Below are 57,671 nucleotides of genomic sequence, written 5' to 3' on the forward strand. Positions count from 1 at the left end.
TTTCAAAGACATCATCATTATTGTGTCTTCGGCCAGCGTATTTGAAACCGATCAATACAGAAGTTTAGAAGCAGGAGGCAACACCTTTATTCCCAAACCTATTCAGGCAACAGAGCTCCTGCAAAAATTACAACAGTATCTTGATTTGGAATGGGTTTATGAAGCTAATGAAGAGCCACAGGCGAGATCCTCAGACACCGATGAGCTAATTGCCCCGCCTGCTACAGAAATGGAAATGCTATACGAGCTGGCTATGAAAGGAAATTTCCTAGAAATAGTTAAGCAGGCGGTATTACTGGAAGAAATAGATCCCCAATACATTCCCTTTGCTAAAAGATTGCATCAGATGGCAAAGGACTTTCAAGACGAAGAGATTTTAACGTTTATTGAGTCCTACAAGTAAGGTTTATGAATTCAGAAATTCAAGCAAATGGTACGATTCTTATAGTTGATGACAATTCAGCTAACTTGGGTGTCTTATCTGATGCCTTAAGCCAAGAAGGATTTGAAGTTCGGGTTGCGAAATCGGGAAAAATGGCACTAGAGCGAGTTAAATATGCTCTACCAGATCTAATCTTACTAGATGTCATGATGCCAGAAATTGATGGATTTGAAACCTGTCGTCGATTACAGGCTAATCCAGAAACTAAACAGATTCCCATTATATTTATGACTGCTCTCTCGGATACCGCGAATAAAGTTGAGGGGTTTAAGCTTGGGGCGGTAGATTATATTACCAAACCCTTTCAACAAGAGGAAGTATTAGCTCGCGTCAAGCTGCATTTAAAGCTTCATGTTCTAGCTGAGAAATTAGAGGAAAAAAATACGTTATTGGAGCAAAAAATTATAGAAGTCAGTCAAGCCTATGATGATTTGCAACAAATGCAAATTAAGTTAATCCAAAGCGAGAAAATGTCTGGTTTAGGGCAAATGGCTGCTGGCATTGCTCATGAAATTAATAACCCGATAAATTTCATCTCTGGCAATCTGGGTTATGCCCAAGAGTACGCTCATAACTTACTAAAAATTATACACCTCTATCAAGAAGATTATGTAAATCCTACCCCTCGGATTCAAGGAGCAATGGATGAAATAGAACTAGAATTTGTGGAGGAAGATTTTATCAAAGTTCTCAACTCAATTAACTTAGGAACGCAGCGCATCCAAGAGATTGTCAAGTCTATGCGAATCTTTTCTCGCCTGGATGAGGCAGACGTGAAAGCAGTAAATATTCATGAAGGAATTGATAGTACACTCACCATCCTACATCATCGTTTTAAAGCAAAACCAGAGCATCCTGAGATTGAAGTAGTAAAAAATTACGGTCAGCTTCCACCAGTAGAATGCCATGCCGGACAACTCAATCAAGTGTTCATGAATATTCTTTCCAATGCCATTGATGCTTTGGAGGAATCTAATCAGCAGCGTTCGTTTGCAGAAATCAAAAAAGACCCGAACCGCATTCAGATTTGTACAAAATTAATTGACGATAATTGGGTGGCTATTTATATTAGTGACAACGGTCGGGGAGTTGGCGAAAGCATTGAACCGAAGCTATTTGACCCCTTTTTTACTACCAAACCTATCGGTAAAGGAACTGGATTGGGGTTATCTATCAGTTACCAAATTATCGTTGAAAAGCATGGGGGCAGATTATACTGCCAGCCTGTATCAGGAAAGGGAATAGAATTCGTCATTGAAATTCCAATTCGGCCACAAGTTTGTCAATCTGCTTAGTTTCCGGGTACAAGGTCTCTTTGGTTATCAATAGCTACCGTTAGGAATGCTGTGACTTTTTCTGCGGAAACAGAAGATGGCTATTTAGTGACTAATTCTGTCACAGATCGCGCAACGGCTGAAGGGATAGTAACAACTGATTCTCAACATAAACATCCTCATAACTTTGGCGGTTGCTATATATTTTATAGATTGGTTCGCGGCTAACCAGAAAGCATGGAGGTATTTGCTGCATATAAAGCGAGGTTGGGCTTTATTAGGTCTTAAACTTTGTTTAAGTCCCGTTAGTTCCAAGTTGGACAAGAAAGAACTTCAGTCCATACTACGAACTTTTGAGACGCTGAAGTCCCTACTACGAACTTTTGTTAATTTCTCGCTGACAGCGGGGACGACAAGGTGTTCCTGTGCAAATAAAGCCTGCAGGCATATTTTTAAAGACGCTGCTGCGAGCTCCGATTAAAGCGTTAGCACCGATTTCGACACCAGGGCCAATGAAGCAGTCGGCGGCAATCCAAACGCCGTTATTAATAGTAACAGATGCTGTTATTAAGCCAAAGGCTGGGTCTTGGGAGTCATGAGTGCCGGTGCAGAGGTAACTTTTTTGAGAAATGACGCAGTGTTTGCCGATCGCAATTCGATCGAGACTGTACAATACAACATCATCTCCGATCCAACTGTAATCTCCGATTTCAATTTTCCAGGGATAGGTAAAACGAGCCGTGGGACGAACGATCGCACCGCGACCTATTTTCGCTCCAAATAACCGCAGCAGCCCCCTTCTGATGCCGTTAAAAGGGTGTGGAGTGAGAGGAAATCCGATCGCCTGGACGAACCACCAAAGCAAAATTACCCAACTAGGCTTTCCTCGATCAAACTTTGATTGATCGTAGCGGCGCAAATCGACTAAAGATTCGCCTGTCAAAGTATTGGCGTGATTGTCGCTAATTTGGCGATCTTTTCTTCCCGAATTTGGGGAATTTGCGCTCAAATTTTCCGGATCTTGGTGGGGATTTGGTATATAATCGGTCATTGATAGTTAATTTAATGTTTAATTTAAAATCGAGTTTAACCTTAAGGACTGCTGCATGACATTTCTAGTTAGGGACAATTTTGACTCGGAAAACGCCAAGGATATCGCACAATGCGAGAATATAAATCCCAGAATTGGCAAAGTGCGACTTTTACAAACAGCCTTGGTACTGCTTAGCAGCTTTTTTGTAGCAGAGTTAATCGCCGCACTTAATTCTCATAGTTTGTCCCTATTAGCAGATGCGGGTCACGTCTTTTCAGATGTAGCAGCTTTAGCAATAACTTTGACAGCGACTTGGTACTCCTCAGTCAAACGCAAAAGTAAATCGGTAGATTGTACGATCGCACAATCGCCAATCCCTGAACGAGGAGAAATCATTGCTGCTTTAATTAATAGTATCAGTTTAGTGGCGATCGCCCTGTGGATTGCTGCTGAGTCGATCGCCCGTTTGCTGTCCCCAACTCCCGAAGTAGAAGGGCTCCCGATGTTAATTACCGCAATTGTCGGTTTAAGCATCAACTCGATCAACGCTTGCTGCTTGCATTCTTGCTGTCACGGCGACTTGAACCTCAAAAGCGCCTTTCTGCACGCAGTTGCCGACATATTTTCGTCGGTTGGAGTAATTTTAGCTGCGATCGCCGTCGCGTGGCTGCACTGGAATTGGGCTGACGGCTTGATTAGCTTGCTAGTCTCTGCATCAATTATTTTATTAACTCTACCATTGCTAATCGAAAGCATCCAATTGCTGCTGGGAAAAGTATCAGCAATATCCGCAATTCAACAGCCTTGTGATTGCGAAAAAGTGAGCCCAGAAAAATTGCTTTTTCCATCACTAGAAGAACTTATTAAATGAAAATCTCTCAAGCCACTCGGTATGGGCTGGCTTTCCTAATTCCCAACTACCAATTCCTAATTCCCAATTCCCCCCTCCCTCCAAAATATTAAGGCAATTTAACTTCTGTCTCTTGACTGATAACTACTGGCGGCGACAGAGGCGGTTGAGATTCGGCCACATTCAACTGACCGCCACAACAACGCAACTCATAAAGTTTTGCATTAATTTGATACTCATATTGACTCAATAACCTTGCATAAATATAGCCAGCTTTTCCATCCAAAAAGCCTAACTGAATGAAGTAAAATAAAATAAATCTGAGCATTGGTTTAAAAGGCAGCCACACCCAAACTTTTTTGAGAAATCGTTTCCGCTGTACGGCATCTCCAAATAGGTGAGCGCCAATAGTGCCGCTGTCGTCGCGCCCTTCAATAATATTGTAATAAACGCGAGCTTCCCAATTAGAATACCGGTTGTGCCGTTCTATCCAGTGAAATAAATCGCGATAATCTTCGTGGATCATATCATTTTTTAAGTAGCCGACTTGACCGGCTAAAATGACGTGTTCGTGAACTTCGTTGTCGCCAGTATTGGGAACTGATTCAGTGCCGAGGTTTTCGTAACGTCCTTTTTGATGCTTGAACAAACGCAAATTCCAGTCGGGATATCTGCCGCCGTAACGCAGCCACTGGCCTAAAAAGAAGACTTTGCGGTTGAGGTAGTAGCCGTCAAAATTGGGGTCTTCGATCGCCTGGGCGATTTCGTCCCAAAGTTCCGGCGGAATGCGCTCGTCGCAATCGACAATTAATACCCATTCGTTGCGAAAGGGCAGATTGTCCAAAGACCAATTTTTCTTTTTCGGCCAGCGGTTGTCGAAGTAAAACTGCACTACTTTTGCGCCGCTGCTGATGGCAATTTCTACCGTGCGATCGCTGCTTTGGGAATCAACCATGAAAACTTCATCCGCCCTGGCAATGCTGGCCAGACACGCAGGTAGATTAAGTTCTTCGTCTTTTGCCGGAATGAGAACTGAAACCGGAATCTTGGATGAACTAGATGTCATAATCGAGTGCTTGAACCTGAATGCGGTCGAGTTTTGGTGGATGAAATGCGATCGGCACAGCCGCGCCGACGACTTTAGCAGCGAGGGATATTGCCTATAGCCTAATGCCTGCTGGTCGATTTCGGTGCAAAAATCAGGCCGCGGACGGCTGCGCTCAAATAACCGATTTGACCCCAAGCAAAAACGAAATTTTCAAAGCGCAGCCCCGGATCTCTAATGTATTTAAAAGACTTGTAGACACCCCTCAATATTTTTTCACCCCCCCGCCAAAGCTGAGCAATACCGGCTCGATCGGACAATTGTTCGCGATAACACTCGCTGATGCCTTGCCACCACCCGCGGTCTAGGAACCAAGCTTTGTTGAGCCGTTCTGTGGCGACATGGTGAAGCACCTGGGCCTCGGGCAGATAAACTACTTGCCAACCTAGCTCTAATGCTAATTCTGTGGCGCGCAATTCTTCATTTGACAGCAACTTTTTGCCGACTCTACCGAGTTTGACATCGAAGCCGCCAATTTGTTCGAGAAAAGCGCGCCGGATCGAGTAGTTTACACCCCTGGGAGTCAAACCGGCAGCAGTCACGTACAGGCAAGTGTCGCCTAAATCGTATGATCCCAAGTTCTGGGCTAATCCCGGTGACAGCCATTCGGGCGGGCTGACTCCCGAAGGCCAGAGCAAATTGACTTTGCCACCAGCTACGGCGAGTTTTTGATTGCTTTGATAAGCGCTGTGCAGCACCCTGAGCCAATTCGGCTCAGCAATAGCGTCGTCGTCGAGATAAGCTAATATTTGACTGCGAGCTTCCTTTGCGCCGGTGTTCCGCGCCACTGACAGACCGATTTCAGGCTCCCAGACGTACTTGAGGCGGCGATCGCCCTGTCTTGCTTCTACCACCTCGCGGGTGCGCGAAATCGAACTTTCGGGGCTTGCATAATCGCTAGAAGCGTTATCCACTACTACTACTTCAAAGTAGTCGGGAAAATCCTGTACCAGCAAGCTGTCGATCGCTGCACCTAGATAGGTGTGACGATTGTGGGTGCAAATTATCGCTGATATCTGAGGGTCTGGCATAAATAACAGCTTGGGAAATACTGGGGTTCGCGATCGACTTACTCTGATATTGTCTCATCAATGCTATTATCGCTTAAAAAGCATTTGGTAGTTGGCAGTTTAAATGATAATTGGTAATTGGTAATTGGTAATTGTGTTTAATCCTTTGTATCTGACTAATGACTGCTGACTAATAACTAATGACTAACTCAGAACCCACCACATCTAGACAATTAATCTTAGTAACTGGGCCTGCCCGAAGTGGCAAAAGTGAATGGGCCGAAACTCTGGCGGCGGGTTCGGGAAAACAAATAATCTATGTGGCTACCAGTCGCGTTGATGAAACGGATTTGGAGTGGCTTCGTCGCCTCGATCGGCACCGAAATCGCCGTCCTGTTGATTGGACAACTCTAGAAGTGCCGATCGAATTATCGGCAGTTGTGCGGGCCAGCCAGCCCTCAGATTGCTTGTTGATTGATTCCCTGGGAACTTGGACGGCAAATCTTTTGGAACAAGAAGCTGCTGTTTGGGCGGCTGCGCAGCAAGATTTGCTAGCCTGTTTGAAGTCGGCGGCGGCTGATGTAATTTTGGTAGGGGAAGAAACCGGATGGGGTGTTGTGCCTGCTTATCCGGCGGGGCGGCTGTTTCGCGATCGCCTCGGCACTCTCGTGCGCCACATCGGGGCGATCGCCGATAATGTTTATCTCGCCACCGGAGGTTACGCCTTGGATCTAAGGGCTCTGGGTACCCCGCTGCCGCCCGTAGCGAAAAATTAACAGCCGGAGTCGCGATCGACAAGACAGAAAACATCTCGGTTTTCCGATGGACAATTTTAACTAAAAATTAGGTATAATTTTAACTAAGATTGAAAACACAAGAGTCACATAAATTAGTCAAAAAACATACTCCCTAGGGGGAACAACCCAACAATTTGACATGAGGAATAGCCAAATTTTGAAATTATGTAAAAGCTAAAATGTCTCTTAAGAAAGAGTGCTAATTTCAAATTAAAAGTCTAAAATAATCAATTAGTTGAAGGGTAGACTAAAAGTTATGGCATCAGATAGTGAAGTAAGAAAATATATTGCTTACTGGTTTCAGTTAGGCAAAAAAGTATTAATTCGCAACGGTTCCGAAGCGCTGCTGCCCAAATCGGTAAATGCCGGCGATCGCTACAGCCAGGAATTTGAAGACTGCTGGCAAAAAATCATCTCCCGCGACAGCGGAGACTGTTACCTCGAAGGCACAAACGAAACAATTGCCCAACTGCTGACACCCGGTTGGGAAATCAGTCCCTGCGCGCGCTGCGCTATGCCTGTAGTGTTCCAACAAACCGGAATGCCCCCGGAGTTCTGTCCCTGTAACGACTTACCGAACTGGCCCGATACGGAAATGCCCCAACCTCGATCGCCCGTCAGCAGCCAATCGCAACTCTCAGGCATTCGCGATCGACTCAAAAGATCCAGCAGCGGCGAGTAAGTATATAAGAAGGAAGAAGGGTCTTCTTCCTTAAATTGTTACAATATATTTACAATGCTTCACACTAGGTCTGATTTATGAATGTCAAGACAGTATCGCCAGCCTCCCCGCAAACTTATGTAAATTCAGGGACTCAGGCTGTACTCGGCAATTTCCAAGATGCAAATACAATTCCCCTGCAAGCAGTACCAGTATCACTAGAGACCGAGGTCGTAACGGACGATCGGCTCAAATCAGCCAGAGACATAGCTTTCGAGTTGGCAGGAGATGCTGTTCGGTACGATCCAGTGGCGATCGCAGCCCTGTACCGAAATCGACCTCTACAAGTCTGGGGAAGGCTGTCGAGCGTTGTTTGGACATTTTTTAGCTTTGCCTTCAGTGTGTGGTTCGACGGCAAAACAGGTCGTACCGCCACCAACCAAAAGCGTCGCGCCGTCCGACTGCGAGAAATTCTGGCCCAACTCGGCCCAGCTTTCATCAAAATCGGACAAGCACTCTCAACACGGCCTGACTTAGTACCGCCAGTATATTTAGAAGAACTAACAACGCTGCAAGACCAATTGCCAGCATTTCCGAACGAAGTAGCATATCAATTCATCCAAGAAGAATTGGGAGCCCACCCCAAAGACATCTACGCAGAAATCACCCCCGATCCGATCGCCGCAGCATCTCTCGGACAAGTCTACAAAGGCAAACTCAAAACCGGGGAAACAGTCGCAATCAAAGTCCAGCGACCGGGTTTAGCCGAGAACATCGGCTTAGATATCTACATCCTGCGGCGCGTTGCAGTTTGGGCGCAAAACAACTTCAAAATAATTCGCAGTGACCTCGCAAGCATTATGGACGAGTTGGGCGAGCGCATTTACGAAGAAATGGACTACACCCACGAAGGACAAAATGCCGAACGGTTTGCCCAACTATACGGCCACATCAAAGACATTTACGTTCCCAGCATCTACTGGGAATATACCCGCCGCCGCGTCTTAACAATGGAGTGGATCACCGGCATCAAACTTACGAATTTAGAAGCCGTTAAAGCTCAAGGAATCGATGCTCCTTACTTAATTGAAGTGGGGGTGCAGTGCTCTCTCAGACAACTTCTCGAACACGGTTTCTTTCACGCAGACCCTCACCCCGGCAATCTTTTGGCGACTCTGGACGGTCAGTTGGCTTATCTCGATTTCGGGATGATGAGCGAAGTTAAACCTTATCAGCGATACGGCTTGTTGGAAGCTGTGGTGCATTTGGTGAACCGCGACTTTGAAGGTTTAGCAAAAGATTATGTCAAGTTGGAGTTTTTAACTCCCGACACCGATTTGACGCCAATTATTCCAGCTTTGGCGGGCGTATTTAACAATGCTTTGGGTGCTAGTGTTGCCGAACTCAATTTCAAAAGCATTACTGACGAGCTTTCGGCGGTAATGTACGAATATCCTTTCCGGGTTCCAGCTTACTATGCTTTGATTATTCGATCGCTCGTCACGTTAGAAGGGATTGCCATCAACGTTGACCCCGAATTCAAAGTGTTGAGCAAAGCTTATCCTTACGTTGCAAAACGGCTGTTGAGCGACCCCGCACCGGAATTGAGAGCATCCCTGCAAGATTTGCTGTTCAAACAAGGCGAATTCCGCTGGAACCGCTTAGAAAACTTGCTCAACAATGCCCGCGAGAGCGAGGATTACGATGTGAGCAAAATCTTGAACCAAGCTTTAGAATATTTATTTTCCGAAAGAGGAGATTTCATTCGCGATCGTATTGTCCTGGAATTAGTCAAAAGCCTTGACACACTTTCGAGCAATGCTTTTGCTAACGCCAAAGCAGTCGTCGGCGAATGGTTTGGAGTCAAGGCAAATCAACCTGTTGTTTCACCAACTGAACAAAAAAACTTAGAACACATCAAGCGGATTTGGGATATTTTGCAATCAACTCCAGGTTTTGACACGATGAAAGTATTGCAGCTACTTCCGCAGTTGTTGGTGAAACCGGAAGTGCAGAATATGGGGCAGAAAGTAGTCGGCGGTTTAGCTCAAAGAGCAGTTGCTAGGGTTATTCGCGAGTTTTTGCTTTCGCAGGAACCGGATGCGATTCCCGTGAAGGGAAGCTATCCTAAAACTTCGCCTCAGTTGTCTTTACCGGCTGCGAAGTAGTGGGATTGGGCGTTTTTTTGACCGCAGATATTAGCAGATAAACACAGATGAACGCAGATGAAATTTCGTCTGCGTTCTTTTAATTAAGCTTGAATCCTTTAGCGGCTAATTGCTGGCGGAGACTCTGAATCATTACGCGATCGAGAGTATTTTCGCCACTATTGGTACTAGATTTCCGCTGTTGTTCAATATATGCTGTACGCTTTTGAGATAAGTCGCGAATTGTCTTTTTAATCGCCTCTCTTTCGGTTTTCTTTCCAGCTACATATGCTCTTTTTTCTGTTAGCGTCATCCCTCGCATGATTTCTGGTAAATTATCATCTGATATTGCCTCTAGTTTAACTGTGCCGTTTTCGAGAGCATCCAGCAAGTCCCAAGAAGCATTATCATAGTATTCAGAAGCTTTGGACGCACTACGCGAAGCAAAATTGGCGCCAGAATTACTATCTTCAACAGCCTGACGTTGTTGTCCTATTCTTCCTTCTCTACCGTAGGGAATGTAGGTTTGATTGAGTTTAGTATTCCAAATATAAATTTCGTCGTCGTAAGGGGACTTAATTACCACAGTTTGTTGGTTTTGATTAATGTTGAAGCTACTGCCTTTTGCTAAATTAGCTCCTGATACCCAAAGTTGTCGCTCCTGACTTTCGGCTGAACCACAGTAAATTGTATTAACGAGGGTATCTCCTTTGACAGCGAGATTGACAGATTGATTCCAAACTATTGGGCCTTGATCGAATGGTTCATTACCCGCAATAAAAATCACGCGAAAATCTTCCTGATTTTTACTCCAGTTTAATTCTTGCATTGCTGAACGAATTACCCAGCCAGCATATTCTTGACCGCCGTTGGTTTTGATACTAAATAGCTTTTCGGAAACTAAATCTAATTCAGGAGTAAATCCAGTTAATAATCTGACAAAACCTTCCGAGGAAGGTAAGCTGTCATTACCATAATGGTAAAGGGCAACTTCTAACTCGGGCACTTCGCCATCTTTGGTTACTTTAGTTAAAAAATTAACAATTTGCCAAAGTTGAGTACGAGTTTGGTCAATCAGTCCATCCATGCTATTACTAGAATCTAAAAGGATGGCTATCTGAATTTTTGCTTTGGCGAAAGCTGCTGTGGGAGAACACAAGATAGTTAGGGTTAAAGCTGTAGTGAATAAAATTCTAGTTAGTTTCTGCATGGAATTTCCCCTAGGAAATTATTTTTTACCCAATTATAGTCATTGGTAATTTAGATTTAGTTCCTGATGTCAAGTAACTTGTAACAATATTTTACATTTGGGTTCGATTCATTACAGGACTTACCAAGTGCGATCGAAGAAACCGGGTTTTTACCGAATTTGTGGACTGCAACGAAGTATTTTCCTAAAAACCCGGTTTCTGGTCATTCATGGGTAACTCAGACCAAAGAAACCGGGTTTTTTACCAAATCTGCGGACTGCATCGAGGTAATTTACGTAAGTTTACAAAATCATGTCACTTTTTATCACCGACAGGGCGATCCGGGTGGTTTATTTGTTGAGTTAAGGTAGAGTAGAAGGCCTTCAGATTGTTCAAAGTTAAACCGCAGATGTTCCGGATTAGTCGATCGGAAAGAGTATTCTACTGTAGCTGCGGTACAATTATAAGTTATGCGGTTAGTTTATCGGTGGGGGTGCAGTCGAAAGCTCACTTGTAAATTCCGCAGTATGAAGTTGCCACAAGATTGTTTGTGGATACGAAAAATCATCTATGAATTGCGATTATCAGCCGAGTTTTATAGCTATGGTTGATCGTATAGTGCAAAGTGTGGTGTGGTCTTGTATGAATAGAAATTCACATCGAAAAATTAATCAAGATGAGCGATTGAGTATCAATTCGAGTCTTTCCTCTTCTTTGAGAAAAAAATACTCGATTACTATCATTGTCTTACTCATATTAAGCGTACTCAACATTTCTTTTAAATTGGATAAAGTTAACAGCAATATTTGGAGCTTTTCATTTGAATTAAAGGTTACATCGGTAACTTTAGTTCTTCTCTTTCTTTTTTGGCTTCCTATTTTACTTCCTTGGATTCTTTCTCAAGTTCCGCAAGTGCAAGGTTCTTTAAATTGGTTACGTGAACAAGGCATTGAGGAAATTGAGACTAATCTACTGAGAATTAAACTAAAATACGGTGTTCAAGAAGCATCAGAAAAATACGAAGAAAAAATATCAGATATTGGGGCTATAAATCTAACATCTCAGGAAACGCAGCAGCAGCTTGAGGGACGCTATCGAAATGCCATAGCTTTAGTTGATGCTGCGAGCGATATAGATTCAACGGAAGCATTGAAGCGGATAGATCAATTGGCTGGCTATTACGATAGGGTTAGAGATGAAATGCCCTTTGGACATAACCGTACAAGATTAATGCACGAAATTTCCTCAACAATGTGGACTTTAATTCCTAAAGTTATAAATTTTCCTGTTCATGAAAGACTCAATAGCTACAAGGGGGGAGAGCGTTTGTCTGCTTACAAGCACATTGAGTGGAACACATCAACTGATTATATAAATTTGTTAGTTTCTAGAGCAGTTGGTATTCTGGAGAGGCCCTACACTCAATACAGTGCTTTATTGGCACTCAGAAGAGTGGTAACAAACAATCAATTTGCTCCCAGTCAATCAGCAGAAATCATAGATATTTTGAACTGGTCAGCAAATCTTGATTATATAAAGCCAGATCGCCGAGAATTAATGATTGAAATTGCTTCCCTACTAAAAACAAAGGCATAAAGCCTGCTAGTTCCGCCGCATAACAACTCGCTTGCACCCGACCGAATCAACGTCATCGGGTTAGGCACGAAAGGTTATTGGCAGCCTCTGAACAGCAACGTTAGAACGAGCGACGCACCATACCATGGATCGCGACAATAGCTAACCCGGATTTGGTATGACAAACCGCAAAAACTGCAAAAAACCCGGTTTCTTCAAGAAACCGGGTTTTTATCGATTCGATCGCCCTCAACCACATCTACAATTACTACAAGGTAGAAGTGCCACTTAAATCGCTACTTGTTGGTAGCTGAATGGGACTCGGATTCGCATTGAGTAAAAGGTCAGCTTCCTTACCAGAAGTATTAGCAGTAAGAGTGAGCGCACCACTAACACTCGCGGCTTGCAAAAGAAGAATTGGCTGAGTTTGAGCGCTGGTTAGAGATGTTAACAAGCTGTTAGAGTCGTAGATGAGAATGTCATCATCGATGCCGCTAAAGCTGTTCATCATTGGAATTGAACCGCCGTTTAGCAAGATGTCATTGGGGATAGTATTGGCAGAATTCAGTGTCAAACTACCTGGATTAGTTGCTGCTGTTGACGGTTGTAAGCTGAGATTTGCGGGCGGGGGAGTCGTGTTATTGGGCTGACTAACAGCAAAAACCGCAAAAAACCGGGTTTTTTTGGTTTGGATGCGTCCAGGACGATAGGATTTAAGGGCGATCGACCTTACAGCCTTAAGGATGTCGCCACTTTAGCGCTGATGACGCAGTTCTATCGCAATTTGGCATCGCAGCCAATTAAAGCTGAAGCGCTCAGAAAAGCTCAACTGGCAATGATCCACAAACAAATTGTAGTAAAAGATGGTCAATTGCGGGGAACTCAAGGCGCGATCGACCTTACTCAATCGGCACAAGTACCAAATGCAGATTTCTCACACCCGAAGTTTTGGGCCGGATTCACAATAATTGGCAGTCTTTGGTAAATTAATTGGAGATTTGATATTCACGAGTGGTAAGGTTTAAGGCTAGACGCACCCTACATTGACTGGCGGGATTTTGCAAAAAGTAAATGTATCCCTGACGACTATCTTTTTGTGTCATAAATTTGCTATGAATAGCAAAACTAAACACTAGCGGGGCAAAACCTGTGGGCAAGTTTGATAAAATATTCAATTCAGAAGACAAATCCGAAGCAAGCTTAACTTTAGAAGAATCCGTAGCAGCGGTAGCACTTGTCGCAGCGGAGGCAAATTCCCCTGACACGGATGCTGATATCTTAGAAAGCATACTTTGGGAATCAGAAATATTTGCTGAATACTCGGAAGATGATATGTCAGCAATGTTTCAAAGACTCGCCGGTATTGTTGCCCAAGACGGTTTAGGAGCATTATTTAATACTGCTTGGGAATCCATGCCAGATGAGTTAGTGTTGGATACTTTTGCAATAACTGCAGCAATGTTTGTTGCAGATGGGGAAATATCCCAGAAGCACGAGGCTTTCCTCCAAGAATTCCAGCAAGCATTAGGTGTGGAAGACGAGGAAGCTGCGGAAATTATTGAGGATGTAATTGCTGCTTACTCGGAAGTAGAGGGCGAAGAGTCTGATTTCGATGCGGCATGGTACGTGTCTCCTGAAGGCAATTTTAGCGTTCCCGTTCCAGTTGACGATCAACGAGGCGGTAAAATTGATGATCAAGAAGGCTGTGTCGCATTTTCAGACGACTTTGGCGTTTTGCTGAAAATTGATTATTTCCCTGTTGGTGGTGAAGTTGAAGAAACCATCGACTCGGTTGGCGAGGAAGCTTATCTCAAGTCTTTTCTCGACAATTTTGTTTCTCAGGCAATTCTTGCTAATGTTCCCAATTCTAAGTTACTCCACGCAGAATATTTAGAAGATGAAGAAGCTTATTTCGTGGTTTTAGATTTGCCTGCTGGTGCAACTCTCAGCGTGCAGAAAAACGAGGGCCCTCTGACTCGGTTGGACGCTTACCGGGGACTTATGGCTTTTATTGCTGACGATTTTTGCTACACCGTAAGCTGTCAGCGAATTTATCAGGAAGGGGATGAATTGGGTTCCCTGGAGTCTGAAGTTGAGGGAATTATGAACAAGATTTTTGAGTTTATTGAGACAATCGAATTCGGGCCGATCGAATAAAGAGGACTTGTTTAAACGGGCTAAAAACCTGATTTCTTTCTAGATGTCTCGCTGCTCAACCCTATATTTTCAGAGAAACCGGGTTTTTTTTGCCAACTATTCTTAGGATATGATATCGTGTCCGGTCGATTGACCAAAATCCAACTGGTGGGTAGTGAAGACTTGAGTTTTCATTACTTGCCCGATCGCGGTTATTTTACCGCATTGCTAGATATTAGAGGTTTTTTACGATCAAAGAGTGCGATCGACAACAGGCTTTTTTGACCCATTCTCGATCGCACTTCCAGATACATTCAGTCAACCACAGTCGAGATACAGCAGCAATTAGCCGCCATTTTCGACTAATTAGTAGTCTGAGCTTCCACCAATCTTTGCTTGAGTTCTTCCAGAGCACTCGCCCAGCGCGGATCTGGCTGCACCGAGCCGGAATCAGCGCTCGACACCGTTGTTGCTGACTGATTGCGGCGAGACTTGTTGTTGTCACCCCGACGGCGATTGCTTTTGCTGGAACCGCCTCCACCTTGGGTAGGAGGAGCCGAAGCAGAGCGCTGCTGTTGCTGCGGCGCAGGCACAGGCATAGGCACAGACGCCGATGCCGACACCAACTGCGGTGACTGCGGCGACTGCTGCTGATCGTCTTCGCCCTTCTCAGATTTACCCTTAGAACGGGGCAGTGCCTTTTCTATTTTCAGGGGGTTTTCTTTGAACATCAAGCCGTTGTATTTCTCAATAACTTGGTCGGCTTGTTCGTCGGTTAGCACCGTTACAAAACCGAAGCCTCTGCATTTACCAGTTTTGCGGTCTGTAATTACCTTTGTGGTAACAGATTCGCCCTCCGGTGCAAAAACTTCTTGCAATTCTTGGCGATCGAGTTCCTTCGGTAGATTGCCAACATAAAGACGAATAGACATGAAAAATTCCTCCCGACTTGGATTTTAATTAATTTGCTCGAACAGAATTACCTGAAGTCAACTGAATATTGACTTCAGGCAAACACCACATAACCCGAGAATTGGCGCATTCCTCCCACCAACCTTGACAGCTCCCCCCATCTTTTAGAACAAAAAGATGATTTACTCTGATAAGGCCGGAACTTAACCGCCGATGCAGAGAGCTTTTAAATCTCAGGTTGTTGTGTAAACTTTTAGTCATCACTCAAATGTTTAGGCTATTGGCTATTCTGTATTACTTGCTTCCGGTTTTGATTCAGAATGTTTATAGCCAGCGCCGTCTAGAAATTTATGTCCAAGGATGTCAATTGCAAGCGATCGGAATGCCAGTATTCAGTTTAATACAGTGATGGATAAAATGGCTAACCTTTTTTCAGCCAGTAATCTTACCTCGTTCCTAATCTCGCTCCTAATGCTGAGAACTACTCACTTACCTGGTATCCCTTAAATCGGGCCCGGCAGAGTCCGAGCATTCTTTAAAGGTATCACAGCCTTGGTAACAGAGCTAGTTATTTAGGAAGATTTCAGTCTGAATTTAACGGAAACCACATCTGAATCACTTTTGAGAATTCATCCCGCACAGCAAAAATAGCGGTCGAAAAAAAACAGCCGACAAGCGGCTGGCTGTACTTGCTGTGTTGGGATGTTGACAATTTTTACGCAATGCCTTAAGGGATTTTAGCCAACTGAAGTTATCGCGCTATTTAATTCAATCCAATTCCTGTAAACTAATGTAACAGAGGGCTGGCAAAAAAGCAACTTTTCTTTACGAGGGAACAAGGAAGAAGACTGTAGGCCTTAGTGACAACTTACGCCGGAAACCCCTGAGAAATCTCGCTTTTACCTAAGTCTAGATCCCCCTAAATCCCCCTTAATAAGGGGGACTTTGAGCATATTTCTTGTCCCCCCCTTATAAAGGGGGGCTAGGGGGGATCGAACCCTAATCGTCAAACACCAGACTGGTACTACGTTTGACGTTACGTTGACACCAATGAATAGTAGGCTGCGCCACCAGCAACGAGAACATCGCCCCTCCGCTGTTTAACTCAAAACTAATCCTGGCTGCGCGTTGAGAGCGATTCACACCACAATCGGACAACTATTCCTCACCGTGGGCCCTGGATAATGATGTATGCGCCCCAAAAAGCAGCAGCAAAAGCCAAAATCGCAGACCAAATCGGATGTCCGCTGTCACTAACCCTCCCTCCTTGACTGCGGAGACTTTCAAGGTCGATCGCCACAGTAGCACCCCGGCGCAGCCAACCAGTCGCCACAACAGATGTTCCGATCAAATCGCTGGGGCGAGTAGTCTCTTTGAACAAAAATGGCCACAAAGAGCCAATGTAGCCAAACCTCGAAACATGGTGCAACCTCACCAAACCCGTCGCCGTTTGCAAAATCAAATCTTGTCCCAGCCAATTATTCATACCCGATCGACCCAAAAGTTGGCCTTCCAGCCGCACCGGTTCAGCATCCAGCGGCAAACTCTCGGGATTTGACAAAATTTCCGGCAAACTCGGCGAAGCGGTTTCTCGCGGTGTAATGTCGGGGAAGAAATAATTGATCCGCATCAAAGTACCGATGCTAAATCCGATCGGCAAACACCCCCAAAGAATCGATCGATCGCCCCAAAGCCAATCCAACTGCCAGATACTCGTCCTCGAAAAAATCCAGCCAATCAGCCAAAGCACGCCGACTATCGCCAAACTCATCGGAATTCCAAAAAACGGCGCACCCTGTAAAAATAGTTTTGAGTCTTTAAATTCGAGTATTGACTTAAACAGAGACAATTTTCCTTTCCTGGGTTGTTCTTGCACTCCCGCGTTTGCCAAATCTAACTCAGTCTCCAGTTGCCAAAATTGAGCATAGAGGGCCAACAGCTTCAAACGCTCTCCCAGCAAAGGATGCGCGCGGTTAAGCGTCAGCCAATTGCGCTCCCGATTGCTGACATCCCACAGCAAAATCTGTTCCAGCGGCGCGTGTAATGCAGCAGAACCAAGGCTTACAGCTTGTCCAACACCTACAGGTAACAATAGATCGAAACTTTCCAGGAAAAAGCTAGTTTGTTTTTGCTGTTCGATATTATCAGCAATGCCGATCGCAATTTTAGCCAGTGCCCGCGTCAAACCGTTAGGATTGCCCGTAATTTCTGCAGCAGTGCGATCGCTAAAATACACTCTGCGGCGCGACAGCCACAACATCGGGCACCTGAACAACTTATAAATCCCATAACTCGTAGCAGAAATTGCAGCGGCCACAAATTTGACAGCAGAACGCAAAAACTCGATCGTCATTAAATCACACAACCGCTCTTGCCAGTGCGCCACCTGCCAATAAATTAAGTAAGGAATCTGAATCACCAGCAGCGCCAGGGACATCGGGGCAAAATCCCAGTGAGAGATATGGCCCAACTCCCGCGCGAAAATAGTAGCAATTTCCTCATCCGTCAACTGTTCCAACAGCCCGCGACTCACAGCAATCCGAGCAAAACGGGGCAAACAGCCGTAACTGAAAGCTACAGGAACATTCAGCGGCAAGAGTTTCAGCATCGGCACCGGCATATTTTGCTTGGTACAATAACTTCGCAGTACCCGACTAGCTTCCTTGCTGTGCTTGGATAAAACTGATCCGCGCAGAGTTTCGATGCCGCAAAACAGTTTCAGCAGCGCGTCTATAAGCCAGGGAGACGAGGCCAAAAGCAATCCAAAAACCATCTGAACAAACGGAGTTGGATCGCGGTAAAAAAGCTGAATCGGGGCGAAAATAGGCAGTCTAGTGAATATGTAAAGCTGAACTAATAGAGAATTAGTGTTTGTCAGCAGGAATTGCAGGACAAACCGGCCTAGGAAAAATAGGGCGATCGCACTTGCAACGGCTTGCACCCGAAACTCCAGCAACTTCAGCGGTTTGAGCGGGCGCGGGCTTTTCGCGACGCGCCCTGCTTCGCGCCAAGTGAGTTGGTAAGTATTTGGGCTGGCGAATCCGGGGATATCTGTTGGGGAACCGGAACTATTTTCGCCACTAATTTCTGCGGTATCGGGTGCGGTTTCGCTCGAGTTTTCCGGTTCAGAAGTCGGGCCTGTGGGGGGTGGAGGTGGCGGGGAAATCGGTTGCGATTTGGCGTTTCCAGGCTCTACAGCCGACTCTAAAGGTAAAAATCCTGTTTTTTTGTCTACGGTAGGTCGATCGCCCCCAAGCGATTTTTTCGGCGATTTAGTTGCTGCATCAAAGGCGACAAAGCCTGTTTCGGGGGGAGTTTCTGCGGATTTTGGTTTATTTTCCGGTGGTTTTGGGGGGCGAGGGGGGGTTAATTCTTTTAAAGCGCGATCGGCCCAAGTTTTGACTTGAGAGTTAGGACTTTTGGCGAGGGAAGAGCACAGGACGATCGCCTCTTTCACATTACCGGTTGCTTTGTACGCAGCCACCAACCCCATCTGCGCGCGGATTCCCGACGGTTGATTAGCTGCGGTTTGGGTAACGGATTCTAAAAGGGCGATCGCGGTGGGGTAATCCTGCTGTTTCAAAGCTGCTAGCCCAGCCTCTAGAGACTGTTTTGCAGATGAATCCGCCGGATTTGGATTAGTGGAAGGTGCCATGACTGTGCTTTCGCTAGCGTCCTTTCTAAGATAACTTGGCTGGTCGATCGATTACGGTTTTAACTCACATCTTGTACCATTGTCAGCAACAGGCAAGATGCCTGTTCCACAAAAGATAAATTTTCTTGTGGAACAGGCATCTTGCCTGTTCACAAAAGCTGATTGAGAAGGGTGCAATATCTCAGTTTTAACATATGCCCTAAATGCGCTCGCCCCTAATTGATATCTATGCCCAACTTCAATCCCCCATTGGTATAATAAAATAACTCCTCACCCGCACACTTATGCCAATTGACGACGAAGATTTTGAAAGCGAATCGATCGGGGACGATCGCAAACTCCAACTCTTCACCGACAGACACGAATTTACCCGCCGATTTGCCTTTTATTTAAACGAAGACCCGCCTCCGGAACAAATTTTGTATTTTTTCGGGGCTGGAGGCAACGGCAAGTCTTTGCTGCTAAAACACTTGGAGTTTCACTGCTGCAAAAGATTTGCACCGAATGTGTGGCAACAATGGCGCGAACTCCCAGAATCGCAAGCCGCCGAAGTTGCTAATTCCGTCCGCTATGCAGCAGCTAAAACTTACACTCCCATCCCCGCAGTCAGACACGATTTCGGATTGATACCGATTAAAGAAGATAAACCGCAAGATAGATTTTACGGCTTGCTGATGCTGCGGCGAAATGTTGCAGCAGCAACTAAGAAATATAAATTTAAATTTCCCAATTATGACTTTGCTTGCTTTTGGTATTTGCTGAACAAAGGCGAATCACAGGCAACTCTCAACCAACTTTTCCCCGATGATGTGGCGGAATTGGTGGCACCTATAGTTGAAACTTTTGCAGATTTTCCGGTGGTGGCGCAAGCGGTGGCGGTACTCAAAGGGATAGATAAATTCGGCGGGATTAAGCGGGCGATGAAATTAATTCAAAATCGCTTGGGTGTCAGCGATGAAAAGGCGGATCAAATTCGCCGTCAGGATATTGATACTGAGTTAACCGACTGTTTGCCGCAATTGTTTGCGAAGGATTTGAATGCGGCAATGGCTGGCAAAAATAAACCAGATCGCCTCGTGATGCTGTTCGATACTCACGAGAAAATGTGGGATGAAAAACGCAATTCTCAAGGCGCAACTTTTTGGTATCAAGATGAGTGGTTTCGGCGGTTGTTGAGGGCATTGGATTACAAATTGGGGATTGTAGTTGTTGTGGCGGGGCGAGATTGTCCGGTGACGCAATTGCGGTGGCCGAATGCGTCGAAGTTTCCGATTCCCGCCGATTATATAGATGCACAATTGGTGTGGCATTTGTCGCCGGATGATGCGAGGGATTACTTGCACAAAGTGGAGATTGACAAGGCAGATTTGGCAGATGCTGTAATTAAATATGCCAGCGTCAATCCCGCTGATAATTTGGAGAATTTGCAGGTACATCCGTTTTATTTGGGTTTGTGCGCGGATGCGGTGCTGGCAGAAAGAAGGCGGGGAATTGAGTTGCTGTCGTCGGATTTTGCGCGGATTCCGAAGTTGGAAAACAAGACTGCGGAATTAACAGATCGGTTGCTGAGTTATGTCGATCGCGAAGTGCGATCTGCCGTGCATTCGCTGAGTGCTGGCCGCGCTTTTGATGAGGATTTGTACGTAAAATTGGGAGCTGGTTGCCACTTCCATGCAAGCAGTGCAAATTTTGAGATGTTGACGGGTTTTTCCTTTGTGTGGAAATCGCAGAAGCGGGGGGATAACTGGTATCGGATTCACGATTTATTGCGGCGTTTGGATGCCGACCGGGATAATCCGAAAACTCGCAAAGCTCATGATTTTTTAGAGCAGCATTACCGAGAAGTGGGGAATGCGGCGGAGGCAATTTTTCATGCTAATCGCTTGGATTGGCAGCGGGGTGTAGAAGAATGGAAAGAGGTGTTTGATGAAGCTTTGAGAAAGAGTCGCTATAAGGAATGCGAGGCGCTGCTGGAAGTTAGAGATGAGTTGTGGATTAAAAGTGATTATTGGTTTGGTAGAGTTTCGCGATCGGAGGGAAATTACTATGCTTGGTTGGCTCGATATGTAGAGGCAAGACAGGAATATTTAGAGGCAGTTGCAGCCTATAATTCTGCTTTACTTATTGCACCGGATGATATCAATGCTCTCAACAACAAAGGGAATGCGCTGCAAAGTCTGGGTGATTTGCAAGCAAAGTTAAGTGAATTTGAGGCGGCCAAACAGTCTTACTTTGATGCGATTGTTGCCTTGAATTCTGCTTTACTTATTGTACCAGATGATATCGACGTTTTCAAGAACAAAGGGATCGCGCTGAAATGTCTGGGTAATTTACAGGCAAAGCTAAGTGAATTTGAGGCTGCAAAACTTTCTTACTCAGAGGCAATCGCTGCCTATAATTCTGCTTTACTTATTGCACCGGATTATATCAACGCTCTCAACAACAAAGGGAATGCGCTGCGAAGTCTCGGTGATTTGCAAGCACGGCTAAGTGAATTTGAGGCTGCAAAACAGTCTTACTTTGATGCGATCGCTGCCTTGAATTCTGCTTTACTTATTGCACCGGATGCTATCTGTGTTCTTAACAACAAAGGGAATGCGCTGCGAGGTCTCGGTGAATTACAAGCACAGCTAAGTGAATTTGAGGCGGCAAAACAGTCTTACTTTGAGGCGATCGCTGCTTGTAATTTTTCTTCACTTATTGCACCGGATGATATCTGTGCTCTCAACAACAAAGGGAAGGCGCTGTTAAGTCTGGGTGAATTGCAAGCAAAGCTAAGTGAATTTGAGGCGGCAAAACAGTCTTACTTTGAGGCGATCGCTGCCTTGAATTCAGTTTTTCTTATTGCACCGGATGATATCGGTGTTCTCAACAACAAAGGGATTGCGCTGCGAGGTCTGGGTGAATTGCAAGCACAGCTAAGTGAATTTGAGGCTGCAAAACAGTCTTACTTTGAGGCGAGGGCTGCCTATAATTCTGTGTTACTTATTGCACCGGATGATATCGCTGCTCTCACCAACAAAGGGAATGCGCTGCGATGTCTGGGTGATTTGCAAGAAAAATTATCTGAGAGACAGAAAGCACTCAAGAATTGGCAAGAGGCGCTGGAAATGTTCGATCGCTCTTTAGCCATTGCTCCTAACCGCAATTGGGTTCGCAATATGCGCGATTCGCTGCAAGAATCTCTCAATAATTTGGGTGATGATACTGTCAGCAGTTAGCTCGATCGAAATGAGTAAAGACGCGACATTAAGGAGGAGGATGTGTCCAGTTAACTTAAACCGAAAGTTCACAGGATTTACGCACTCCGACAAAGAAACCGGGTTTTTGGCCGAATCTGCGAATCACAACCAAGTATTCAAGGGAAAAACCCGGTTTCTGGCCATTCGCCCGTCAGCCTTCAAAGAAACCGGGTTTTTGGCCGAATCTACGCATCACAACCAAGAATTATCGAAAAAACCCGGTTTCTGGCCACCCGTGCGATCGGTGAATCAATTCCTATTTTTTGATGCTAAAATTGAAAACAGTAGCTAAAGGAAAAATGCCATGTCAGAACAAGACATCGCTAAGATCATTACGATCGAACCGGGTAAGCGAGGTGGTAAACCTTGTATTCGAGGTATGAGAATTACCGTTTATGACGTGTTGGAATATCTCGCTTCTGGGATGACTTATCAAGAAATCCTAGATGATTTTCCCTATCTCACGCAACAGGATATTTTAGCTTGCTTGAGTTTCGCAGCTAAACGAGAACAGTTTATGTTAGTTGTTGGGTGATGAAACTACTGTTATTTGACCAAAATCTCTCTCCTCGTCTTGTCAATCTCCTTGCTGATATTTATCCGAATTCCGCTCATGTTGATGCAATTGGATTACCTACCGCACCCGATCGCGAAGTTTGGGAGTATGCTCGTCAGCATGACTATATTGTCGTTACCAAGGATGCCGATTTTAGCGAATTGAGTCTATTGTTGGGGTTTCCTCCCAAGGTAATTTGGATACGGCGCGGAAATTGCTCGACGCGGGATATCGAGAGGCTACTAAGAGAGAACTATGATGCGATCGCAGCTTTAAGTGACACTCCTAATAGCGGTATTATCAGTTTGTTTTAATAAAAACGTTTAAAGAAACCGGGTTTTTGGCCGAATCTACGCATCACAACCAAGAATTCTCGAAAAAACCCGGTTTCTGGCTAACCGCGCGTAAGTCCCAAATTTGCTAATATAGACCCAGAAAATATCAAAATATAAAAAATATGAACGAATCCCAAATACCGCAAATTCCTTGGCTGCCATTAAGCCAAGAAGCCCACAAACTATCAGTTACCGACAGATTAGCTCTAGTCAACGCGATTGTTGAGTCCATCAGACAGGAACTCAGACCTCGCCAACCTCTGCTAGATGACTTTGTGGAACCCATGACGGGGCTAGCAAAAACTGATGCACCACCCGCAACAGATGCCGAAATTAAACTCAGATTGCGGCCCGATCGCAAAGGTGCGGCCAAGCGACTCAGAGGGCTAGCAAAAACCGATACGCCACCTCCAACAGATGCCGAAGTGGCAGCCATGCTAGAAGAACGTTTGGTGGAGAAATACCTAAAATGAAGGTATTAATAGACACCAACATTATCCTCGATAGTTTGCTAGAACGAGAACCGTTTGTAGAAGATGCTGATGCTTTATTTGAGGCGATCGAAAATGAGCAAATTGAGGGATATGTAACGGCAACAACCTTAACAAATATCTTCTATATTGTCAGAAGGCAAACTCGCAGCCTCGATCGCGCTAGTCAAGCTATTGCTGAAACACTAGCATTAATGAAAGTATCTGCCGTCGATCGCGACGTTTTGGAAATAGCATTTGCATCCAATTTAACGGATTTTGAAGATGCCGTACAGTTAGCTTGTGCGCTGTCAGATAACCTAGAGGCGATTGTAACCCGCGATGCAGGAGATTTCGCTGGTTCCACTTTACCAATTCTATCACCTCAAGAGTTATTAAAACGTTTGGAATAAGATTAATCTCACATCTTGCACCATTGTTAAGAACGGGCAAGATGCCCGTTCCACAATAAAATTGAGTTTTGTGGAACGGGCATCTTGCCCGTTCCTAAACAGGTAGTTGATAATCGTGCAAGATATCAGATTAATAGGACTTACGCACTCCGACAAAGAAACCGGGTTTTTTACCGAATGTGTGGGTAACAACCAAGTATTCTCGTAAAAACCCGGTTTCTCGGCCCCATGCGTAAGCCCTAAAAACGACTTAACCTTGCAGCTTACCGCCCAGATTGTCTCGGCGATGTACCCTCAGCCCGCTTCCGACGGATCAGCACGCTCATCACCTGCTTCGGATTCGCCGCACGCTGTACGGGACTCCAATCGCCCACTTCTGCAAATCCCAGCCGGTACAAAGTGAGTATGGTTTCCCGGACACCTTTGGGCGAACCGACAACCGTTAACAGCACCACTTCCTGTTCGCATACTGCTGCTGAGTCGTCATTTGGGCGATCGAATTTGTTGTCGTCAGGCACGAATTCCTGTGACATAATATGTTCTCCTGGTTTTGGGTTTTCTAGAAAAACCCAAAAACCCAGCCGCCCCGCATTTCAACACATAGCAGGGCGGCTACAGAGGATGTTAAGATACTCCGTTAGCCTCCAGACTGCCTTGTACAGTTTGGCGGTTAGCTGTCCATTGCTGTTAGCGCAGCTTTGGGCAGTGCAACTAGATTTTTGGGCGACGCGGGCTGCCTCTTCTACAAGCAAAGCAACCTCTCACTTCAAAGCGTAGCCGCAGAGGGGGGCCCTCGTCAACCGATTTTAGATTTTAGATTTTGGATCTTAGATTTTGGATTTACTCGTTACCAGCGTCAGCGGCTGGAAACCAGTTAGTTGGGCCGAAATGCTAAATTAAAAGTAATGTTGCTTTAGTACAACCATGTCCAAACGACTCACCATTGCCCAAGCACAGCAGCAGCTTCCAAACCTACCCCAAGAACTTATCAATGAGCCTATCATCATCACTCAAGATGGCGTTCCCGTTATGGCTGCAATCAGCTACACGCATTTGACTGAACTGTTAGAAACCTTAGATATTCTCACCGATACAGAATTCGTTGCCAAATTGCGCCAAAGCATCACCCAAGCACGCCAAGGGGAAACTATTCCCTGGGAAAATGCCAAAGCAAAATTGGGACTATGAATCACGAAGAAAATGCGATCGAATATGAGATCCAGCTTACGCCACTGGCACTGGAAATGTTGGAGGCAGTCAAAGATCGACGAGAACAGGAAAAATTGCGCGATCGCATCGATCAACTAAAAGTAGAACCACAAAAGCAAGGCAAAGCCCTTGTAGATAACCTATCAGGATTTCGCAGCATCCGAGCTGTTGGACAGCGCTATCGTATAGTTTATCAAGTCGAACAAGATCGAGTTCTAGTTGTTGTCGTGGGACTAGGGAGACGTAAAGATGGTGACAAAAAAGACATTTACACCATCTTAGAAAAACTGTTAGATCCGTGATTGTAACTTCTTATATCCGGCGTATTTAAGCCGAATAAATATCATTTGTATGGACACAACAGTGTTGTGTCCTTTGCCTGCGGTAATCTCACTCCTCGCTAACAGCCAAACCAGAAACCACAGGGGCGATCGCATTTAACTTCAAAACAGGATGATCCCCTTCCACCTGTCGGCAATTCCACTCATTTCTAAACAGCAAAACCGGCCTTCCCCAAGTATCTTTCACCGTCACGGTATTAAACAGCCGCCCAACTTTTTCCAGCGCCTCCCAACCGCCGTCAACCCAGCGAGCTACACTGTAAGGCAACATATCGATCGTCGTTTCCACATTATATTCCGACTGCATTCTGAACTGCACAACTTCAAATTGCAACTGTCCGACAGCCGCCAAAATTGGCTCGCGTTTCGCCTCATCCACCGAGTACATAATTTGCACTGCGCCTTCTTCCTGCAACTCCGAAACGCCTTTGCGGAACTGCTTAAACTTAGAAGGATTGGGATTTCTCAAAAAAGCAAAAAGTTCGGGAGAAAAACAGGGAATCCCTTCGTATTCCAGTTTTTGGCCGGTGTAAATAGTATCGCCGATCGCAAATACCCCCGGATTGTTCAAACCGATCACATCGCCCGGATATGCAACCTCGATCGACTCGCGATCCTGAGCAAATAACTTTTGAGGCCTTGACAAACGCACCGTTTTACCGCTGCGAGCGTGAGTCACGTTCATGTCCTTTTCAAATTTGCCCGTACAAACCCGAATAAACGCCACCCGATCGCGGTGTCTGGGGTCCATATTCGCTTGCAATTTGAACACAAACCCGGTAAAGTCTTCATAAGTTGGCGGCAAATCTCCGGCGGTGCTCTTGCGGGCGATCGGCTTCATAGCGTAATCTAAAAACGCATCTAAAAACAGTTCTACCCCAAAATTGCTCATCGCGCTGCCAAAGAAAACAGGCGTCATTTTTCCAGCCCGAACTAAATCTAAATCGAGTTCAGTTCCCAACTCATCCAGCAGTTCTAACTCTTCTTTGAGCTGATAGTAAAGGTCTTGTTCCAACAAATCTTCAATGCGCGGATCGCCCAATTCGATGACAGTATCAACAGCAGCGCGAGAACCGTGTTTAGCCCGCTCGAATAAGTGAATTTTGCGCGCCCTGCGATCGAAAACACCTTTAAAGCGATCGCCCGTACCTATGGGCCAATTTACCGGATAAGTCTGCAACCCCAATTCCTTCTCAATTTCGTCCAACAGATCCAAAGGTTCTCTGCTAGGGCGATCGAGCTTATTAAAGAAAGTAAAAATAGGCAAACTTCGCAGCTTACAAACTTCAAATAACTTCCGAGTTTGCGGTTCCAAACCCTTAGCAGCATCCTCAAGCATCACCGCATTGTCAGCCGCCGCCAGAGTTCGATAAGTATCTTCGCTAAAATCTTGGTGTCCCGGAGTATCGAGCAGATTAATGTGATATTTTTTATACTCAAACTGCAAAACAGTAGAAGTAATAGAAATTCCCCGCTGCTGTTCCATCGCCATCCAGTCAGAGGTAGCGTGTCGCTGAGCCCGCCGCGCTTTCACAGAACCTGCTTCGTGAATTGCACCTCCGTACAGCAGCAGCTTTTCTGTCAAAGTAGTTTTACCCGCGTCAGGGTGCGAGATAATAGCAAAGTTGCGCCGGCGCTCAACAGCAGTTAGCAGTTCAGTTTCGAGTTCAGTTGTCATCACAAATTAGGTAGGGGAATCATCACCCGATCGCCATTATAGCCTGTGCTACAGTTGCTATTAAAGGTAAAATTATCACTAAAGTCAAGGAAAAGTAATATGTACGACTCTGACAAGCGAAAGCTGCTATCACTGGTGTGCCACGGGGCGATTTTTTTCAGTACGTTAGTGTTCTCGATCGGAGCGCCGATCGCTGTATTGTTAGTATCAGATGACCCAGTGGTCAAAGAAAACGCCACAGAAGCGATCAATTTTCACCTTAATGTATGGCTGTACAGCACCGTGATTGTGGTGTTAACTGTCGTCACTTTCGGTCTGGCCGGCTTTATCCTAGTACCAATAGGTTATCTGCTGCACTGGGGACTGACAATAATGGCTATCCTCCACGTTTTGCAAGAGCCTAACACACCTTACCGCTACCCTTTTATTTTCCGAATAGTTTAGACAATAAATCGCCCTTCAGCATCGATTACAAAAACCCGATTTCGTAATGAAACCGGGTTTTTAATTGTTTTATAACTCACCAAAAAGTGATTGTAATGTGCGCTGCGCTCACCCTCTCCATAGAAATTTTTCGTATTCTTAAGGTACGCATTGGGCATCCTAGAGAAGATAAATTTTGCAGAATTACAGCTCGCCTGAAACACAATAACCAATTCCCAAATTTCATCGCATTTCAGCAACTCTCGCAGTCTCTGTAGGCGGCATAATTGCCTCCTTAGCATTCAACTTTTGATTCAACTCGCGAATCCGGCGCGACAGCAAGCGAATAATATTAACAGCAATTCCCGGCGTCTCATCAATAGCATCGTAGAGCTGCATTTGAGTCAGCATCAAACACTCCGATTGTTCCAGAGTAGAAATAGAAGCCGAGCGAGGTTCCGCATCAAACAGCGACATTTCCCCGAAACAAGCTCCTCCTTTCAACTGTGCCAAATCCCGATCGCCTATATGAACCCGCACCGTTCCCGATACCAAAATATAGAGCGATCGACCTTCTTGTCCTTCCGTAAAAATCCTGTGTTTGGAAGGAAACGAAAGTTCATCCATTACCGATGCTAGACGCACGAGAAAATCATCCCGCAGTTCCTTAAAAATCGGAACCTCCCTGACCAACAATAGGCGTTCGACGCTGGTTAACATAATGCGATGCAGTGATTAATTTAAAGGGGAAGGGGAAGGAGAAGGGAAATAAAAACAGTTAACAGTTAACTGTTAACTGTTAACTGTTTACAGACAACTAATAACTGCCAGTTGCCAACTGACAACTAACTAACTTTACCTTTTTGGGCTAGCCCCCAACTCGGCCATCATCTCTTCAACTTGAGCGGATACCAAATTATCGGGGTCATTTTGCAGCCTGGGCAACAATTCGACCAAAGCCCGCGGCGATGCTATTTTCAAATAGGCTAACACTGCTTCGCGGACAAAACCCGTCGGGTGCTGCAGACAGACGAGAGTTTGTTGAGCAGTAAGGCTCCAGCGCGCTTCCCTTGCCAAGTGAAAGCAGCAAGCCAAGGCCCAATCTGAAAGGAAGTGGCGCAATTCTAGCAAGCGGCGCAAGCGATCGCTAGGGGCTAGAGGTTTGTAAACCATCAATTCGGAGAGATTGGTCAATTTTTCTCTTTCCGAGTGCTGATCCAACAAATTGATCAGCGATCGCTTCCTAGCTATATCCACAGTATTGTCGAGAATTTCCAATCCCCTAGCAACCAAAGAAGGTTGACCCGAAGCGATGTTGAAAGCAGCGGCTTGTACGGTGTCCAGCGGATAAAGAAACTTCATCAGCAAAAAACACCGCTCCTTAGCATCAGCTTCCAATCCCGCCAGAGCCCGCTGCAACAATTGAGCCGTATCGTTGCCAGGTGCTCCGGTGCTGTTGGCATCCCGATCGGATAAATTGCCGTAGGTTGTTACCCCAGACAAATCTACCAAACCTGCATAAATTTGACCGATAAACATTAGCTCCTGTTCCATGAGAGTTTCCAAGCCGCTGCGGCCGATGCGGTCTAGAACCCCTTCTATCCCCGCTTCTGAGGGCATTTTCAACAGGATGCGGAGGATGTTGCGCCTGGTAGTTCCCCAAGCCGTCATCAAATTGCTGACCAAAATGTCGATCGCCTCCACAGTCCCAATTTGACCCAGAGCCGTCCAAGCTTGCAACCTGATCAAATCCGACTTGTGGATATCCTCAGCCAAATACACGAGCAAAGGAATGGCATCGTTGTGAAGTTTGACTATAGCCTGCAAAGCCGCGTCCCTAGTCGATTTGTAACCGAGTCCGCGCAGCAGCGAAGGATAATATTCTTCCGAATGAGTAGACGAAATCACGTCTAACAGAGCGCAGCGCACTCGCAGAGATTCATCTTGCAACAGATTGGGGATGTGCAGCCGCAGTCCTTGCAAATAATCAGCCTCTCCCAGAGCCCGCGTCCCCATAACACGTTCCCGCTCTTGTTTGTGCGTCAGCATTTGGCGCAGGGTGTTAGTAGCCTCTGCCTTTTGCTGGCGATCGCCCCTTCTCATAATTAAAGCAGCCGCCGTACCCCGCACCACCGGATCGACGGTCGGCTGCAAGTAAGGCCGCAAGCTCTCAATATTGGGTTCAGCTTCCGTCAGCCAGATGTAGCGCAAAGCCAAGGCCAGCACCTCCGGCGGCAAGGATTGCTGCGAGAGTGCGCGGACAGCATCTAAATATGCGGGGTTCGGGTGTTGCAGCATCGTTTCCAAGCTCTGGCGCTGTAAACCTGGGGACAGCGAATCGAGGAGGGGAGCCAGAACTTCTCCGACATTTTTGGGGTCAATTTGCGTCAGGAGTTCTATGCAAGAGCGCTTTTCATCTTCCCCCCCCGGCTTTTGTAGAGTTTCCACCACTGCGCGCTTGAGAGCTTTGAGGTCAACGTCTGTGACGCCCAAGCGCCCCCGCTCCGCACTTTTGACCAACAAACCCACGTATTGAGACCGGATCAGCCATACGACAAACACCCACAACAGAGCCAATATTACGATCGCGCCAATAAATATCAAGCTTTGCTGGTCGTGAAATGCCTTTTCCTCTTGCTGGGGGAGTATCTTCTGTGTCACCCACAGCATAATCAGGATGCCGACCCCTGTAGCTCCGCAGGACAAAGGTTCGCCCACACCGTTGACTAGAGTTTGAATGCCCGATCGAATATTGTCGGGAATTGGTTGGAATAAAACCGGACTAACGGTTTCCAGCAGCGTGTAGTGCAGCAGTTCGTCTAAAAATCTCAGCAATATCAGTCCGATGAACACAGATACTAGCTGGCCGAGGGATGCTCCTATGGTCAGCACCCCGAGTATCGCGATACCCGCCGGCAAAATCATCGCCGTCACGAATACACCGATTCTTTCCACCAACCGGCTCGAAGCGAACCACTGAGTCGCCACTTGAAACAGGCCTTGTATGCCTTCGTAAATGCCCAGGAAGCTAGCGATCCAGCTAGCTCCGTCCCCAGGGTTTTGGTATTCTAGCTGGCTGTAGAATTGGAAATCTACCAGGACGTAGAGGACTTCTGCGAGGACGAAGAAACTGACTAGAGGTACGGCGTATTTTTGGAGCGGGCCTGTAACTTTGCGGGCGGTAAATTCTTCTTGCTCGTCTTCGTCGTCATCCGTCCAGTGAGCTGTTTCCGGGAATGCTTGGCGGTATTTTTCCGTTAGGTAGTAGAGTAAAACCGAGCCTGTCGCCACCATCAACCCCGATATGAGGGTAACGTTTTTGAGTCCGACTAAGTGCAGCAAAACAGGCAAAGAAAACCCGCTGACTACTCCAGCCACTAGATAGCCGCTGCTGACTAGCGGATAGGTGCGCTTGATTTCTCTAATGTTAAACAGTTGGTTGGAAGTGATGGAAGTGTTGAGGTCGTTGAGGACATAGCAAGCTTCCACCCACAGCCACATCAAAAAAATAGTAATAAAAGCGATGCTGATGCCAGCTATCTTAGTATTTTCGTAGCCGATGCCGAATCGAAACAAAAATAGCGGTACCGACATCATGCCCAGAACCACTACGACGGTGCGCCTCAGCGGCAGGATTTTTTGCAGCCACGAGTAGACAAATCCCAAGCCAGAACCGATAAAGGCGCTGGCTATGTAGATAAAGGGCATTTTGTCGGCACCGTACTCGTCTAAAAACAGACCTACTGTGCTGAGTTCCAGCCAGATCAGCCCGACGGAGGTTAGAGTGTAGACGAAGAACATCAGTACGGTTCGCTCTACTTCTTCCGATCGCAAGTTGAGCGATCGTAGCACTCTTTGTCCTGCTCCCGCCCAAGCGCTGATTTGAAAATTTTCCATGCTTAAGAGTGCGTTAATATCCCCATTTTTGGTAGCCTTTCACCGACATCCGGCAGGCGAGAGCGAGCCAGTCGGTCGATTTTAGATTTTAGATTTTAGATTTTAGATTTACTCCACAGATGAATCTGGGAGGTCGAACTAGGGTCTAAAATTTTTTGCCCTCCGCGACAGGAGTCGGAAACTTCTATCCGTTTTTGGGCGGGGTCATTAGTCTACCGTCACCAGTCTATTACTATTGACTGATGACTGATGACGGTGGACTATCTATTTATACTTTCTTGGGCGACAGCAGCATCATCATACTGCGTCCTTCTTTTTTGGGGGCTTGCTGCACTTCTGCGATTTCCTGCAAATCTGTTGCCATGCGCTTGAGCAAGTCCTCTGCTAGGTTGCTGTGTTGGATTTCCCGACCTCTGAACATGATCGTGGCTTTTACTTTGTCCCCAGATTTGATAAAGCGGTCTGCTAGTTTGAGGCGCACTTGGTAGTCGTGTTCTTCAATTTTGTAGCGCATCTTCACTTCCTTCACGTCGGCAGTGTGCTGCTTTCGTTTTGCTTCTCGCGCTTTCTTTTCCTGCTCGAATTTGTACTTCCCGTAGTCCATTACCCGGCATACGGGCGGGTCAGCTTTGTCGCTGACAAGTACGAGATCGAGTTCCTTTTCTTCGGCGAGGCGCAGCGCTTCTGCAGGCGTCAATATCCCTAGTTGCGCGCCGTCGGTATCGATTACCCGGATTTTGGGGTATCGAATGTTTTCGTTGATCTGGGGTAGATTGCGATTTTGTCTTCTTTCAATCACAGGCATGAATGGTTTTACAAGCAGTAGTTTAATAGCGAAGCTTCTTGATAGTTACAGCTTTGAAGGGCCAATATTTCAGTTGGACGATCGAACTGTTTTGTAAGATGTTACCCTTACCGGACGTAGTACCGCGCCCTCTCTCCCCTCAGCTTCATCTTTGGGGAATATTTGGACGATCGTAAATGAAGTCTTACAATACTTGCTATTCTACTCAGTCTGGCTGAGTTTCTGTCTAGTTTTATTTTAACTTCACACACGAGCGCCCGCCCGCTTGCCCTATTGATGACAAAACAGCCAAAAATTCAGGGTAAAAGGTTAAGGATGAGGTAAAACGGCTTTTTTACCCCATTTCGCCCGGTCTGGCAAGTCCCCCAAGTCGCCGGATTTGCCTTGTAGAATAGGTATAAGCAAGTGTAAATTTATGTTACGAGCTGAGGCACAATTGACAAATTCTCTGCTGTGGCACCAACGGGTGGGAACTCAACGAGACTGGATGTGGCGGGGTTGGCAAACTCGCTACACTTATTTACGACCTGCTTTGGGGCCAAATCAAGGCGCGATCGAATTTCAAGATTCTACGGCAGAGGCAATTGCCCCGGCCGCATCGGGAACGCCGATTATTTTACTGCACGGGTTTGGAGCTTCGATCGGCCACTGGCGGCAAAATCTCGCTTTCCTTGCCGAAAACCACACGGTTTACGCCTTGGATTTGTTGGGGTTTGGCGCTTCCCAAAAAGCTCCGGTCAACTACTCGGTGTCTTTGTGGGTAGATCAAGTTTATGATTTTTGGCAGACTTTTATCAGAGAGCCGGTAGTCTTGGCAGGAAACTCGATCGGCTCGCTGATTTGTCTGGCGGCAGCGGCGGCTCACCCGGACATGGTGGCCGGCACGGTGATGATTAGCCTCCCAGACCCCTCTGTGCGAGCCGAGGCCGTGCCCGGATGGCTGCTTCCGGCGATCGAAGCTGTAGAAAGTTTGTTTGTTTCCCCGATCGTACTCAGGCCTTTGTTTTATTTTGCCCGCAAGCCTTCCTTTGTCCGCCGCTGGGTTGGCTTTGCCTACTCCAACCCCGAAGCTGTCACCGACGAATTAGTAGAAATTCTAGCAGGGCCTGCGGGCGATCGGGGAGCGGCCCGCGCCTTCTGCGCTTTATTTAAAGCTGTAGGCAGCTCACAGTTTTGCCCCAGTGTCAAGACAGTAATGCGAAATTTAGCAATCCCGATGCTGTTAATTTGGGGCAAACAAGACCGGATGATTCCCCCTCGGTTCGCCCGACCTCACCAATTTGTTGAATGCAATCCCAATTATGTAGAGCTAGTTGAATTAGATAATGCGGGCCACTGTCCCCAGGATGAATGCCCCGAACAAGTAAATCAAGCAATTTTGAACTGGATGAAGCGGAATTTTGTACCTGCGGGCAAGAGCAAATTGCAGCGCTGTTGATTAGACACAGGGCAGTGCGTTGCTAATGGAAAAAAATAACTTGCGGGTATCGATCCCCCTCAAAAATAAAGTTGCTAGAACTCGATCGCACCCGGTGGTATGGTACAGCAGATGTTGAAGGCTATAGCGGCGAAGCTGACCGGGTAAAAAGAAGTCCGGGGGAAGGCGCAATCGACCGCTTATGTTTCAGGAATTAAGAATGTCCTAACCGTCTGGGCGGTTGCTATATTACAAAAATTCCCTCTCTTGAGAGTCAGTCGATTTGAGGTTCGAGATTGACTCCACAACCGCTATCTGGAGGCTTGAACGAACCTAAACAACTTTTTTGCTGTGGGCGACTCCTGCTGGAAAGTAAGTCTCCGTCTTTCTGTGATGTCATCTATCTACTGTTATTGATGGTTGCTGTTGTGAGAAAGTCAGAGATTGACACAATCACCAAGATAGTGTATCTTCTCTAACTGGTAGTACACATCCCTGTTATGCAGTTAGTCGAAAGGCAAGTCATCAAACCAAATCACAGGTTTTACCCAGAAGCCGATCGATTGTCTTTGCGATCGAAAAAACTCTCCAACTGCCATAACTAGATCTACCGACGGTCAAAACTTTTTCTCAGGTCAACCAACCAATGCTCTGGCTGTCGATCGTGCACTCAAAAAGAGTGTAAATGACAAAGCATTACCCGCCCAAGTAACACACAAAACTCTCCGGTTACTGCTGAAAACATGGACTAGCTATCATAGTGTCAAATTGGCGGGCGCGATCGCGAGGCCCCAACTAAGTTTTAAGCAGCACCGAAAATGCCTGACTAAAAAATCCCGAAAAAAAGAGAGCAGGGGCGCTATGTAGTTCTATTTAACTGTCAAGCTGTCAGCAAAAAGGGTTTTCCCAAAGAAAATGCCATTTTGTCGGGGACTAAAATTTGGCGGCATTGAAAAGTTACCTAAATCTTGGAAATCCGGATTGTTCCCGAGGTAAGTTGTTAAGTTATCGAGGTAGTTTAGGAAAAGTTAGAACAAAACGCAAATGTAAAGCGGATTATAACCGTTGCCGTAACAAGCTTCGCGAATATTAAAGAGCTATGAAACCCCTCTCTTGAAAAACGGTAAATTTCTACATTCTAACTTGTACCTTCTAGCTTCAAGAAACACCTTGTTTCTTGCTCCTAAAAATAAATACCTTCCCTTGTGCCAACAATCTTTCAGTCAGCTTATAACCGATCGCCCCCAACTATACGGGAAAGTTCAAAAATGCCACAATCAGGCATTTCGGAGCCTGTTAACGCATAAAAAAGTCAATTTAGCCAACAACTGACGGCTCCCAGCCCCCGGTCTGCTGGCGGCTAACTGCTGAAAGCCGATCGGGCAAGCAGTGCCCTTCCAGCTTTTGGCAGTAACGCAAACGAGGAAAAAACTGTCGTGAAATTCCACTGGCTACTACCGAGTTTCTTAAGTGTATTTTTGCTCGCCGGAGCCGCCGAAGCAGCTAGACTGCAATCTTGGCGGTTTGATGCTTCAGAGAACCGGCTCTACATTACAACAGATGGGGGAGTACAACCCAAGGCTCAACTGATTTTCAACCCGACGCGCTTGGTAATCGACTTGCCGGGGACGAGTCTGGGTCGTCCCTCGGTCAGCAAACCGCTCTCAGGGGCGATCGAATCGGTACGGGTAGGGCAGTTTGACGACGATACCACCAGAATTGTGGTCGAGATCAGAGACGGGTTTACTCTAGATCCTGAGCAAGTAAAATTCCGGGGGATTTCTGCGAGCGAGTGGACGGTGGATTTGCCAACGCCGGTGCGGGGAGGAACGGAAAATTCGATTTCAGATCCCGGGGGAGAAAGGTTATCGGTTGAACCTTCAGCACCCCAAGCCCAGTCGGCAGAGGCGACTGTAGTTCAGAACGTTCAGGTGACGGCGGACGGTTTTTTAGTCGGCACGGCGGGCGGCAGGCCCCAAATTAATTTTCAACAAAGTCGGGCCGGGGACATTGCCACCCTCGATATTGAAGGAGCTACTTTAGCTCCGGGCCTGAGCAGCCAACAGCCTCAAACGAACGGCAAGCACGGGGTTGACAAGATTGAAGTCCGGCAACTGCCAACAGACCCGCCCGTTACCCGCGTGACTTTACGGATGAAGAGTTCTAATTCTCAGTGGCGGGCGTCTGTGAGCAATTTGGGCGGGGTTGTGCTATTGCCTGGAAGTGTAAGACAGCCCTCGGTTTCCCGCCGCCTGGCTGTAGATCCTCCGGCGAGACAAGCACAAGGTAGTTTGGCGAGAGTTCAGTCAATTGATTTAGCCAGTAACGGCACGCAACTGGTGGTGAGAACTGACCGCCAAGTCTCCTATACCAGCGGGTGGGACCAGGCGTCGAAAGCTTACTGGATCAGGATCGCCTCTAGTTCCCTGGCGGGGGAAATTCCTCAGCTCGATGCCAACAGTCCTGTATCGTTTACTGCCAGCCAAGAAGACGGGGAGACTGTGGTGATTTGGGTGCAGCCGCGATCGGGGGTACAGGTAGGCAGGGTGACGAGGCAGAGCTCGCAGTTGCTGTCTTTGCAGTTGCGATCGAATGCTAGCGCGCAGCCGTCTGTGACTCGCACTCCTAGCCTGCAACCTTTGCCCAGAAGCAGTGTCGGCACCGGCGATTTGCCCCAAGCTTCTAACCGCCGCGCTGTGGTAGCGATCGATCCGGGTCACGGTGGCCGCGATCCCGGGGCAGTCGGGATTCAAGGCATTCAGGAGAAGGAGATTGTTTTGGATATCTCGTTTCAGGTGGCGAGGCTGCTGGAACAGCAGGGGGTGCAGGTGGTGATGACTCGGACTGACGACAGCGAAATCGACCTGGAACCGAGAGTTTCTTTGGCAGAACGGGTGAATGCTACTTTGTTTGTCAGCATTCACGCTAATGCGATTAATATGAGTAGGCCCGACATTAGCGGCATTGAAACTTATTATTTCAATAACGGGGAAGATTTGGCCCGGGTGATTCACGGCAGTATTTTGCAGGGGACGGGGGCGACTGACCGCCGGGTGCGGCAGGCGAGATTTTATGTTTTGAGGAAGACTTCTATGCCTTCTGTTTTGCTGGAGGTGGGTTTTGTCACGGGTGCTGAGGATGCTGCTAGGCTTTCTGACCCAGCTTACCGCAGTCAAATGGCAGCTTCGATCGCTCGCGGCATTTTGTTTTATCTTCAACAAAGATAATATATTGCCGGAGGGATTGGTAATGGGTAATTGGTAAGGGGTAATTGGTTATTTGTTATTGGTAGCAACTGACAACTGACCACTGCCAACTGACCAATGCCCAGTGCCCAGTGACAAGTGACAACTGCCAACTGACAACTGACAACTAACAAATGACAACAGACTCTGGACAACAAAGAATCGGTATTTTTGACAGCGGCGTGGGCGGTTTGACTGTTTTGACCCAGTTGTACCTACAATTGCCCAACGAATCGATACTTTATTTTGGAGATACGGCAAGGCTGCCTTACGGCACTCGCGCAGCGTCGGAAATTGTGGAGTTTGTCCGCGAAATTATGGCCTGGTTGGTGGAACAGGATGTGAAAATGGTGATTATGGCCTGCAACACCAGTTCTGCTTTGGCGATGGAGATGGTGCAGGCTGAATTTGATATCCCGGTGCTGGGAGTAATTCTGCCGGGGGCGCAGGCGGCGGTGCAGCAAGGCAAGCGGATCGGGGTCATCGCAACTCCTGCTACGGCTGCTAGCAATGCTTATCGAAATGCGATTTTGGAAATGGACGATTCTTGTCGGGTGTGGCAGGTTAGCTGTCCGGCTTTTGTGCCGCTGGTGGAGCAAAACCGGATTCACGACCCTTATACTTGTGAGGTGGCTCGCGAATATTTGGCTCCTTTGATTCAGCAGCGCATCGATACCCTGATTTACGGCTGCACTCATTATCCGCTGTTGGCTCCGGTGCTGCGCTCGCTTTTGCCTGCTGGGGTGACATCGATCGATCCTGCGGTGCGGGTGGTGGCTGCTGCTGCTAGAGAGTTGGAGGTTTTGGGGCTGCGGAATTCTGGTACTGCGCTGCCGACTCGTTTTTGCGTGAGCGGCCCTCCGCAGCAGTTTGCGGACTTGTCGGTGCAGTGGCTAGGTTGTACTCCTGCTGTTGAGAAAATATCCCTGCCGACAGTTGTACGAGCGCCTCTATCGCTGGAATCGGCAGAATAATCCCGAAAATTTATTGGTTGTTTGATGGAGCTAATCTAACCCCCCAAAACCCAGGTAAAGCTGGCTCTGGGGGGTTTAATTATTGCGCTCAAAGCTAGCAATTACACATCAATCTGTAATAAAATGCAACAAAAGCTTTGATAAACAATGCAAATAATGTCCTGTATGTGCTGGAGCTATTCAGCCTTGAACCATGTCACCCTATGTATCGCAAGCAGTTTTACTTGTAGACGGCTATAACATAATTGGACTATGGCCTCGACTTCGAGAGAAGCGCGATCGCGACGAACTCGAAACAGCTCGCCGCGAGTTAATTGAGGTTTTAGTTAACTACAGCGCCGTTCAAGATTTTGAGGCTCGACTGGTGTTTGACGCGCACTATCGAGATACTCCCGGCGTTAAAGAAATTATTACTAAAAATTTATCAGTGCACTACACTGACTTCGGTCAGACAGCAGATACCTATATTGAAAAATCTTGTGCTAGTTTGCGCTACGAGTTGCGATCGGTCAAAGGCAAAGGCCGCATGATTGTCGCCACCTCAGACCGAGCGCAGCAATTGACCGTAGTCGGCTACGGTGCCGAATGGATGTCCGCCGAACAACTAGCGGCTGACGTAGAATCCACTGCCCGCCGCAGCGAGCGCCAGCACAAATCCCGCAAACACAACTCCAGTCGCTTTCTCGCCAATTCCCTCGATCCTGAATCGCAGCAGCGCCTCGCCAAGTTGAGAATGGGGCTGCATTAGCTGCTGAAACCCGTTCGCTGTCTGACAAAAAAAAAGTTTATCAAAGGCCTTGCCAAATCGAGTAAGTTCAGCTATTGTTAGTAAATGTGGGTAACAAAAACCCCCAATCCTCGGTAGCTCAGTGGCAGAGCGGTCGGCTGTAATGAATGCAAGCCTTTGGCATCAACCAAAAGCCCTAGTGACATAGCAGCTCTATCCGGTAACGGATACTGAAAAATCGGGTGAATTCAAGGAAACCGCAGCACTTCGGGTGGCGGCAATCTTGAGCCAAGTCTGGCGAAAGGCAGCGGTTGCGATCGCAAGTAGCCGGAAAGGTGCAGAGACTAGAGATGAGGAGCCTAACCAATAAATCTCATAGCGCCTGACATCCGACGACAAATCACAAACATGATTTGTAGGGATGATGAAATAGTCCGCGCCCTTCGGAAACGTTGGGATAAGTGTAACCGATTGGTCGTAGGTTCAAATCCTACCCGGGGAGTTAGTAAAAGTCTGAAGTTGGAAGTTTCCAGCTTCAGATTTTTTGTTTTTATTTTCCGATATGTTTTTCTATAATGTAGATGCAAACACTTTACCTGTATCAAGAGCTATCGCGACATCATCACCATAGAGCCGGATAAGCGAGGTGGCAAGCCCTGCATTCGTCGGATGGTGATTACTGTTTACGATGTTCAGAGCTGGCTGGCTTCTGGAATGTCTATTACTGAGATTATTGACGACTTCCCAGAACTGACAGAAACAGACATTAGAGCCTGTCTAGAGTTTGTGGCCGATCGCGATCATCGTTTAGTTGCTTCGGTGAGTGCCGCTTGAAAATACTCTTCGATCAAATCTGAGCCGAAAATTAGTTACTCGCTTGGCTGATATTTTCCCTAATGCTAGTCATGTTAAGTTGCATGGGTTAGCAGAGAAAACAGATACAGAAATCTGGGATTTTGCTAAGTTGAACCATTTCTGTATTGTGACTCAAGATGCAGACTTTACGGAAAGAAGTCGGCTGTATAGTTCTCCACCGAAAGTAGTCTGGTTAAGATGTGGAAACGCACCCACCAATCAAGTTGAAACTCTGATCCGCTCTGGAGAAGAAGCGATTCAAGAGCTTTTAAGTAATTCTACCATTCACTGCTTAGAGCTTCCTTGATTCAAGAGTAGTCCTGCTTACGCTGTAACTATCTCAGGCTTGATATCAGGTGATGCTGGCTCGAAGTGCAACACCATGATTTTCTCTCTTGGCAGTCCAAGAGACTCATAAGTGCGCCCGTTGCGATCGCTAAATTCAACCTCAAACGCTGCACCATCAGCCAACATTTCAACCACTGTCCCAACTTGTCCGCGCCACAGGTTGTATTCAGGAAGGTCAACAGTTAAGCCAACAACATCTAGCAATTTGACTGTATTCTTTGCCACTCTTATCACCTCCAGGCACTATACAGCGGGTGCGGAATGTGGATTATATAACAAGTCAATGATAATCTACCACTGTTTGTCTAGCATCTTCTAGCGATACAAATTGTTGATTAGCTAGCCCAGCGATATCTTCAATTAAATCGAATACAACTTTAAACTGAACAAAATCTTCCATAGTGCCGTGTGTACATAACCATTCACACAGATTTCGCTTCTCAGACTTATTTATCTCACAAATCTCTGGCTGGATCTCTGGTTGTCCACGAACAGTTTTTTGCACTTCGGGTGTTATATCAAAAAACTGAGGATGTGATTCTCGAAGCTCGTTAATCCTCTTTGCTGGGATTAAGTTTTCAATCCCTTTTGAGATAGGACTATCAGAAACTGTGGGTATAACACGTTTCTTAACCATATCCTTGTCAGAGGGTTGCTTCTTTGTATCACAATCGTATATTAGACCAATGATTTTTGGCAAAGCTATCGCTAGCCTATTATTGAAGGATTTCCCAATATTGTCGAGATTGCCATAGCCGTCACCATCACACAAAATAATCTGGTCTAAAATCGATTCTTTACCCAGAAGCAAAGCAGCTTTATTTAAATATTTAATATCGTAGTCGCCCTCAACAAAAATAACGGGTTTTCGGGCTTGCTCTACCTCAGCAATTTTGTGTCGAAATGTATCTGATTTCTTATAAAAATCAAAAGCAGATTGAAATTCCTCAAATTCCTCACTACCAATCTTCAACCCTGCTGGAACAGACAAAATTTCAAATCCACTCTCGCCAAATTGTGTTTTCATTCCTAACAAAAACAATGGTGAGTGAGTAGTGAGAATAAACTGAACTTTTGGAAACATATTAATGACTGTTGGTAACAGATTGCACTGTAAGTCGGCGTGCAAATGTGCATCAACTTCGTCAATAATAACTACTCCACTCACATCTTCTAATTTTTCAAATGGTGCACCAGACATATCAAAGTCTCGTAAAATCGATAATACAATGTTGAGAATTGATGTTTGACCTGTCGAGAGCTGAAAAATATTGTGGATGAATGCCGTCTCATTATCCTTCATTATAGATATAGTGCGATTCTGCCGTGGCCCGATTCCAAAGCGAATATTATCCTCTGTTCTAAAAATTAGTTTAATAAGTTGTGTGGTGGCATCCCAAATATTGGTAGAACTTCCCCAATACCACAATATTTGAGGCATTATGGGAAGTATTCGGCTAGGATCGTACTGGACAGGGAACGGTGATGTTTTTAGATCGTAAATCATTTTATCTAAAAGAATATCCATAAGCCAATTTTTAGATACAGTAAGTGGCGATTGCTGAATAATGCAGCGATTTGAGACTCTGTTTATTGTTTTACGCTCGATCAACTCCGCTGTCGCATTAAGATTTTGCTCATTTAACCATGCTGGTTGTTCAAAGCGATTTGCCGGAAAGTATAATACGCAATTGCTTCCGAACTGTTTCGACACTTCTACTGGATTATAAGTAAAATTTGTGTTGAATAGTGATGTTTCATGCAAAGGAATCTCCCCAAATGAAATGTCGATTTCTGGCTCACCAAAGCTTTTCACATAATCTTCTCGTAGGCGAGCAAGCAGCCACTCATAGCAACTATAATCAGACCCAAAGTTCACCCTTGCATAGCTGTACATCGAGCCATTTCTTATGTACTGGGAGCTGCGAAGCTTATAGACGTTACCTTGTTCTACCTCTGGATTATCAAAAGCAACCTGCTGTGCAGCCATTAGAGCATTCAACAAGTAGGAAAGAAGAATACTCTTACCAGAGCCGTTTGTACCAACTAAAATAAGCGGTTTAGGATTTCCATCATTGGTAAATGGAAAATCATAGTTAATTTTTTCAATTGGACCTACGTTTATCAGACTAATGTGCTTAAAGTACATGAGATTAGATTCACTAGAGACAAAAGAGTCGTTTGCTGAATTTGCAGTTGATACTAATTAAATATCTAGTTTTGTCCGCACCCGTTTATTCTTCGTAAGGTGCGTCAGAAACGAGATTTTGTAGTTGCGTCAACTATGTGGCTGACGCACCCTACCGAATACTACCGAATATTAAACATCGCGTTCTGTCCGCACCCATTTAGTTTGCCGCTTCAGGAGAAAACCCAGATACAAAGGGATTTTCCAAAGGATGTAAAAAGGTACGGATAAAAGAGTTGCGCCGGAAATATCGGCACGCCCGAATTTTGCCCAAGCGCTGACAATTGAAACTAAAATTAGCAGTCCTTGTACTCCTAACAAGATAGCAGGAATCGGCGATGTTCCCAAGGTTGCTGCTAGTAATGAGGCGGCAAAAGCGGCTAGCCAAATAGCCACTAAAAGCGATAGGGGAGGGACGGATAAGTCGAGGGCGATCGCCAATAAGTCAAAACGTTTTTGCTCGAGTGAAGCGGCTGTCAGCCGGGGAGTTTGAGTTAACAATGTCTGTATGTGGCCGTGTTCCCATCTGGTTCTTTGACTTTTAGCTGCTTGCTGCTGCTGTGGCAAACACCCGGTGACGTTTGCTTCGGGGCAGAATACGGTTGGATGTCCGGCGATCGCCAAATCCAAACTCATCTGCATATCTTCAACAATATTGCTGCTAGCTAGGGAAACCGATCGAATTATCGACCAGGGAAAAGCCATGCCAGTACCTGTTAGCAATGATGGAAATCCTAACTGTTTTAATCCGCTGGGACGGACTAAGTTTTTAACTAGAAATGCTAAAGCAGAAATGGAATCTTTCGGAGTAGGATTTGGTGGCTGTTCCATGAGATAAGTTGCTTGCACTGGTTTTTGTTCAGCAACTGCAACCCGGGCTAATTTTTCTATAGAGTCTGGCTGACAGATGCAGTCTGCGTCAACCATGATGACTACTTCGGGGGGGTCTGATTCGATCGACTGCAAGCCGAAATCCAGTGCGTATCCTTTGCCCTTGCGCTGTGCGTCTTGGCGCTCGATCGCACTTGCACCGCAGTTGCGGGCGATTTCTGCCGTCGCGTCCGTGCAGTTGTCAGCAATCACTAACAGGCGGTCTTGAGGTGTTAGCTGCGGCAATATGGTGGAGATGGTGGCGGCAATTCCTGCTGCTTCGTTGTAGGCAGGAATTAAAACTGCTACTTTGGGGCGGGGCGCTTTAGTTTCCGCTGTGGACCCGAAGCCGGAGAAGAAAGCTGCACTGCATTCTAGAAATAGAACTGCAACGGGAATGAGAAGGATCAGGGCGATCGCCCATAGCACAACATCAATCAATAGGAACAGTAGCTGATTAATTTCCACAATTCTAGTACCTTAATTTAATTTTATTCGTGGCGTTCATTGAGTTTCTTTAATCTAATTGCACCTTGGTTAACTCAATGCACAAAGCTATCTAAAGTACGATCGTATCATGCCCTGAAACAATCACCGTTATCACCTTTGTTGTCTAGACTTAAGTCCTCATAAAACTACTAGGACGGGCGTCCTCACTACAAATTAATTTGATTTCGGTTGTGCGATCGCAAATACAGCCGATTCCACGTTTATGAAGGACACCCGCCTATCGATCTATCCCGCCGTAGGGACACGACGCCCTGCCGTGTCCCTACTTCATAAACCTGGAATACGCTGTAATATCATATCATGTCACTTATGACAATGTTAAGTCACTCAATTTAATTAAACCTCAAAGAAGCCCAAACTGGAGAAACCCGGTTTCTAAAAGAAACCAGGTTTCAGGGTGTTCTATTTTTAATCAACTAAACACTTAATCGATGTTTAACATCAAATCCGGTTACATAGCAATCATAAAATCGAGTCAAAAGTTAACACTCAACCATTCAGTTTTTCGACCCCGAGTCAAAAGTCAACAGTCAACAGTCAACAATCATTTCGCTAATGCAACCGGAATTGATATAACTCATTCATCCCCTGTGGGTGGGCACTCAGGAAGCCATCTCCAAACTCAAAACTATTTTCAAGCTACGCTGCATCGCGGATCGCAACAGGTTCAGATTTTTTGGTGGTGAACTGTGCGGGGGCTGCAAATTCTCTGAGATATCTCGACACCGATCGCAAATATCCCACTTCTGCTTGAATAGAATCCAGCGTATAAAGACTCTCAACTAAGTCATCAAATTCATCAGCAGTAACTCCAGCACTGTTCAAGACTTCTTGGTTAAGCCGCCCGTATATTCCTTGCAGGAGGAGCTCGATAATCTCCCTGTAGTCAGCGATTTCCGTTCCGTAACCTTGCAACTTTTTCGGATTGATTCCCCACTGCAAAATCTTCAACAAGTCTTGGGGCGAGCTCCACGCAAAAGAGGAAGCAATCACTTCTTTTTCCGCTGCGACAAGAGCGTGCTTGATTTGCACTTCCGGGAAAGCTGGATCGCTGATTAAGCTTTCCAGCTTCGACACTTGTTTATCTAACACGCGCAAAGAAAAAGGAGCTAATTCTACACTCACCATATCGCCAGCATCGTCAATAATTCTAAAAGGATCTTCCAGAACATTAATTAAGAGGTGAATGTCTGTAGGTTTTTTCCAGTCAAACTGTCCCAGAAAAAACGGTTCTTCGTATCCCGGCAAAAGTCCTTGAAAATAAATCGGCAGATTTTTGCCTGATTCAAGAATTTTATAAAGAGCTACTTCCAAGGTTTCTGTCGGCCACCCGAGATTACTCACTGCGACAAATTTCAGTTTTCCGGGAACGGACACAACCAGCGAATTCAGCAATAAATGTACGGCTTCGACAAGATTTTGAGCGGTTACGTAGCGGTGGGGAGCGTGAACGTTGACTGTTTTACCTTGCTTTACTTTGTTGGACATTTGCTCGCAAAACAAGCTATTTTCCAACATATGAGTAAAGCGAACCATCCCATAAGTAACATCTCCTTCTTGAGCTGCTTTGGCAAATTGCCATTCGGCAAATTTCTTCGAGGCGGCGTAAACTTCGGTTGTAAAATATCGAGATGTTTTGCCTGTGGAAGAGAAGATGCAGTGTTCTATGCCGTATTCTTCGCACAGTTGGATGATGTGTTTACATCCTAACAGGCTGGTTGTAACTGTTTCTCTGATTTTGATTTCAGCGAGTCCGGGTTGGCGTTGGGCAGCTAGGTGAAAAACAATTTCTGGTTTTTCTACTTCAAATATGTGTTTCAGCGCCTCGAAGTTGCGAATGTCGGCGGCATAGAAAGTTACTGCACCTTCTCTGGTAAAAAGCGGGAGATTTTCTTCAGGGTTTTGGCATCGGGCGCTGTCTGCGGAAATGATTTTCGTTGCGCCTAGTTCGAGGAGTTTTTCGATTAAGAAACTGCCGACACATCCTTCTCCACCGGTAATGAGGATGCTTTTTCCTTTGATTTTGCTACTGACTGCGGATGCGTATAGGTGAATGGTGCGACCCCGCACGTCGCTAAAAGGTTCGCTTTCTAATTGTCCGTCGGCTTGATAAGCTGCGATTAGCTGTGCGGTGAGAGTTTGTAATGCCGCGAGAATTTCAGGATGTTGCGGTTCCGGGGAACCCGGGGGAACTAGCTGCTGGATGCGATCGATGATTTCTGCTTTGCTGGCACCTTCAAACACTTCTGAGGGGTTAAATGCACTCTTCACTTTTTGGTCTCCTTTAATTTCTAGGAATACGGTTGCTGATTCAAAATTGTTAAACAGATTTTTGATGGACAGAATCTTTAAAAGCCTGTCTAGATTTAGGATTTTTTAGACTGAAAGCTACTTAATCGGAAAGACACGCGATCGGGTCTGCTACTAATTACTTGTATTAAGCCTACTTGTAGTTTTATTAAGCGCTTTTTTTACCTGCTTACTTTTGCGGTCGGCCAAGTCGGAACCTTCTCTGTCTAAAATTTGTCTCTACAACTATAAACTTAAGTTGCTGACTGTTGGCAATACTCTGAACATATCTTTACTATTTCTTTGCAATCACCTGCGAGTTTTCACGCAATTTTAAAGTTAATGTAAAGTAGGGTCGGTGTTTAAAAAACTTAACAATATACTTGACATGGATAATAGCATTTTATTTATTAAAGAAATGTATGTTCTGCTACTAAAAAAGGTAATTGTTTTAAGTAATAATACGCACAACAGCGCCCAATATTTGCGTCTGCTGAAAAAATTGCTACTTGAGGGGTGGGGTAGTCCTGCTGTGCCTACCCCTGTATGTGTCGTGCTACTAGGCGCGAACGATGCGTTCTTTTTTGCTGCCTTCAAAGCCGCGAGCGTCCCCAACATCGTAGCCTCCTGTCCGCAAGCGGCGGTCTAAATCGCTGGCTTCGGGAGAAGTTTTTGCTGCTTCTTCGATCGTCACTCTGCCTTCAAGCACCAGTTTGTAAAGACCCTGGTTGATAATCTGCATTCCTTCGTAAGTATCGTGTTCCATTAATCGGAAAGCTTCATCATCAGCACCTTTCATCAAGTAATCGTGCATGGCAGGTGTATTCACCAAAATATCGTGAACTGCTACCCGACGGTTGTCAACTGTTGGCAGCAAAAGTTGGGCAATTACCGCGACTAAAGAATCGCAAATTTGAATCCGCATCGCCTGTTGTTCTTCGGGCGGGTAGAGGTTCAACAACCGATTAAGAGCGTTAATGGCGCTGCGAGTGTGGAGAGTTCCCAATACTAAGTGACCCGTTTGAGCTGCTTGCAACGCTGTATTGATGGTAACGCGATCGCGCATTTCCCCGATCAGAATTACATCCGGATCTTCCCGCAAAACAGCCCGCAAAGCCTGCTGAAACTCGTGGGTATGCAAGCCGACTTCCCGCTGGCTGACCAAGCATTTTTTAGAAGGGTGAATGAATTCGATCGGGTCTTCAATTGTAACTACGTGCTTCTGCTCCATCTGATTGAGGTGGTCGATCATCGCAGCTACGGTTGTCGATTTCCCCGAACCGGTAGGCCCAGTAACCAATATTAATCCCTGCGATCGCAAAATGATATTTTTGAAAACTTCTGGCAACCTCAAGGAATCGATAGTAGGTATTTCCAAACTGATCAACCGCAATACTATGGCACCGCCGCTGAGGGAATCAAAACAGTTTAGCCGACACCGCACGAAGCCAGGGTAAAAAATTGCTGAATCTAATTCCTTGGTAGTTGCAAACTGTTTTCGCTGTTCGGGGGTGAGAATTTCGGCTAGGTAATGTTCAAAAATTTCTGGCGTTACTTTGGGGTGGGTTGTTGCTACTTGCATGACACCCCGAATCCGAAATCGAGGTACTTGGCCGACTCTAATGTGAATGTCGGAAGCCGAGGCGCTATGGGCATCTCTGACCATTTGTTCGATCGTACTGACGGGTGTCTCGACTGGCCGCTGCTGCTGGGCTGGGGGCGCAGCAGGCGCGGGTGCAGGAGGCGGGGGAGTTGCAGCCAAGGGCGGCGGCGGCGGCGGTGTTCGTCGGCGGGCTTGAGCCTCTGGTTGAACGGGTGTAGGATTGTTTAATGGGTTCATTTTTTGGTCTCCAGTCAGTCTATTTTAGATTTTAGATTTTAGATTTTAGATTTACTCCACAGATTAATCTGGGAGCAGGAACTAGAGTCTAAAATTTGGGGATCGACCCTGACTGATTGTCGGGGGCTTGTATCCGTTTTTGGGCGGGGTCAATGTGATTTATTGCGAAAAAATGCCCGATTTCTAATCTAATGGCTCGCAGCTAATTCGGTGCTAAATCCTGAGAATATTTTACAATTAGGCTTGATGGGGCGATCGAGTAATTAACAATTTAAACTCCTATGAACATCGGTCACAAAATTGCCGACTGGCTCGAAAATCGCGCTGTTACCCCTGCCTACGCGGGTTGGCTGCTCTCGGGGATGACGGTTTTCTTTTTTGGGTCTGCGACTAATACAATGTCTGGATGGTTGTACGCCCTCAGCGGTGGGAGTTTGGCGTTGTTGGGAGTAGCAGCGGTTTTGCCGGGAAAATCGCTTCGTGCCTTGGAAGTCCGCCGCCGCCCGATCGAACCGGTGAGTGCGGGCGATCGAATCACCGTCGAACTAGAAATCGAAAATCGCGCCCGCGAACCTAAGACTCTGTTGCAAATAGTAGACATCTTGCCGTTTGTACTTGGAGAACCGATCGTCCGCCCGATCGAAGTCATAGAGCCTAACAGTATATACAGGGATACATACTATCTAGAAGTCCGGCAGCGCGGCGTCTATCGCTGGCAAGAGGTAAACTTGAGGACGGCAGCGCCTTTAGGGTTGTTTTGGTGCCGGCGCAGCCGCCCCGTCAAAGCGGTGGCGGTTGTCTATCCGCAGGTTTTGCCGTTGAGCTCTTGCCCTTTGATCGATCGCATCGGTCAAGAAGACAGCCCGCAATTTTACAATCGCAGTCGATCGCAAACTGCCACCGAAGGTCTCACCCGCAACCTCAGACCTTACCGCCACGGAGACCCAACCCGCCTGATTCACTGGCGCACCAGCGCCCGCTACGGAGAACTGCGGGTAAGAGAGTTAGAAGTTGCAGCAGGCGGTCAAGAAATTATTATTGCTCTCGACAGCGCTGCGGCGTGGCAGCCAGAAGAATTTGAACGAGCCGTGACTGTAGCTGCATCCCTGTACTTCTATGCTAGCAAGCGCCTGTTAAACGTCAAACTTTGGACGGCCGGGACGGGACTCGTCTCGGGGAACCGCGTAGTTTTGGAAACTTTAGCTGCGGTTAATGCTGGGGAAGATGCGGTTGAGAATCGGCCGAAACTGCCGATAATTTGGCTGACTCAAAACTCTGCAACTTTAAGCACTCTTTCCCCAGGCAGCCGCTGGGTACTCTGGCCGTTAGCAACTGCTGAAACAGGCGAAAAAATATTAGTCAAATATGAGTTGCCAGGTTTAGAAATTCGCTCCGGCCGACCGTTAGAACTACAGTTACAAGATCCTCTGGAAAGAGCGATTAGTTATTAAGATAGTCCGGGACGCAATATCTTCTGGAAAGAGCGAGTAGTGATGAAGACAGCACTTACGCACCACGACTCCTCGAAACCGGGTTGTTTACCACCAAATCTGCGGCTTACAAGGCGTCTTTTCGTAAGAAAGCCGATTTCTGGGGCCCCATGCGTAAGTCTTAGAAGATTAACTTCATGAGTTTTCAGATATCAGAAAGTTTTCCCCTTTGTCATCACATATTTTGGGTCGGCTAAGAGTGCCCACCACAATATTTTAATTCTAGAGAGATAGTTTAATTTAAATGCCGATCGGCTCGATCGAACTCTTTGCCTGACAATAAAATCTCAATCCCTGTTAATCTCTCGTGTCGGGGAGAGTTTCGACTACATACTCCGGTACATATTCGGGCCGATTCTCGGGCCGATTCTGGGGCAAATTCTGGGGCAAATTCTGGGGCAAATTCTCCGGTGGATGTTCGAGCCTGACTCGCCGGATCGGGAGATTTGCAATCAGTGCTGTGGCCCGCTGGTCGCTCTCCAGCGAGAACTCAGACCCGGTGGTATCGATTTCCACGTAGCGAGATACCACCTCTAGAATTTCTCGGCGCATCGACTCAACCATTTCTGGGCTGAGTTCTGAGCGATCGTGGGCTAGAACCAGTTTGAGGCGACGTTTTACCTCGTCGCGGCTGTTGTCAGGGGTGCGCGGGAAAAGTCGTTCGAGAAGAGTGTATATCATGGGTCGGGCGGGTTTGTCAAGGGTTAGGCATAGAAAAGGTCATACCATTTTCGATTTTCGATTTTCGATTTTCGATTGGGGAATCACTCATTCCCTAAGGGTTTGGAGTTGACCTACAGTTTCATTTTTTTGGGGAACTGGTATCACTGGAGGAAAATCTCGGCTAGTTTCTGTGATGCAGTTGCTGCTTTTGAAGACAGATCGCCAATAAGCACATCACATAATTTTAGTATTTAAGAACTTGCGGAGGCGAGTAAAGAAGTTTTCCCGACGGGGATTGAGATCTAGAAAATCAACTTTTTCGCCTTCTAAGCGGCGGGCAATATTGTCGAAGGCAGTTCCAGCTAAAGAGGCCGTTTCCGACAATACTAATGGTTCTCCTCGGTTGGTGGAAACGATGACGCGCTCGTCGTCGGGAACGACGCCTAACAGCGGAATGGCGAGGATTTCCCGCACGTCTTGCACCGACATCATATCATTTGCCAGCACCATTGCGGGTCTGATCCGGTTGACGATCAGGTTGATTTTCTTGACGTTGTTGGCTTCCAGCAGGCCGATGACTCGATCGGCATCGCGGACAGCAGCGATTTCGGGAGTGGTGACAATTATGCCTTCTTGAGCCGGGGCGATCGCATTTTGAAAACCTTGTTCAATTCCAGCAGGAGAGTCGATCAAAATATAGTCGTATTTTGCTCCCAACATCCCCACAAGCTGCTTCATTTGCTCGGCGCTGATGGCATCTTTCATCCGAGTTTGGGCCGCCGGCAACAGCACCAAGCGCGGCTGCCGCTTATCTTTCACCAAAGCTTGCTCTAACCGGCACTCTCCTGCGAGAACTTCTAATGCCGTGTAAACAATGCGATTTTCTAAGCCCAGCAGCAAGTCTAAATTTCTGAGACCGAAATCGGCATCAATTACGGCAACGTTGCGCCCCCGCTTAGCTAAAGCCATGCCGAGATTGGCTGTGGAGGTGGTTTTTCCTACCCCGCCTTTCCCTGATGTAACAACAATAATGCGAGCCATAAGCGATTTTAGATTTATTGGGAATTGGAAATTGGTGATTGGTAATTGGGAATTAGTAATTGGGAATTGGTAATTGATAATTGGCAATTATTCTTTGGGAATTTTGCAGTAATCTGTTATTCAGTGAATTAACTCAACACTCAATACTCTCCTAGTTCTACTAATTATCTATGAATTTGCACTGATTTTTCAAATCGTCTTTTAGTGACTGATTTACCCAAGGCAAAAATGATCTAGTGCAGGCTTAAAGAGAAATAGTATTAACAATTACCCATTAACAATGACCAATTACCAATTATCGATTACTCATTACCCCCAACTAACTGCGATTTGTCAAAATCAGAGGCTCTACCGATCCGAATCCCTTGAGGCGTCACGTAGGCGACTTCCGGGAAAAATTGAGCGGGTGAGGTTTCTGGGCCTCTGGCAACATACTTAGCAATCCTAATCACCATCGGTTCCATCTGCAAGGTCATAATCACGCTTTTGGTGTTGCCACCGGCACCGGCGTGCACGACTCCCCGCAAACGGCCCCAAACTAGGATATCGCCTCCGGCGATGACTGAGCCGCCGGGATTTACGTCTCCCAAAAGTACGACGGTGCCTGGATGACGAATTTCTACGCCCGATCGCACTGTCATCTGCAAATATAAAGGTTCCGCCAGGGATTGCGGTTTTTCGGCTGCGGCTTTATTCAGGGAAGAAACCGGAGGCTGCTGTTCTACACAATAGCCTGCCGTAGCAGCAGCAACGGCGGTTTGGCGGCGACTGGTGTGGACTCGTTTGAGTTGCAGTTCGACTTCGGAGAGGGCATCGGCGATTTCTTGCAGTTGGCGGATATCTAAAAGTCGATCGCTCCCCATCAATTGTACTTCTGCGTTTGGCTGCCAAAAGCGTTCTCCCGCATTCAGCCTGACTTTTAGCTGCTGCCAAAGTTCAGTCCAAGTCGAGGCGGAAGCTGTTGCAGGTTCGCTGTTGGTTTCTGGGGGGAGTAGCAACAGTAGCTGTCCGTCTTCTGTCTTGAGTCGGACTTGCAACTCCAAGCTGACTTCGGGTGTTGATTGAGGGGCGGCAGCAGCGGCTGCGGCGGAGGCATCGGGTGTCATGGGACAGTTTGATCTCGGGTAGGGACAGGTTAACATCAATATTAGCCTGAGTCGTCTTTTGGCTCAGCATTTGGGGGGAAAGTCTTGTTTTTTTATTTTTAACGGCAGTTAGGGCAATTCTATTTCGTTTGTGAACAAGATTTTGTTTTAATTAACCGAGGGCGCAGAGGGCACAGAGAAAGAGAATTAAGAGTTCAGAAGAGAGAATGAGAGAAGTTCACAAATTTGGTATCGATTGTGAACGAGATTTTTTTTAAATGAACCGCAGAGGACGCAGAGAACACAGAGAAAGAGAATTAGGAGAAGAGAGAAAGATAGAATTTGACAAGTTTGGCATCGATTGTTATGCACGCAGATCAGATGCAGATAAAAATATTTTTGAATTCAATAGCGCTTACTAATTATTAATTTTAAATTACGTTATGCAACAAATAGAACGTTATCGCGGCAGTCTTCTAGGTTTAGCAGTGGGCGATGCTTTGGGAACAACTTTAGAGTTCTGCCGCCCTGGAACGTTTGCGCCTATTAACAATATGGTTGGCGGCGGCCCGTTTCAACTGCAACCGGGCGAGTGGACTGATGATACTTCGATGGCGCTTTGTTTGGCTGAAAGTTTGATTGAGAAACAAGGTTTCGATCCTGTCCATCAGTTAGAAACATATCTGCGGTGGAGTACAGACGGACATTTGAGCAGCACTGGTGAATGTTTTGATATTGGCAATACGGTGCAGCAAGCTCTTTGGAATTTTGAAGATACAAGAAAACCTTTCTGTGGTTCTACGGATGCTGGGACTGCTGGAAATGGTTCGATTATGCGCTTGGCTCCCGTGCCTTTGTTTTATGCTACAAATCCTTTGGAAGTCATAGAAAAATCTGGACAAAGTTCGAGAACTACTCACGCTGCTGCTACTTGTGTGGATGCTTGCCGCTATTTTGGTGCTTTAATTGCGGGGGCGGTTAATGGAGTTGCTAAAGATGTGTTGCTTTCGGAAAGATATTGTCCGATTTCTGGATATTGGGCAGCAAATCCGCTGGTGGCAGAGATTGATGAGATTGCGGCGGGTTCTTTTAAACTGCGACAACCTCCTGAAATAAAAGGTACGGGTTATGTTGTCAAGTCTTTGGAGGCGGCACTTTGGGCGTTTTACAACAGTTCTTCTTTTGCCGAAGGCTGTTTGTTGGCTGTGAATTTGGGCGACGATGCGGATACTACTGGTGCGGTTTACGGACAATTGGCGGGGGCTTTTTACGGGGAGGGGGGAATACCGGAAAAATGGCGATCGCAATTGGCGTATCTCCCTTTAATTGCATCTTTTGCCGATCGACTCTTGACTTTATCTCGATCGATCTGAATGTTTACCACAGTTTTCCACTGCATGGCAACAGAGTAATCGGTCATCGGTAATTGTCAACCGCTAAACTGCGACTAATGACTAAATAACTGCAAAACTTCTTGACTTTTGCAGCAAGTTGTGTTTAGCGGATTAACTCCGCATATCTCTAAAAAAAAGATTTATTTACAAATCTTAATTTTTGATTACATTTAGTATTATAATCTTGGTAACTTCCAACTAAGTATTTATTCTCACTATCATGATAGCGGATCAATTTCCTTGGCTGACCGCAATAGTCATCCTACCCCTCCTAGCTTCCCTCGCCATCCCTTTTCTGCCCGATACAGACGGCAAAACCGTGCGCTGGTATGCGCTAGGCGTAGGTATTGCAGATTTTTTATTAATGTGCTGGGTGTTTTGGACTCATTACGATCCGAGTATCTCTAGTTTCCAAATCGTAGAACAATATTCCTGGATACCTTCTTTAGGCCTCAACTGGTCTGTTTCCGTTGACGGACTCTCAGTTCCGCTGGTACTGTTGGCGGGATTGGTGACGACACTATCAATCTTTGCAGCCTGGGAAGTCGATCGCAAGCCGAAACTCTTCTACTTCCTGATGCTGGTGATGTACTCCGCACAAATAGGAGTGTTCGTCGCCCAAGACATCATGCTGCTGTTCATTGTCTGGGAACTAGAACTAATTCCGGTGTACCTGCTAATCTCGATTTGGGGCGGACAAAACCGCCGCTACGCAGCTACCAAATTCTTGATTTACACCGCGGGCGCTTCCATCTTTATTTTGATAGCTGCCTTAGCAATGGCATTCTACGGCGGAGGCACCCCCACCTTCGACATGGTAGAACTAGGCTTGAAGGACTACCCACTGGGTTTAGAATTACTGCTTTATGCGGGATTGCTGATTGCCTTCGGTGTGAAACTGGCGATTTTCCCCTTCCACACTTGGCTACCTGACGCCCACGGTGAAGCATCTTCTCCCGTGTCGATGATTCTGGCAGGTGTGTTGCTGAAAATGGGCGGATACGGACTGATTCGCCTGAATTTGGAACTTCTTCCCCAAGCACACGTTTACTTTGCACCGATTATGGCGGTGCTCGGCGTGGTCAATATTATCTACGGCGCGCTGAATTCCTTCGGCCAATCGAACATGAAGCGCCGCTTAGCGAATTCGTCGATTTCTCACATGGGATTTGTGCTGCTGGGTATTGCTTCCTTCACGGATTTGGGAATCAACGGGGCGCTGTTGCAAATGATTTCCCACGGTTTAATCGCCTCAGTATTGTTTTTCCTGGCTGGCGTTACTTACGATCGCACCCATACAATGATCATGGACGAGATGGGCGAGATTGGAAAAGTCATGCCGAAAGTATTTGCCTTGTTTACCGCAGGCGCGATGGCATCCTTGGCACTCCCCGGAATGAGCGGTTTTGCTAGCGAACTCTCAGTGTTTGTGGGCGTCGCAACTAGCGATATGTACAGCGGTTCTTTCCGCGCGGTGACAGTGTTCCTGGCGGCAGTGGGATTGATTTTGACGCCGATTTATTTGCTCTCGATGCTGCGACAGTTATTTTACAACTGTGGGACACTAGCGGCTTGCGACCTTGAGGATCTAAATTTGCAAAATCAGAGAAACAATCTGGATGAAGCGGTTTGTTTTGGTAATAGTTGCGTTTTGCCTGGTGATGCACCGTTTATTGATGCTAAACCTCGGGAAGTGGCGATCGCATTTTGCTTTTTGATACCGATTGTCGGCATTGGTTTTTATCCCAACATGGCGATGCAAGTTTACGACGCGAAGACTGTGGCAGTGAACGCCACAGTCCGTCAATCTTATATCCAAATCGCTCAAGACAATCCTCAGATTTATGCGAAGGGATTTTTGGTTCCCAAAATTGCCCAAGCTCAAAAAGCGCCGACTTTGGGCAAAATTACAGGGTCTGAATCTGCATCGGTTTTTGGAATTGTCAAATAATTTTATCGAATTCTGTTTGTGTTGAAAATTGGGCGATCGCTTTTGTCAAAGGGCGATCGCTTTTTTCTTAAGACTGAAGTTCCGAAATAATTGCCGCCAGATTCTCCCTAGCATATCCCACCTCAAGAATCGATTTATCCTCCAGCTCGGAGGCAACTTTATTCAAGATATTTAGCGGTTCTTCAGAGCCTGTCGTCTTCAAAAACAACACTTGCAATCGATTTTTTACTAATTCTAAAATAGAGCGGCTTCGAGCCTCTTTCCCCCCTTGTCCTTTAGCAATATTGACGCTCAAATTGTGAGTTTTCAACAGCCCCATTCTTTCTATTCCTTGCGTCTTAACTGTCTCCAAAACCTCCGATCGAATTTGCTCGACTAATCTGTCGGTCACATATTGCACGATCAAAGGCTGAAGCAGAAAAACAGTTTCCCCACCCTCACTGATTTTGTCAATCAGCGAGCGACGACCCAGAGAATCGAGATTTTGCAGCAAATCCGAAAGCGAGGAATTGACCAACATCTGTTCTCGCAAAGTCGCCAGAGAAATCTGGCTTTGAGCAATAGCCATCCAGTAGGCAATCTCTTGTTCAGAACTCGACATCCGATCGAACTGTTGGGCCAGCAAATTGCTGATATGTTCTTCAATAAATAACGCCGTTGCTTCCAAAAACTTTAAAACATTCCCCTCAAAAAACTCGTGAATTGTTGTCGCTACAATCTTTAACGCTAACAGATTGCCTCCGTACCGGGATAACAAGATTTTCCACTCTAGATATTGAGCCGACAAACCTTTTTCTTGGAAAACTTCCCGGGCAATTTCCTCGGAAATCGCAGGTTTTAAAGACCGAACTTTTTCTCCGCCCAGCAAAGCCAGTTCCGTAGGTTCTTCCGAACTAACTAGCACTACACAGCTATTGTGATTGACTTCACAGAGCCGCACAATTAAATCTCGATATCCTTCCCAGCCTTCGCGGTAGTGTCCCGCTAGTTCTTCGGGTCTGAGAACCGCTTCAAAATCGTCTAAAATTAGCAGACAGCGGTGCTTGCGCAGATACTCGACCAAGCGCGAAATTTGGCCGTTGAGGTCGATCATCTTCGAGGGCTCGGCTAGCGGCAGATCGGGTTTTTGTTGGTTAGAAAAAAGTTCAATTAAGTTACTTAGGAAGTCGGATGGTGCTGGTGTCGATCGCAGCGATCGCCAAATCACAAAATCAAACTCATTCTGTAGCTGTTTTGCCAACTGCACCGACAGAGTTGTTTTGCCGCTACCAGCCAAACCCAGCAGCGCTACCAAGCGACAATTATCTGATACGATCCACTGCTTTAAAGTAGTTAATTCTTCAGTCCGTCCGTAAAAAACCGAAACATCCGGTGCTTGACCCCAATCTTGCTGTCGGCCCCCGGCCGCCAGGTTGAATAGAGATCCTTTACCTCGACTAAAATCGCTCGTTCCCCGATCGGTGTGGTATGAAAACAGCAACTGATGCCTCAATTCCGAAAGCTTTCCAGGGCCGTTCCCCCCGATTTGAAACTTTTTGTAAACTTCGCCGAGTCTTTTGCGAACCGCGATGTCGCTAATGCCAAGCTTGGTTGCAATTGTCGCCGTAGATTGACCGTCGAGAGCCATAAAAACTGTTTCTAACTCGGCATCTGTGACGCCGCGATCCTTGGCGATCGTTTGCACAAAGTTTTGAGGAATCGGAGTAGTCAAGGTAGGAATCTCGCCTGTACTAAAAATCTATCTTCTATTATATTGTGTGAGTTCTCGCGGGCGAGCAATTAAATCGAATCTGCCAAAGTTCAGCTTGCTTTTTGTTGGGGCAGTTTTAGATATTTATACCAAATGATCGATCGTGATACCACTTCAAAAAAAGAATACAACTTTAGTAGAACCTATTGTAGGGTGGGTGGAGGCGCGGCGATTAATCTGTACAACCCAACTATAAATCTCCAACCGCGCCTCCACCCACCGCTTTCCCCACAACCGGGTAGATTGACAATCCCTGAAAGCAGCGCTATATCACCCAAAAACCTTCGCACTAGCGCGGTATTCTTGGGCCGAAAGCAGCCGCCAACTTCCATCGCCCACAAGTTCCAAAACCTGGTGGTGATATTTCGCTAAACTCAATCGGTGGCCGACACTTACAAACGTAGTTTTAGTGGCTTGCAACTGCTCGTATAAATGTTGCTCGTTCTTCAAATCCAAAGCACTTGTCGCCTCATCCAAAATAGCGTATCTCGGTTCCGTCAAGAACAATCTAGCAAAACCTAAACGCTGCTGTTCTCCCAGCGACAAAATCTCACCCCAATCTAAATCGGCATCAAAACCGCCCAATCTGTCGGGCAAATCTGCTAAATTTACTGATGCCAAAACGCGGCGCAATTTTTCCTCATCAACCTCGCTGCTGGTGTTGGGATACAAAAGTTGCGATCGCAAACTACCCAAAATCATATAAGGACGCTGCGGCAAAAACAGCATTTCTCCGAGTTCCGGCCGCGCCAAACGGCCCGTTCCCGATTCCCACAAACCCGCAATTGCTCGCAGCAAAGAACTCTTCCCAGCACCGCTTTGACCGACAATTAACAGTCCTTCCCCTGGCGACACGGCTACCGACAAATCGCTAATTA

At 46.4% G+C, this 57,671-nt stretch carries 49 protein-coding genes (2 of these 49 cut by a window edge); 27 read left to right on the forward strand and 22 right to left on the reverse strand.

Features of this window, described 5'->3' with window-relative positions; translation table 11 throughout:
• Together QUB30_RS12605 and QUB30_RS12610 are read left to right on the forward strand one after the other, a co-directional pair.
• A protein-coding gene (locus QUB30_RS12605) for a PAS domain S-box protein (RefSeq protein ID WP_333333646.1) crosses the window boundary here: on the forward strand, positions 1-403 show its final stretch. 5,243 nt of this gene lie to the left of the window's left edge; the window shows 403 of its 5,646 coding nt (coding positions 5,244-5,646); its start codon lies off the left edge, out of view; its stop codon occupies positions 401-403.
• Between the two features lie 5 nt (positions 404-408).
• Positions 409-1,737 carry a response regulator gene (locus QUB30_RS12610; RefSeq protein WP_333333648.1) on the forward strand — a complete coding sequence of 443 codons (1,329 nt, stop codon included), beginning with the start codon at positions 409-411 and terminating at the stop codon, positions 1,735-1,737.
• Between the two features lie 352 nt (positions 1,738-2,089).
• Here the strand turns inward: QUB30_RS12610 and hpsU are convergent, their stop codons facing one another.
• Positions 2,090-2,767 carry a hormogonium polysaccharide biosynthesis acetyltransferase HpsU gene (gene hpsU / locus QUB30_RS12615; protein ID WP_333333650.1) on the reverse strand — a complete coding sequence of 226 codons (678 nt, stop codon included), beginning with the start codon at positions 2,765-2,767 and terminating at the stop codon, positions 2,090-2,092.
• A 55-nt stretch (positions 2,768-2,822) separates the two neighbouring features.
• Here hpsU and QUB30_RS12620 point away from each other — a divergent pair, with 55 nt between their 5' ends.
• On the forward strand, positions 2,823-3,620 hold the full coding sequence (locus QUB30_RS12620; protein ID WP_333333652.1) for a cation diffusion facilitator family transporter: 798 nt from the start codon (positions 2,823-2,825) through the stop codon (positions 3,618-3,620).
• Between the two features lie 88 nt (positions 3,621-3,708).
• Here QUB30_RS12620 and QUB30_RS12625 read toward each other — a convergent pair whose 3' ends face one another.
• A complete protein-coding gene (locus QUB30_RS12625) occupies positions 3,709-4,644 on the reverse strand; it encodes a glycosyltransferase family 2 protein (protein WP_333333744.1) in 936 nt (311 codons plus the stop codon).
• On the opposite strand from QUB30_RS12625, the gene QUB30_RS12630 reads away from it, so the two are divergent.
• Positions 4,553-4,765: a hypothetical protein gene (locus QUB30_RS12630; RefSeq protein WP_333264788.1), complete on the forward strand. Its 213-nt coding sequence runs from the start codon at positions 4,553-4,555 to the stop codon at positions 4,763-4,765. The genes QUB30_RS12625 and QUB30_RS12630 overlap by 92 nt on opposite strands.
• Position 4,766: 1 nt before the next feature.
• On the opposite strand, the gene QUB30_RS12635 is transcribed toward QUB30_RS12630, so the two are convergent.
• A complete protein-coding gene (locus QUB30_RS12635) occupies positions 4,767-5,735 on the reverse strand; it encodes a glycosyltransferase family 2 protein (protein ID WP_333333654.1) in 969 nt (322 codons plus the stop codon).
• A 179-nt stretch (positions 5,736-5,914) separates the two neighbouring features.
• Here QUB30_RS12635 and cobU point away from each other — a divergent pair, with 179 nt between their 5' ends.
• The 3 genes from cobU (at position 5,915) to QUB30_RS12650 (ending at position 9,340) form a co-directional block, all read left to right on the forward strand.
• Entirely contained in the window at positions 5,915-6,490 is a 576-nt protein-coding gene (cobU, locus tag QUB30_RS12640) for a bifunctional adenosylcobinamide kinase/adenosylcobinamide-phosphate guanylyltransferase (protein ID WP_333333656.1), read from the forward strand.
• A 277-nt stretch (positions 6,491-6,767) separates the two neighbouring features.
• Positions 6,768-7,193: a hypothetical protein gene (locus QUB30_RS12645; protein WP_333333658.1), complete on the forward strand. Its 426-nt coding sequence runs from the start codon at positions 6,768-6,770 to the stop codon at positions 7,191-7,193.
• Positions 7,194-7,270: 77 nt separating this feature from the next.
• Positions 7,271-9,340 (forward strand): AarF/ABC1/UbiB kinase family protein, encoded by a 2,070-nt coding sequence (locus QUB30_RS12650; RefSeq protein WP_333333660.1) that lies wholly within the window; start codon positions 7,271-7,273, stop codon positions 9,338-9,340.
• 79 nt (positions 9,341-9,419) lie between these two features.
• Here QUB30_RS12650 and QUB30_RS12655 read toward each other — a convergent pair whose 3' ends face one another.
• The gene (locus QUB30_RS12655; RefSeq protein WP_333333662.1) at positions 9,420-10,529 is read right to left on the reverse strand and encodes a hypothetical protein; all 1,110 of its coding nucleotides are present in this window, start codon (positions 10,527-10,529) and stop codon (positions 9,420-9,422) included.
• Between the two features lie 550 nt (positions 10,530-11,079).
• Here QUB30_RS12655 and QUB30_RS12660 point away from each other — a divergent pair.
• Positions 11,080-12,105, forward strand: a complete 1,026-nt coding sequence (locus QUB30_RS12660) for a hypothetical protein (protein ID WP_333333664.1) — start codon at positions 11,080-11,082, stop codon at positions 12,103-12,105.
• Between the two features lie 247 nt (positions 12,106-12,352).
• Here QUB30_RS12660 and QUB30_RS12665 read toward each other — a convergent pair whose 3' ends face one another.
• Positions 12,353-12,658 carry a hypothetical protein gene (locus QUB30_RS12665; protein WP_333333666.1) on the reverse strand — a complete coding sequence of 102 codons (306 nt, stop codon included), beginning with the start codon at positions 12,656-12,658 and terminating at the stop codon, positions 12,353-12,355.
• A gap of 114 nt (positions 12,659-12,772) precedes the next feature.
• On the opposite strand from QUB30_RS12665, the gene QUB30_RS12670 reads away from it, so the two are divergent.
• Positions 12,773-13,069 carry a CHAT domain-containing protein gene (locus QUB30_RS12670; RefSeq protein WP_333333668.1) on the forward strand — a complete coding sequence of 99 codons (297 nt, stop codon included), beginning with the start codon at positions 12,773-12,775 and terminating at the stop codon, positions 13,067-13,069.
• 164 nt (positions 13,070-13,233) lie between these two features.
• Positions 13,234-14,241, forward strand: a complete 1,008-nt coding sequence (locus QUB30_RS12675; protein WP_333333670.1) for a tellurite resistance TerB family protein — start codon at positions 13,234-13,236, stop codon at positions 14,239-14,241.
• A gap of 341 nt (positions 14,242-14,582) precedes the next feature.
• Here the strand turns inward: QUB30_RS12675 and QUB30_RS12680 are convergent, their stop codons facing one another.
• Together QUB30_RS12680 and QUB30_RS12685 are read right to left on the reverse strand one after the other, a co-directional pair.
• Positions 14,583-15,152 (reverse strand): RNA recognition motif domain-containing protein, encoded by a 570-nt coding sequence (locus QUB30_RS12680; protein ID WP_006633606.1) that lies wholly within the window; start codon positions 15,150-15,152, stop codon positions 14,583-14,585.
• Positions 15,153-16,297: 1,145 nt separating this feature from the next.
• The gene (locus QUB30_RS12685; RefSeq protein ID WP_333333672.1) at positions 16,298-18,787 is read right to left on the reverse strand and encodes a zinc metalloprotease HtpX; all 2,490 of its coding nucleotides are present in this window, start codon (positions 18,785-18,787) and stop codon (positions 16,298-16,300) included.
• A 284-nt stretch (positions 18,788-19,071) separates the two neighbouring features.
• On the opposite strand from QUB30_RS12685, the gene QUB30_RS12690 reads away from it, so the two are divergent.
• The 5 genes from QUB30_RS12690 (at position 19,072) to QUB30_RS12710 (ending at position 23,803) form a co-directional block, all read left to right on the forward strand.
• Positions 19,072-22,008 (forward strand): hypothetical protein, encoded by a 2,937-nt coding sequence (locus QUB30_RS12690; protein ID WP_333333674.1) that lies wholly within the window; start codon positions 19,072-19,074, stop codon positions 22,006-22,008.
• Positions 22,009-22,333: 325 nt separating this feature from the next.
• A complete protein-coding gene (locus tag QUB30_RS12695) occupies positions 22,334-22,564 on the forward strand; it encodes a DUF433 domain-containing protein (RefSeq protein WP_265239574.1) in 231 nt (76 codons plus the stop codon).
• Positions 22,564-22,899, forward strand: a complete 336-nt coding sequence (locus QUB30_RS12700; RefSeq protein ID WP_333333676.1) for a DUF5615 family PIN-like protein — start codon at positions 22,564-22,566, stop codon at positions 22,897-22,899. The genes QUB30_RS12695 and QUB30_RS12700 overlap by 1 nt, the downstream gene beginning before the upstream one ends.
• A gap of 143 nt (positions 22,900-23,042) precedes the next feature.
• Complete coding sequence (locus tag QUB30_RS12705) at positions 23,043-23,393, forward strand: hypothetical protein (protein WP_333333678.1); 351 nt, start codon at positions 23,043-23,045, stop codon at positions 23,391-23,393.
• Positions 23,390-23,803 carry a PIN domain-containing protein gene (locus QUB30_RS12710; RefSeq protein WP_333333680.1) on the forward strand — a complete coding sequence of 138 codons (414 nt, stop codon included), beginning with the start codon at positions 23,390-23,392 and terminating at the stop codon, positions 23,801-23,803. The genes QUB30_RS12705 and QUB30_RS12710 overlap by 4 nt, the downstream gene beginning before the upstream one ends.
• 263 nt (positions 23,804-24,066) lie before the next feature.
• Here QUB30_RS12710 and QUB30_RS12715 read toward each other — a convergent pair whose 3' ends face one another.
• Entirely contained in the window at positions 24,067-24,336 is a 270-nt protein-coding gene (locus QUB30_RS12715) for a hypothetical protein (protein ID WP_333333682.1), read from the reverse strand.
• A gap of 391 nt (positions 24,337-24,727) precedes the next feature.
• On the opposite strand from QUB30_RS12715, the gene QUB30_RS12720 reads away from it, so the two are divergent.
• Both QUB30_RS12720 and QUB30_RS12725 read left to right on the forward strand, forming a co-directional pair.
• The gene (locus QUB30_RS12720) at positions 24,728-24,991 is read left to right on the forward strand and encodes a prevent-host-death protein (RefSeq protein ID WP_333333684.1); all 264 of its coding nucleotides are present in this window, start codon (positions 24,728-24,730) and stop codon (positions 24,989-24,991) included.
• Positions 24,988-25,314: a type II toxin-antitoxin system RelE/ParE family toxin gene (locus tag QUB30_RS12725; protein ID WP_333104331.1), complete on the forward strand. Its 327-nt coding sequence runs from the start codon at positions 24,988-24,990 to the stop codon at positions 25,312-25,314. Before QUB30_RS12720 ends, QUB30_RS12725 begins: the two co-directional genes overlap by 4 nt.
• 88 nt (positions 25,315-25,402) lie before the next feature.
• Here QUB30_RS12725 and prfC read toward each other — a convergent pair whose 3' ends face one another.
• Complete coding sequence (gene prfC, locus QUB30_RS12730; protein ID WP_333333686.1) at positions 25,403-27,031, reverse strand: peptide chain release factor 3; 1,629 nt, start codon at positions 27,029-27,031, stop codon at positions 25,403-25,405.
• Between the two features lie 99 nt (positions 27,032-27,130).
• Between prfC and QUB30_RS12735 the strand changes: the two genes are divergently transcribed.
• The gene (locus QUB30_RS12735) at positions 27,131-27,475 is read left to right on the forward strand and encodes a DUF4870 domain-containing protein (RefSeq protein ID WP_333333688.1); all 345 of its coding nucleotides are present in this window, start codon (positions 27,131-27,133) and stop codon (positions 27,473-27,475) included.
• Positions 27,476-27,697: 222 nt separating this feature from the next.
• Here QUB30_RS12735 and QUB30_RS12740 read toward each other — a convergent pair whose 3' ends face one another.
• The 3 genes from QUB30_RS12740 to infC all read right to left on the reverse strand — a co-directional run bounded on the left by QUB30_RS12740 (position 27,698) and on the right by infC (position 32,156).
• Positions 27,698-28,174: a cyclic nucleotide-binding domain-containing protein gene (locus QUB30_RS12740; RefSeq protein WP_333333690.1), complete on the reverse strand. Its 477-nt coding sequence runs from the start codon at positions 28,172-28,174 to the stop codon at positions 27,698-27,700.
• Between the two features lie 135 nt (positions 28,175-28,309).
• Positions 28,310-31,351: a HEAT repeat domain-containing protein gene (locus QUB30_RS12745; protein WP_333333692.1), complete on the reverse strand. Its 3,042-nt coding sequence runs from the start codon at positions 31,349-31,351 to the stop codon at positions 28,310-28,312.
• A gap of 268 nt (positions 31,352-31,619) precedes the next feature.
• On the reverse strand, positions 31,620-32,156 hold the full coding sequence (gene infC, locus QUB30_RS12750; RefSeq protein ID WP_006635262.1) for a translation initiation factor IF-3: 537 nt from the start codon (positions 32,154-32,156) through the stop codon (positions 31,620-31,622).
• A gap of 415 nt (positions 32,157-32,571) precedes the next feature.
• Between infC and QUB30_RS12755 the strand changes: the two genes are divergently transcribed.
• The 6 genes from QUB30_RS12755 to QUB30_RS12780 all read left to right on the forward strand — a co-directional run bounded on the left by QUB30_RS12755 (position 32,572) and on the right by QUB30_RS12780 (position 39,681).
• Positions 32,572-33,594 (forward strand): alpha/beta fold hydrolase, encoded by a 1,023-nt coding sequence (locus tag QUB30_RS12755; RefSeq protein ID WP_333333695.1) that lies wholly within the window; start codon positions 32,572-32,574, stop codon positions 33,592-33,594.
• 1,415 nt (positions 33,595-35,009) lie between these two features.
• On the forward strand, positions 35,010-36,800 hold the full coding sequence (locus QUB30_RS12760) for an N-acetylmuramoyl-L-alanine amidase (protein WP_333333697.1): 1,791 nt from the start codon (positions 35,010-35,012) through the stop codon (positions 36,798-36,800).
• A gap of 152 nt (positions 36,801-36,952) precedes the next feature.
• Positions 36,953-37,792, forward strand: coding sequence for a glutamate racemase (gene murI / locus QUB30_RS12765; protein WP_333333699.1), 840 nt, complete (start codon positions 36,953-36,955; stop codon positions 37,790-37,792).
• A 193-nt stretch (positions 37,793-37,985) separates the two neighbouring features.
• On the forward strand, positions 37,986-38,540 hold the full coding sequence (locus QUB30_RS12770) for an NYN domain-containing protein (RefSeq protein WP_242722119.1): 555 nt from the start codon (positions 37,986-37,988) through the stop codon (positions 38,538-38,540).
• Between the two features lie 606 nt (positions 38,541-39,146).
• Positions 39,147-39,353, forward strand: a complete 207-nt coding sequence (locus QUB30_RS12775) for a DUF433 domain-containing protein (RefSeq protein WP_445300493.1) — start codon at positions 39,147-39,149, stop codon at positions 39,351-39,353.
• A gap of 43 nt (positions 39,354-39,396) precedes the next feature.
• A complete protein-coding gene (locus QUB30_RS12780; protein WP_445300489.1) occupies positions 39,397-39,681 on the forward strand; it encodes a DUF5615 family PIN-like protein in 285 nt (94 codons plus the stop codon).
• A 17-nt stretch (positions 39,682-39,698) separates the two neighbouring features.
• On the opposite strand, the gene QUB30_RS12785 is transcribed toward QUB30_RS12780, so the two are convergent.
• The 5 genes from QUB30_RS12785 to QUB30_RS12805 form a co-directional block, all read right to left on the reverse strand.
• The gene (locus QUB30_RS12785; protein ID WP_333333703.1) at positions 39,699-39,947 is read right to left on the reverse strand and encodes a DUF4926 domain-containing protein; all 249 of its coding nucleotides are present in this window, start codon (positions 39,945-39,947) and stop codon (positions 39,699-39,701) included.
• A 55-nt stretch (positions 39,948-40,002) separates the two neighbouring features.
• Entirely contained in the window at positions 40,003-41,871 is a 1,869-nt protein-coding gene (locus QUB30_RS12790) for an AAA family ATPase (protein WP_333333705.1), read from the reverse strand.
• 171 nt (positions 41,872-42,042) lie between these two features.
• On the reverse strand, positions 42,043-43,248 hold the full coding sequence (locus tag QUB30_RS12795; RefSeq protein ID WP_333333708.1) for a glycosyltransferase family 2 protein: 1,206 nt from the start codon (positions 43,246-43,248) through the stop codon (positions 42,043-42,045).
• 681 nt (positions 43,249-43,929) lie between these two features.
• Positions 43,930-45,561 (reverse strand): polysaccharide biosynthesis protein, encoded by a 1,632-nt coding sequence (locus QUB30_RS12800; protein WP_333333709.1) that lies wholly within the window; start codon positions 45,559-45,561, stop codon positions 43,930-43,932.
• Between the two features lie 577 nt (positions 45,562-46,138).
• Positions 46,139-47,419 carry a PilT/PilU family type 4a pilus ATPase gene (locus tag QUB30_RS12805; RefSeq protein WP_333333711.1) on the reverse strand — a complete coding sequence of 427 codons (1,281 nt, stop codon included), beginning with the start codon at positions 47,417-47,419 and terminating at the stop codon, positions 46,139-46,141.
• Positions 47,420-47,700: 281 nt separating this feature from the next.
• Here QUB30_RS12805 and QUB30_RS12810 point away from each other — a divergent pair, with 281 nt between their 5' ends.
• The gene (locus QUB30_RS12810; protein WP_333333713.1) at positions 47,701-48,870 is read left to right on the forward strand and encodes a DUF58 domain-containing protein; all 1,170 of its coding nucleotides are present in this window, start codon (positions 47,701-47,703) and stop codon (positions 48,868-48,870) included.
• Between the two features lie 336 nt (positions 48,871-49,206).
• On the opposite strand, the gene minE is transcribed toward QUB30_RS12810, so the two are convergent.
• The 3 genes from minE to minC all read right to left on the reverse strand — a co-directional run bounded on the left by minE (position 49,207) and on the right by minC (position 51,719).
• Positions 49,207-49,590, reverse strand: coding sequence for a cell division topological specificity factor MinE (minE, locus tag QUB30_RS12815; protein ID WP_445300490.1), 384 nt, complete (start codon positions 49,588-49,590; stop codon positions 49,207-49,209).
• Between the two features lie 216 nt (positions 49,591-49,806).
• Positions 49,807-50,613 (reverse strand): septum site-determining protein MinD, encoded by an 807-nt coding sequence (gene minD / locus QUB30_RS12820; RefSeq protein ID WP_006635273.1) that lies wholly within the window; start codon positions 50,611-50,613, stop codon positions 49,807-49,809.
• Between the two features lie 302 nt (positions 50,614-50,915).
• Positions 50,916-51,719 (reverse strand): septum site-determining protein MinC, encoded by an 804-nt coding sequence (gene minC, locus QUB30_RS12825; protein WP_333333715.1) that lies wholly within the window; start codon positions 51,717-51,719, stop codon positions 50,916-50,918.
• A 422-nt stretch (positions 51,720-52,141) separates the two neighbouring features.
• Here minC and QUB30_RS12830 point away from each other — a divergent pair, with 422 nt between their 5' ends.
• Together QUB30_RS12830 and QUB30_RS12835 are read left to right on the forward strand one after the other, a co-directional pair.
• Entirely contained in the window at positions 52,142-53,071 is a 930-nt protein-coding gene (locus QUB30_RS12830; protein ID WP_333333716.1) for an ADP-ribosylglycohydrolase family protein, read from the forward strand.
• Between the two features lie 241 nt (positions 53,072-53,312).
• The gene (locus QUB30_RS12835) at positions 53,313-55,043 is read left to right on the forward strand and encodes an NAD(P)H-quinone oxidoreductase subunit 4 (protein WP_333333718.1); all 1,731 of its coding nucleotides are present in this window, start codon (positions 53,313-53,315) and stop codon (positions 55,041-55,043) included.
• Between the two features lie 67 nt (positions 55,044-55,110).
• On the opposite strand, the gene QUB30_RS12840 is transcribed toward QUB30_RS12835, so the two are convergent.
• Entirely contained in the window at positions 55,111-56,754 is a 1,644-nt protein-coding gene (locus QUB30_RS12840; RefSeq protein ID WP_333333720.1) for an NB-ARC domain-containing protein, read from the reverse strand.
• A 309-nt stretch (positions 56,755-57,063) separates the two neighbouring features.
• Positions 57,064-57,671: the 3' portion of an ABC transporter ATP-binding protein/permease gene (locus tag QUB30_RS12845; RefSeq protein ID WP_333333722.1), read on the reverse strand. 1,360 nt of this gene lie beyond the right edge of the window; only the last 608 of its 1,968 coding nucleotides appear in the window; the start codon falls outside the window, past its right edge; it ends in the stop codon at positions 57,064-57,066.

Origin of the sequence: Microcoleus sp. BROC3 (assembly GCF_036702515.1) — a bacterium.
Taxonomy (GTDB): Bacteria; Cyanobacteriota; Cyanobacteriia; order Cyanobacteriales; family Microcoleaceae; genus Microcoleus.

Excerpts from the sequence above, each read along its gene's own strand:
- QUB30_RS12610 (WP_333333648.1), top strand. The coding sequence starts at position 409 with ATGAATTCAGAAATTCAAGCAAATGGTACGATTCTTATAGTTGATGAC.
- hpsU (WP_333333650.1), bottom strand. The coding sequence starts at position 2,767 with ATGACCGATTATATACCAAATCCCCACCAAGATCCGGAAAATTTGAGC.
- QUB30_RS12620 (WP_333333652.1), top strand. The coding sequence starts at position 2,823 with ATGACATTTCTAGTTAGGGACAATTTTGACTCGGAAAACGCCAAGGAT.
- QUB30_RS12630 (WP_333264788.1), top strand. The coding sequence starts at position 4,553 with ATGAAAACTTCATCCGCCCTGGCAATGCTGGCCAGACACGCAGGTAGA.
- QUB30_RS12635 (WP_333333654.1), bottom strand. The coding sequence starts at position 5,735 with ATGCCAGACCCTCAGATATCAGCGATAATTTGCACCCACAATCGTCAC.
- cobU (WP_333333656.1), top strand. The coding sequence starts at position 5,915 with ATGACTAACTCAGAACCCACCACATCTAGACAATTAATCTTAGTAACT.
- QUB30_RS12645 (WP_333333658.1), top strand. The coding sequence starts at position 6,768 with ATGGCATCAGATAGTGAAGTAAGAAAATATATTGCTTACTGGTTTCAG.
- QUB30_RS12650 (WP_333333660.1), top strand. The coding sequence starts at position 7,271 with ATGAATGTCAAGACAGTATCGCCAGCCTCCCCGCAAACTTATGTAAAT.
- QUB30_RS12655 (WP_333333662.1), bottom strand. The coding sequence starts at position 10,529 with ATGCAGAAACTAACTAGAATTTTATTCACTACAGCTTTAACCCTAACT.
- QUB30_RS12660 (WP_333333664.1), top strand. The coding sequence starts at position 11,080 with ATGAATTGCGATTATCAGCCGAGTTTTATAGCTATGGTTGATCGTATA.
- QUB30_RS12680 (WP_006633606.1), bottom strand. The coding sequence starts at position 15,152 with ATGTCTATTCGTCTTTATGTTGGCAATCTACCGAAGGAACTCGATCGC.
- QUB30_RS12685 (WP_333333672.1), bottom strand. The coding sequence starts at position 18,787 with ATGGCACCTTCCACTAATCCAAATCCGGCGGATTCATCTGCAAAACAG.
- QUB30_RS12690 (WP_333333674.1), top strand. The coding sequence starts at position 19,072 with ATGCCAATTGACGACGAAGATTTTGAAAGCGAATCGATCGGGGACGAT.
- QUB30_RS12695 (WP_265239574.1), top strand. The coding sequence starts at position 22,334 with ATGTCAGAACAAGACATCGCTAAGATCATTACGATCGAACCGGGTAAG.
- QUB30_RS12700 (WP_333333676.1), top strand. The coding sequence starts at position 22,564 with ATGAAACTACTGTTATTTGACCAAAATCTCTCTCCTCGTCTTGTCAAT.
- QUB30_RS12705 (WP_333333678.1), top strand. The coding sequence starts at position 23,043 with ATGAACGAATCCCAAATACCGCAAATTCCTTGGCTGCCATTAAGCCAA.
- QUB30_RS12710 (WP_333333680.1), top strand. The coding sequence starts at position 23,390 with ATGAAGGTATTAATAGACACCAACATTATCCTCGATAGTTTGCTAGAA.
- QUB30_RS12715 (WP_333333682.1), bottom strand. The coding sequence starts at position 24,336 with ATGTCACAGGAATTCGTGCCTGACGACAACAAATTCGATCGCCCAAAT.
- QUB30_RS12720 (WP_333333684.1), top strand. The coding sequence starts at position 24,728 with ATGTCCAAACGACTCACCATTGCCCAAGCACAGCAGCAGCTTCCAAAC.
- QUB30_RS12725 (WP_333104331.1), top strand. The coding sequence starts at position 24,988 with ATGAATCACGAAGAAAATGCGATCGAATATGAGATCCAGCTTACGCCA.
- prfC (WP_333333686.1), bottom strand. The coding sequence starts at position 27,031 with ATGACAACTGAACTCGAAACTGAACTGCTAACTGCTGTTGAGCGCCGG.
- QUB30_RS12735 (WP_333333688.1), top strand. The coding sequence starts at position 27,131 with ATGTACGACTCTGACAAGCGAAAGCTGCTATCACTGGTGTGCCACGGG.
- QUB30_RS12740 (WP_333333690.1), bottom strand. The coding sequence starts at position 28,174 with ATGTTAACCAGCGTCGAACGCCTATTGTTGGTCAGGGAGGTTCCGATT.
- QUB30_RS12745 (WP_333333692.1), bottom strand. The coding sequence starts at position 31,351 with ATGGAAAATTTTCAAATCAGCGCTTGGGCGGGAGCAGGACAAAGAGTG.
- infC (WP_006635262.1), bottom strand. The coding sequence starts at position 32,156 with ATGCCTGTGATTGAAAGAAGACAAAATCGCAATCTACCCCAGATCAAC.
- QUB30_RS12755 (WP_333333695.1), top strand. The coding sequence starts at position 32,572 with ATGTTACGAGCTGAGGCACAATTGACAAATTCTCTGCTGTGGCACCAA.
- murI (WP_333333699.1), top strand. The coding sequence starts at position 36,953 with ATGACAACAGACTCTGGACAACAAAGAATCGGTATTTTTGACAGCGGC.
- QUB30_RS12770 (WP_242722119.1), top strand. The coding sequence starts at position 37,986 with ATGTCACCCTATGTATCGCAAGCAGTTTTACTTGTAGACGGCTATAAC.
- QUB30_RS12790 (WP_333333705.1), bottom strand. The coding sequence starts at position 41,871 with ATGTACTTTAAGCACATTAGTCTGATAAACGTAGGTCCAATTGAAAAA.
- QUB30_RS12805 (WP_333333711.1), bottom strand. The coding sequence starts at position 47,419 with ATGAACCCATTAAACAATCCTACACCCGTTCAACCAGAGGCTCAAGCC.
- QUB30_RS12810 (WP_333333713.1), top strand. The coding sequence starts at position 47,701 with ATGAACATCGGTCACAAAATTGCCGACTGGCTCGAAAATCGCGCTGTT.
- minE (WP_445300490.1), bottom strand. The coding sequence starts at position 49,590 with ATGATATACACTCTTCTCGAACGACTTTTCCCGCGCACCCCTGACAAC.
- minD (WP_006635273.1), bottom strand. The coding sequence starts at position 50,613 with ATGGCTCGCATTATTGTTGTTACATCAGGGAAAGGCGGGGTAGGAAAA.
- minC (WP_333333715.1), bottom strand. The coding sequence starts at position 51,719 with ATGACACCCGATGCCTCCGCCGCAGCCGCTGCTGCCGCCCCTCAATCA.
- QUB30_RS12830 (WP_333333716.1), top strand. The coding sequence starts at position 52,142 with ATGCAACAAATAGAACGTTATCGCGGCAGTCTTCTAGGTTTAGCAGTG.
- QUB30_RS12835 (WP_333333718.1), top strand. The coding sequence starts at position 53,313 with ATGATAGCGGATCAATTTCCTTGGCTGACCGCAATAGTCATCCTACCC.